This is a genomic window from Micromonospora sp. NPDC047812 (genome assembly GCF_040704175.1).
Classification (GTDB): domain Bacteria; phylum Actinomycetota; class Actinomycetes; order Mycobacteriales; family Micromonosporaceae; genus Micromonospora.
This window is the reverse complement of the sequence record NZ_JBEYRY010000002.1, coordinates 398,678-454,324: the sequence shown is the minus strand read 5'-3', so window position 1 is coordinate 454,324 and position 55,647 is coordinate 398,678. Positions and strand designations below refer to the sequence as shown.

At 73.2% G+C, this 55,647-nt stretch carries 57 protein-coding genes (2 of these 57 only partly in view); 31 read left to right on the top strand and 26 right to left on the bottom strand.

What is annotated here, in order from left to right; all coding sequences use genetic code 11:
* Positions 1-940 carry the 3' portion of an amidohydrolase gene (locus tag AB0883_RS09760; protein ID WP_366640842.1) on the top strand. Its footprint begins 320 nt before the window's first position, so 940 of the gene's 1,260 nt are visible here — the last part of the coding sequence; its start codon lies off the left edge, out of view; it ends in the stop codon at positions 938-940.
* On the opposite strand, the gene AB0883_RS09755 is transcribed toward AB0883_RS09760, so the two are convergent.
* Positions 897-1,907, bottom strand: coding sequence for a DUF4349 domain-containing protein (locus AB0883_RS09755; protein WP_366640841.1), 1,011 nt, complete (start codon positions 1,905-1,907; stop codon positions 897-899). The genes AB0883_RS09760 and AB0883_RS09755 overlap by 44 nt on opposite strands.
* Positions 1,908-2,023: 116 nt before the next feature.
* Between AB0883_RS09755 and AB0883_RS09750 the strand changes: the two genes are divergently transcribed.
* The 4 genes from AB0883_RS09750 to AB0883_RS09735 all read left to right on the top strand — a co-directional run bounded on the left by AB0883_RS09750 (position 2,024) and on the right by AB0883_RS09735 (position 5,427).
* Positions 2,024-2,653, top strand: a complete 630-nt coding sequence (locus tag AB0883_RS09750; RefSeq protein ID WP_366640840.1) for an MBL fold metallo-hydrolase — start codon at positions 2,024-2,026, stop codon at positions 2,651-2,653.
* A 5-nt stretch (positions 2,654-2,658) separates the two neighbouring features.
* Positions 2,659-3,609, top strand: coding sequence for a hypothetical protein (locus tag AB0883_RS09745; RefSeq protein WP_366640839.1), 951 nt, complete (start codon positions 2,659-2,661; stop codon positions 3,607-3,609).
* 28 nt (positions 3,610-3,637) lie between these two features.
* Entirely contained in the window at positions 3,638-4,381 is a 744-nt protein-coding gene (locus AB0883_RS09740) for a hypothetical protein (protein WP_366640838.1), read from the top strand.
* 83 nt (positions 4,382-4,464) lie between these two features.
* Positions 4,465-5,427: a GNAT family N-acetyltransferase gene (locus AB0883_RS09735; protein ID WP_366640837.1), complete on the top strand. Its 963-nt coding sequence runs from the start codon at positions 4,465-4,467 to the stop codon at positions 5,425-5,427.
* Between the two features lie 94 nt (positions 5,428-5,521).
* Here the strand turns inward: AB0883_RS09735 and AB0883_RS09730 are convergent, their stop codons facing one another.
* Positions 5,522-5,977: a gamma-glutamylcyclotransferase gene (locus AB0883_RS09730; protein ID WP_121396633.1), complete on the bottom strand. Its 456-nt coding sequence runs from the start codon at positions 5,975-5,977 to the stop codon at positions 5,522-5,524.
* Between the two features lie 165 nt (positions 5,978-6,142).
* On the opposite strand from AB0883_RS09730, the gene AB0883_RS09725 reads away from it, so the two are divergent.
* Positions 6,143-7,546, top strand: coding sequence for an NAD(P)H-quinone dehydrogenase (locus AB0883_RS09725; RefSeq protein ID WP_121396632.1), 1,404 nt, complete (start codon positions 6,143-6,145; stop codon positions 7,544-7,546).
* Here AB0883_RS09725 and AB0883_RS09720 read toward each other — a convergent pair.
* Both AB0883_RS09720 and AB0883_RS09715 read right to left on the bottom strand, forming a co-directional pair.
* Complete coding sequence (locus AB0883_RS09720; protein ID WP_366640836.1) at positions 7,524-8,144, bottom strand: DUF998 domain-containing protein; 621 nt, start codon at positions 8,142-8,144, stop codon at positions 7,524-7,526. The genes AB0883_RS09725 and AB0883_RS09720 overlap by 23 nt on opposite strands.
* Before the next feature lie 95 nt (positions 8,145-8,239).
* Entirely contained in the window at positions 8,240-8,887 is a 648-nt protein-coding gene (locus tag AB0883_RS09715) for a DedA family protein (RefSeq protein WP_121396630.1), read from the bottom strand.
* A 547-nt stretch (positions 8,888-9,434) separates the two neighbouring features.
* Here AB0883_RS09715 and thrS point away from each other — a divergent pair.
* On the top strand, positions 9,435-10,652 hold the full coding sequence (thrS, locus tag AB0883_RS09710) for a threonine--tRNA ligase (protein ID WP_366640835.1): 1,218 nt from the start codon (positions 9,435-9,437) through the stop codon (positions 10,650-10,652).
* A 62-nt stretch (positions 10,653-10,714) separates the two neighbouring features.
* On the opposite strand, the gene AB0883_RS09705 is transcribed toward thrS, so the two are convergent.
* The 4 genes from AB0883_RS09705 to AB0883_RS09690 all read right to left on the bottom strand — a co-directional run bounded on the left by AB0883_RS09705 (position 10,715) and on the right by AB0883_RS09690 (position 15,515).
* Complete coding sequence (locus AB0883_RS09705) at positions 10,715-12,775, bottom strand: ABC transporter ATP-binding protein (protein WP_366640834.1); 2,061 nt, start codon at positions 12,773-12,775, stop codon at positions 10,715-10,717.
* Positions 12,776-12,851: 76 nt separating this feature from the next.
* The gene (locus AB0883_RS09700) at positions 12,852-14,585 is read right to left on the bottom strand and encodes an ABC transporter ATP-binding protein (RefSeq protein ID WP_366640833.1); all 1,734 of its coding nucleotides are present in this window, start codon (positions 14,583-14,585) and stop codon (positions 12,852-12,854) included.
* Positions 14,579-15,043 carry a MarR family transcriptional regulator gene (locus tag AB0883_RS09695; protein ID WP_366640832.1) on the bottom strand — a complete coding sequence of 155 codons (465 nt, stop codon included), beginning with the start codon at positions 15,041-15,043 and terminating at the stop codon, positions 14,579-14,581. The genes AB0883_RS09700 and AB0883_RS09695 overlap by 7 nt, the downstream gene beginning before the upstream one ends.
* Positions 15,044-15,068: 25 nt before the next feature.
* A complete protein-coding gene (locus AB0883_RS09690; protein WP_366640831.1) occupies positions 15,069-15,515 on the bottom strand; it encodes a DoxX family membrane protein in 447 nt (148 codons plus the stop codon).
* A gap of 81 nt (positions 15,516-15,596) precedes the next feature.
* Here AB0883_RS09690 and AB0883_RS09685 point away from each other — a divergent pair, with 81 nt between their 5' ends.
* Positions 15,597-16,166, top strand: coding sequence for a TetR/AcrR family transcriptional regulator (locus AB0883_RS09685; protein WP_366640830.1), 570 nt, complete (start codon positions 15,597-15,599; stop codon positions 16,164-16,166).
* 63 nt (positions 16,167-16,229) lie between these two features.
* Here the strand turns inward: AB0883_RS09685 and AB0883_RS09680 are convergent, their stop codons facing one another.
* Positions 16,230-17,669 carry a GuaB1 family IMP dehydrogenase-related protein gene (locus AB0883_RS09680; RefSeq protein WP_366640829.1) on the bottom strand — a complete coding sequence of 480 codons (1,440 nt, stop codon included), beginning with the start codon at positions 17,667-17,669 and terminating at the stop codon, positions 16,230-16,232.
* A gap of 77 nt (positions 17,670-17,746) precedes the next feature.
* Positions 17,747-18,343, bottom strand: a complete 597-nt coding sequence (locus AB0883_RS09675; protein ID WP_366641696.1) for a LysE family transporter — start codon at positions 18,341-18,343, stop codon at positions 17,747-17,749.
* 96 nt (positions 18,344-18,439) lie between these two features.
* Between AB0883_RS09675 and AB0883_RS09670 the strand changes: the two genes are divergently transcribed.
* Positions 18,440-19,327 (top strand): LysR family transcriptional regulator ArgP, encoded by an 888-nt coding sequence (locus AB0883_RS09670; RefSeq protein ID WP_366641695.1) that lies wholly within the window; start codon positions 18,440-18,442, stop codon positions 19,325-19,327.
* 191 nt (positions 19,328-19,518) lie between these two features.
* Here AB0883_RS09670 and AB0883_RS09665 read toward each other — a convergent pair whose 3' ends face one another.
* Positions 19,519-21,270 carry a biotin carboxylase N-terminal domain-containing protein gene (locus AB0883_RS09665; RefSeq protein ID WP_366640828.1) on the bottom strand — a complete coding sequence of 584 codons (1,752 nt, stop codon included), beginning with the start codon at positions 21,268-21,270 and terminating at the stop codon, positions 19,519-19,521.
* A gap of 146 nt (positions 21,271-21,416) precedes the next feature.
* On the opposite strand from AB0883_RS09665, the gene AB0883_RS09660 reads away from it, so the two are divergent.
* From AB0883_RS09660 to AB0883_RS09645, 4 genes are all read left to right on the top strand, one after another.
* Positions 21,417-22,028 carry a PadR family transcriptional regulator gene (locus AB0883_RS09660; protein WP_366641694.1) on the top strand — a complete coding sequence of 204 codons (612 nt, stop codon included), beginning with the start codon at positions 21,417-21,419 and terminating at the stop codon, positions 22,026-22,028.
* A 130-nt stretch (positions 22,029-22,158) separates the two neighbouring features.
* Complete coding sequence (locus AB0883_RS09655; protein WP_366640827.1) at positions 22,159-23,118, top strand: ATP-binding cassette domain-containing protein; 960 nt, start codon at positions 22,159-22,161, stop codon at positions 23,116-23,118.
* Positions 23,119-23,137: 19 nt separating this feature from the next.
* Positions 23,138-23,893 (top strand): ABC transporter permease, encoded by a 756-nt coding sequence (locus AB0883_RS09650; protein ID WP_366640826.1) that lies wholly within the window; start codon positions 23,138-23,140, stop codon positions 23,891-23,893.
* Between the two features lie 82 nt (positions 23,894-23,975).
* Positions 23,976-25,391, top strand: coding sequence for an MFS transporter (locus tag AB0883_RS09645; protein ID WP_366640825.1), 1,416 nt, complete (start codon positions 23,976-23,978; stop codon positions 25,389-25,391).
* A 137-nt stretch (positions 25,392-25,528) separates the two neighbouring features.
* On the opposite strand, the gene AB0883_RS09640 is transcribed toward AB0883_RS09645, so the two are convergent.
* The 6 genes from AB0883_RS09640 to AB0883_RS09615 form a co-directional block, all read right to left on the bottom strand.
* A complete protein-coding gene (locus AB0883_RS09640; protein ID WP_366640824.1) occupies positions 25,529-26,182 on the bottom strand; it encodes an O-methyltransferase in 654 nt (217 codons plus the stop codon).
* A 9-nt stretch (positions 26,183-26,191) separates the two neighbouring features.
* Positions 26,192-26,848 (bottom strand): nucleoside triphosphate pyrophosphatase, encoded by a 657-nt coding sequence (locus AB0883_RS09635; RefSeq protein ID WP_366640823.1) that lies wholly within the window; start codon positions 26,846-26,848, stop codon positions 26,192-26,194.
* 84 nt (positions 26,849-26,932) lie between these two features.
* Positions 26,933-28,054, bottom strand: a complete 1,122-nt coding sequence (gene mycP, locus AB0883_RS09630) for a type VII secretion-associated serine protease mycosin (protein WP_366641692.1) — start codon at positions 28,052-28,054, stop codon at positions 26,933-26,935.
* Positions 28,055-28,107: 53 nt separating this feature from the next.
* The gene (locus AB0883_RS09625; RefSeq protein WP_366640822.1) at positions 28,108-29,508 is read right to left on the bottom strand and encodes a hypothetical protein; all 1,401 of its coding nucleotides are present in this window, start codon (positions 29,506-29,508) and stop codon (positions 28,108-28,110) included.
* A complete protein-coding gene (locus AB0883_RS09620) occupies positions 29,505-29,978 on the bottom strand; it encodes a hypothetical protein (RefSeq protein WP_366640821.1) in 474 nt (157 codons plus the stop codon). Before AB0883_RS09620 ends, AB0883_RS09625 begins: the two co-directional genes overlap by 4 nt.
* A 143-nt stretch (positions 29,979-30,121) precedes the next feature.
* On the bottom strand, positions 30,122-30,331 hold the full coding sequence (locus AB0883_RS09615) for an acyl-CoA carboxylase subunit epsilon (RefSeq protein ID WP_366640820.1): 210 nt from the start codon (positions 30,329-30,331) through the stop codon (positions 30,122-30,124).
* A gap of 92 nt (positions 30,332-30,423) precedes the next feature.
* Here AB0883_RS09615 and AB0883_RS09610 point away from each other — a divergent pair, with 92 nt between their 5' ends.
* Together AB0883_RS09610 and AB0883_RS09605 are read left to right on the top strand one after the other, a co-directional pair.
* A complete protein-coding gene (locus tag AB0883_RS09610; protein ID WP_366640819.1) occupies positions 30,424-32,349 on the top strand; it encodes a protein kinase in 1,926 nt (641 codons plus the stop codon).
* Positions 32,350-32,440: 91 nt separating this feature from the next.
* Positions 32,441-32,671 carry a hypothetical protein gene (locus AB0883_RS09605; protein WP_366640818.1) on the top strand — a complete coding sequence of 77 codons (231 nt, stop codon included), beginning with the start codon at positions 32,441-32,443 and terminating at the stop codon, positions 32,669-32,671.
* Positions 32,672-32,769: 98 nt separating this feature from the next.
* On the opposite strand, the gene AB0883_RS09600 is transcribed toward AB0883_RS09605, so the two are convergent.
* Positions 32,770-33,522, bottom strand: a complete 753-nt coding sequence (locus AB0883_RS09600; protein ID WP_366640817.1) for a GH25 family lysozyme — start codon at positions 33,520-33,522, stop codon at positions 32,770-32,772.
* Positions 33,523-33,652: 130 nt separating this feature from the next.
* On the bottom strand, positions 33,653-34,198 hold the full coding sequence (locus tag AB0883_RS09595; protein ID WP_366640816.1) for a Uma2 family endonuclease: 546 nt from the start codon (positions 34,196-34,198) through the stop codon (positions 33,653-33,655).
* A gap of 101 nt (positions 34,199-34,299) precedes the next feature.
* On the opposite strand from AB0883_RS09595, the gene AB0883_RS09590 reads away from it, so the two are divergent.
* The 4 genes from AB0883_RS09590 to AB0883_RS09575 all read left to right on the top strand — a co-directional run bounded on the left by AB0883_RS09590 (position 34,300) and on the right by AB0883_RS09575 (position 37,447).
* The gene (locus AB0883_RS09590) at positions 34,300-35,043 is read left to right on the top strand and encodes a M50 family metallopeptidase (protein WP_366640815.1); all 744 of its coding nucleotides are present in this window, start codon (positions 34,300-34,302) and stop codon (positions 35,041-35,043) included.
* Between the two features lie 17 nt (positions 35,044-35,060).
* Positions 35,061-36,044, top strand: a complete 984-nt coding sequence (locus tag AB0883_RS09585) for a 2-dehydropantoate 2-reductase N-terminal domain-containing protein (RefSeq protein WP_366640814.1) — start codon at positions 35,061-35,063, stop codon at positions 36,042-36,044.
* 61 nt (positions 36,045-36,105) lie between these two features.
* The gene (locus AB0883_RS09580) at positions 36,106-36,606 is read left to right on the top strand and encodes a SigE family RNA polymerase sigma factor (RefSeq protein WP_121396602.1); all 501 of its coding nucleotides are present in this window, start codon (positions 36,106-36,108) and stop codon (positions 36,604-36,606) included.
* Positions 36,599-37,447 carry a hypothetical protein gene (locus AB0883_RS09575; protein ID WP_366640813.1) on the top strand — a complete coding sequence of 283 codons (849 nt, stop codon included), beginning with the start codon at positions 36,599-36,601 and terminating at the stop codon, positions 37,445-37,447. Before AB0883_RS09580 ends, AB0883_RS09575 begins: the two co-directional genes overlap by 8 nt.
* An 18-nt stretch (positions 37,448-37,465) precedes the next feature.
* Here the strand turns inward: AB0883_RS09575 and AB0883_RS09570 are convergent, their stop codons facing one another.
* Positions 37,466-39,049 carry an acyl-CoA carboxylase subunit beta gene (locus AB0883_RS09570; RefSeq protein WP_366640812.1) on the bottom strand — a complete coding sequence of 528 codons (1,584 nt, stop codon included), beginning with the start codon at positions 39,047-39,049 and terminating at the stop codon, positions 37,466-37,468.
* 105 nt (positions 39,050-39,154) lie between these two features.
* Between AB0883_RS09570 and AB0883_RS09565 the strand changes: the two genes are divergently transcribed.
* Both AB0883_RS09565 and AB0883_RS09560 read left to right on the top strand, forming a co-directional pair.
* Positions 39,155-40,030: a biotin--[acetyl-CoA-carboxylase] ligase gene (locus tag AB0883_RS09565; protein WP_366640811.1), complete on the top strand. Its 876-nt coding sequence runs from the start codon at positions 39,155-39,157 to the stop codon at positions 40,028-40,030.
* 84 nt (positions 40,031-40,114) lie between these two features.
* Positions 40,115-40,687 (top strand): PH domain-containing protein, encoded by a 573-nt coding sequence (locus AB0883_RS09560; protein ID WP_366640810.1) that lies wholly within the window; start codon positions 40,115-40,117, stop codon positions 40,685-40,687.
* A 67-nt stretch (positions 40,688-40,754) separates the two neighbouring features.
* Here the strand turns inward: AB0883_RS09560 and AB0883_RS09555 are convergent, their stop codons facing one another.
* Together AB0883_RS09555 and AB0883_RS09550 are read right to left on the bottom strand one after the other, a co-directional pair.
* Positions 40,755-41,492 carry a GtrA family protein gene (locus tag AB0883_RS09555; protein ID WP_366640809.1) on the bottom strand — a complete coding sequence of 246 codons (738 nt, stop codon included), beginning with the start codon at positions 41,490-41,492 and terminating at the stop codon, positions 40,755-40,757.
* A gap of 65 nt (positions 41,493-41,557) precedes the next feature.
* Positions 41,558-42,091: a GtrA family protein gene (locus AB0883_RS09550; RefSeq protein WP_366641691.1), complete on the bottom strand. Its 534-nt coding sequence runs from the start codon at positions 42,089-42,091 to the stop codon at positions 41,558-41,560.
* Between the two features lie 398 nt (positions 42,092-42,489).
* Here AB0883_RS09550 and AB0883_RS09545 point away from each other — a divergent pair, with 398 nt between their 5' ends.
* The 4 genes from AB0883_RS09545 to AB0883_RS09530 all read left to right on the top strand — a co-directional run bounded on the left by AB0883_RS09545 (position 42,490) and on the right by AB0883_RS09530 (position 47,826).
* Positions 42,490-44,331, top strand: a complete 1,842-nt coding sequence (locus tag AB0883_RS09545; RefSeq protein ID WP_366640808.1) for a phosphoenolpyruvate carboxykinase (GTP) — start codon at positions 42,490-42,492, stop codon at positions 44,329-44,331.
* A gap of 42 nt (positions 44,332-44,373) precedes the next feature.
* Complete coding sequence (locus AB0883_RS09540; RefSeq protein ID WP_366640807.1) at positions 44,374-45,234, top strand: hypothetical protein; 861 nt, start codon at positions 44,374-44,376, stop codon at positions 45,232-45,234.
* 632 nt (positions 45,235-45,866) lie between these two features.
* Entirely contained in the window at positions 45,867-47,024 is a 1,158-nt protein-coding gene (locus tag AB0883_RS09535) for a geranylgeranyl reductase family protein (protein ID WP_366640806.1), read from the top strand.
* Positions 47,025-47,055: 31 nt separating this feature from the next.
* Entirely contained in the window at positions 47,056-47,826 is a 771-nt protein-coding gene (locus AB0883_RS09530) for an isoprenyl transferase (RefSeq protein ID WP_366640805.1), read from the top strand.
* Positions 47,827-47,911: 85 nt separating this feature from the next.
* Here AB0883_RS09530 and otsB read toward each other — a convergent pair whose 3' ends face one another.
* The 3 genes from otsB to AB0883_RS09515 form a co-directional block, all read right to left on the bottom strand.
* Positions 47,912-48,736: a trehalose-phosphatase gene (gene otsB, locus AB0883_RS09525; protein WP_366640804.1), complete on the bottom strand. Its 825-nt coding sequence runs from the start codon at positions 48,734-48,736 to the stop codon at positions 47,912-47,914.
* 103 nt (positions 48,737-48,839) lie between these two features.
* Positions 48,840-49,193, bottom strand: coding sequence for a hypothetical protein (locus tag AB0883_RS09520; protein ID WP_366640803.1), 354 nt, complete (start codon positions 49,191-49,193; stop codon positions 48,840-48,842).
* Between the two features lie 162 nt (positions 49,194-49,355).
* Positions 49,356-49,796 (bottom strand): XRE family transcriptional regulator, encoded by a 441-nt coding sequence (locus tag AB0883_RS09515; RefSeq protein WP_366640802.1) that lies wholly within the window; start codon positions 49,794-49,796, stop codon positions 49,356-49,358.
* 264 nt (positions 49,797-50,060) lie between these two features.
* Between AB0883_RS09515 and AB0883_RS09510 the strand changes: the two genes are divergently transcribed.
* From AB0883_RS09510 to AB0883_RS09485, 6 genes are all read left to right on the top strand, one after another.
* On the top strand, positions 50,061-50,405 hold the full coding sequence (locus AB0883_RS09510; protein WP_121399059.1) for a hypothetical protein: 345 nt from the start codon (positions 50,061-50,063) through the stop codon (positions 50,403-50,405).
* A gap of 31 nt (positions 50,406-50,436) precedes the next feature.
* Positions 50,437-50,775, top strand: coding sequence for a hypothetical protein (locus tag AB0883_RS09505; protein ID WP_366640801.1), 339 nt, complete (start codon positions 50,437-50,439; stop codon positions 50,773-50,775).
* 381 nt (positions 50,776-51,156) lie between these two features.
* Positions 51,157-52,572 (top strand): PhoH family protein, encoded by a 1,416-nt coding sequence (locus AB0883_RS09500; RefSeq protein ID WP_121396585.1) that lies wholly within the window; start codon positions 51,157-51,159, stop codon positions 52,570-52,572.
* Positions 52,573-52,847: 275 nt separating this feature from the next.
* Positions 52,848-53,546: a lytic transglycosylase domain-containing protein gene (locus AB0883_RS09495; RefSeq protein ID WP_366640800.1), complete on the top strand. Its 699-nt coding sequence runs from the start codon at positions 52,848-52,850 to the stop codon at positions 53,544-53,546.
* Positions 53,547-53,658: 112 nt separating this feature from the next.
* Positions 53,659-54,312 (top strand): rhomboid family intramembrane serine protease, encoded by a 654-nt coding sequence (locus AB0883_RS09490; protein WP_121396582.1) that lies wholly within the window; start codon positions 53,659-53,661, stop codon positions 54,310-54,312.
* Positions 54,313-54,429: 117 nt separating this feature from the next.
* Positions 54,430-55,398, top strand: coding sequence for an NAD(P)/FAD-dependent oxidoreductase (locus tag AB0883_RS09485; RefSeq protein ID WP_366640799.1), 969 nt, complete (start codon positions 54,430-54,432; stop codon positions 55,396-55,398).
* 12 nt (positions 55,399-55,410) lie between these two features.
* On the opposite strand, the gene AB0883_RS09480 is transcribed toward AB0883_RS09485, so the two are convergent.
* On the bottom strand, positions 55,411-55,647 hold the 3' portion of the coding sequence (locus tag AB0883_RS09480; protein ID WP_366640798.1) for a DMT family transporter. 741 nt of this gene lie beyond the right edge of the window; the window shows 237 of its 978 coding nt (coding positions 742-978); its start codon lies off the right edge, out of view — the gene reads right to left on this strand; the stop codon is at positions 55,411-55,413.

Below are 55,647 nucleotides of genomic sequence, written 5' to 3'. Positions count from 1 at the left end.
CCTGCCGCTGACCGACTCGAAGGACGTGCCGTACCGCTCCACGGTGGACGGCGTCTGCCACGCCTGCGGTCACGACGTGCACACCACCGTGATGCTCGGCGTCGGCATGCTGCTGGCCCAGCTCGCCGACCTCGGCGAGCTGCCCGGCCGGGTCCGGCTGATCTTCCAGCCTGCCGAGGAGATCCTGCCCTGCGGCTCGCTGGAGGTCATCGAGGCCGGCGGCCTGGACGACGTGGTGCAGATCTTCGCGCTGCACTGCGACCCGAACCTGCCGGTCGGGCAGATCGGCCTGCGGGTCGGCCCGATCACCGCCGCCGCCGACAACGTCACCGTCCGGCTCACCGGCCCGGGCGGGCACACCGCCCGCCCGCACCTGACCGTCGACCTGGTCGATGCGCTGGGCCGCCTGATCACCGAGGTGCCGGCCCTGGTCAGCCGCCGGGTGCCGGCCAACAGCGGGCTGCTGCTGGTCTTCGGCCACGCCTCGGCCGGCACCCGTTACAACGTCATCCCCTCCGAGGCGTGCGCCTCCGGCACCCTGCGGGTGATGGACCGCGACACCTGGGAGCTGGCCCCCAAGATCGTGGGTCAGGTGGTGCGCGACGTCGTCGCCCCGACCGGTGCCACGGTCGACCTGGAATACCTGCGGGGCCGTCCGCCGGTGTGCAACGACTCCCGGGCCATCCAGGTCCTCACCGCCGCCACCGTCGCCGCGCTCGGGCCGGAGGGCGTCGCCGAGACCCCGCAGAGCATGGGCGGCGAGGACTTCTCCTGGTACCTGGAGTACGTCCCCGGCGCGCTCGCCCGGCTGGGCGTCGGCCGCTCCGGCCCGAACGTGGACCTGCACCGGGCCTCGTTCGACGTGGACGAACGGGCCGTCCCGGTCGGCGTACGACTCATGGTCCAGACCGCGCTGCGGGCACTGGCGGCGGCGCGGTAGGCGGCAGCGGCGCGGCCGGTCCGGTCGGCGCCGTCGGCCGTGGGGCCGTGCGCCGCCGCCGGCGCAGTACCACCAGCAGCACCGTCAGCGGTACGCCGATCGCCAGCAGCCACGGCAGCACCGCACCCAGCACCGTCAGCAGGATGGTCATGGAGGTCAGGAAGACCTTCCAGCCGCCCTCCAGTCCCACCAGGAAGCCGACCTCGGTCTCCTCGTCGGCGGTGCTCGCGTCCGGACCGACCAGCGACACGGTGATCGTCGACAGGCTGGTCAGGTCCGCCAGCCGCTCCTTCTTCGCCTCCAGCGAGGCGAGGTCGGCCTCCCGGCGGGACAGCTCGTTCTCCAGCGACACCAGGTCGCTGATCGAGGTGGCCCGGGCCAGCAGCCGGCGGGCGCTCTCCACCCGGGCGCGCTGGGTGGTGATCCGCGCGTCCAGGTCGACCATCTGCTCGGTGACGTCCTCCGTGCGGATCTCCCGCCGCTGCTGCCGGCCCAGCTTCGCCAGCTCGTCGACGACGCCGTAGAACTTCGCGGCCGGCACCCGCAGCTCCAGCTCGGCCCGCGCGTCCGCGTCGGCGCTGCGCCGCTGGTCACCGCCGACGAAACCGCCGGCCGCCGTGACCGCGGCGATCGCGCTCCGCGCCGCCGCGTCCACATCGTCCACCTGCACGCGCATCGTGCCGGTGTAGATGATGGAGCGCTGGTCGACCCGCAGGTCCGGTGCGCCGGCGCCGCTGCCCTGCTCGGCCTTGCCGCCGCCCTTCTCGGCCGCGTCGCCGCCCCGCTCGGCCGCGCCGCCCGCCTGGTCCGCCGCGCCCCCGGCCCGGTCCCGATCCGCCGGGGCCGCCGCCGGTGCGCTGTCGGCGTTGTCGCGCGCGTCGCTGCCGCAGCCCGCCAGCGCGAGCAGCGCCGCCAGCGCGGCGGCCGTCAGTCGTACGCCCCGACGTCGCCGTTCCCGTCCGTCCATCCCGCCTCCATCGTCCTCGCCCCCGTGCGGGGCGATACCTCAGACGTGACGCGCCACCACGCCGGTTCCGGCAGACTGCGCTGAGGACATCACGATTCGATAATCTTGGAGTCACGATGCAGCTCACCAAGTACGCCCACTCCTGCCTGCGGGTGGAGCACGACGGGGGAGTGCTGGTCATCGACCCGGGCGTCTTCAGCGAGGCGGCCGCGCTCGATGGGGCCGACGCGGTGCTGATCACCCACGAGCATCCCGACCACCTCGACGTCGAGGCGGTCACCCGGCAGCTCGACCGGCGTCGGTTCGTCATCCACGGCCCGGCGTCGCTGGCCGGCACCCTGGGCGACGCCGCCGAGGCGCTCGACGCGGTCCGACCCGGACAGTCGTTCACGGCCGCCGGCGTGCCGGTACGCGCCCACGGCGGCAGACACGCCGTGATCCACCCCGACATCCCGGTGGTCGACAACCTGGCGTACCTGCTGAACGACGTCGTCTACCACCCCGGGGACAGCCTCGTCGTCCCCGAGGACGCGCAGGTCGACACGCTCTTCCTGCCGATCCACGCCCCGTGGACGAAGTTCTCCGAGTCGCTGGACTTCCTCCGGGCCGTCGCCCCGCGCCGGGCGTACGCGCTGCACGACGGGCTGCTCAACGACAACGGGCTCAACGTGCTCAACGGCAACTTCGCCCGGCTGTCCGACGTGGAGTACCGCCGGCTCGAACCGGGCACCCGGATCGACGCCTGACGGCGATGCCCGGCCCGTCCAAGGAGCTGGTGCACCGGCTCTACACCACCCCGCCGGACCGGTTCGTCGCGATCCGCGACGAGGCCGCCGCCGAGGCCCGCCGCGCCGGCGACCCGAGGGCCGCCCGGGAGATCGCCCGGCTGCGCCGGCCCACCGTGGCCGCCTGGCTGGTCAACCTGCTCGCCATCCGCCGCCCCGAGCTGGTCGCCGACCTGGCCCAGCTCGCCGAGGCGCTGCGCACCGCCCAACGGGAGCTGCGCGGGCCCCGGCTGCGGGAACTCTCCACCCAGCGGCGGGCGGTGGTCGGCGCGCTCGTCGCCGAGGTGCGCAACCTGGCGGCGGAGGCGGAGGGTGCCCCGTCGGCCGGGAAGCTGCCGTTGGCCGAGGTGGAGGCCACCCTCAACGCCGCGCTCGCCGACACCGACGTCGCCGACCAGGTCCGCTCCGGCCGGCTGCTGAAGGCCGCCACCTACGCCGGCTTCGGCGAGGTGCCCCGCCCCCAGCTGCGCCTGGTGACCGGTGGGGAGGAGCCGAAACCGGCGCCCCGGCCCGAGCCGACCGGGAAGCAGCGGGGCGGCGCCGACCGGGCCGCGCTCCGCGCCGAGCAGGCGGAACGGGCCGCCCGGGCGGAGCGGGCGCGCCGACGGCGGGCGCTGGAGAAGGAGCTGGCCAGGGCGCGTACCGACCAGGAACGCGCCGAGGCCGAGCTGGCCGGCGCGACGGCGGCCGAGCGCGACGGCGCCGGCGCCCTGGACGCGATCGAGGCGGAACTGGCCGAGCTGGAGCGGCGCCGGGCCGTCGCCGAGCAGGACCTGAGCCGGGCGAGGCTGGCGCGGCGCGGGGCGGAACGGGTGGTGACGGCCGCGCGCCGCCGCGCCGGCGAGGTCGAGGCGGCGGTGGAGGCCCTCGACGCCGAAGAGGGGGATGCCGAGTCGGGCGACGGCGCGGCAGACTGACCCCTGTGGACGGACGGGGAGTGCGCGGATGACGCCGGAACAGGTCGCCGCGGCCAGCAAACCGGTCGTGCTGGAACTCGGTGACGTCTTCACCCGCTGCCCGACCACCCTGCGTCGGGCGCGGCTGCTCGGCATCTCCGGCTGGGCGTTCTACGTCACCGGGCGGGCCGGCGCCCTCGGGGACGTCCGCGCCGAGACGGTCGCCGCCGCCCTCGGCTTCCTGGCCCCCGAAGCGGTCGCCGACGGTTGGGACGCGGCCCGGCGGGTCGTCCCGCCGGTCGAGGTGGCCGCCGCCACCCTGGTCGAGTGCTGCCGGTGGGGCGAGGAGCGGCTCGACGCCCTCGCCGGGGTGAGCCGGCTCGCCGCCCTGCTCAGCCGCGCGGTCGACGCCGCGGACGCCAGCGGCATGCCGCTCTTCGCCGCCTGGCGCGCCATGCCGGTGCCGGTCCGGACGGCCGGTGCCCGGGCGGCCGTCGGCCTGCGCCTGCTCCGGGAGTACTTCGCCGGGGCCCACCTGATCGCGGTCCGGGCCAGCGGGATGACCCCGCTGGAGGCCGTGCTCGCCGGGCCGGAGGGGGAGGCGGGCGCGGTCGCCTGCGGCTGGCCGCCGCCGTACCCGCCGGTCGGGCCGTTGGTCCGGCGGCGGCTCTGGGCCGAGGCGGTGACCGACCGGCTGGCCTCGCCGGCGTTCGCGGCGCTCGGCCCGGCCGACGGCGCCGAGCTGGTCGAGCTGCTCACCGCGACCCGGACCCACCTGTCCGACCCGGGCTGAGCCGCCGCGCCGGCACCCGGCCGCCGCCGGGGCGGCCGGAAAATCGGCGGCGACCCGCCGGCCCGCCTGTCAGGATCGCCTCCGTGACTCTTCCCGCCGGCTGGCACGCCCGCCGCCCCACCCTGGACGACGTACCGGCGATCCTGACGGTGGCGCACGCCGCCGACACCTTCGCCATCGGCTACCCGGACTTCGACGCCGACGACGTGCGCGACGCGCTGACCGCGCCGAACGTCGACCCGGAGCGGGACTCCTGGGTGGTGACGGATCCGGACGGCGCGCTGGTGGCCTGGGCGATCCTGCAGAACGAGACCGGGACGGGGCGGGAGTTCGTCGACGTGCTGGTCGATCCGGACCGGGGCGCCGAGGTGCGGGGGCCGCTGCTGGCCCGGCAGCTGGAGCGGGTGGCCGAGCGGGCCGCCGAGCGCGGCCTGCCGGCCCTGACCGTGCGCTGCCCCGCATACCCGCCCGAGCGCCGGTGGGCGGCCGAGCTGACCGACGCGGGGTTCAAGGTCGTCAAGCGGTACCAGCTCATGCGCCGGTCGTTGGCCGGGCTGCCCGGCGAACCCCCGCCACCGCCGCCGGGGGTGACGGTCCGCCCGGTGCGTCCGGGCGACGAGTCGGAGCTGCGCGACTTCCACCGGATCTACGACACCGCCTTCCGCGACACCCCCGACTACGAGCCGCTGCCCTACGACCGGTGGCGGGCCCGGATCGAGGTCGACCCGGCCTGGGACGAGTGGTTCGTCGCCGAGGTGGACGGCCGGCCGGCGGGCGTGCTCCGCTCGTCCGACCAGGCGCTAGACCGCAACGAGGGGTGGGTCAGGGTCCTCGCCGTGCTGCCCGGTAACCGGCGCCGGGGGGTGGGCGCGGCGCTGCTGAGCCACGCGTTCGCCCGGTACGTGGAGAAGGGCCGGGAGTCCGTCGGCCTCGGGGTCGACCTGGCCAACCCGACCGCCCCGCTCTCGCTCTACCGGTCGGTGGGGCTGCGCGAGGTGCGCTGGGTCGACATGTACGAGCGGGTCGTGCCGGCCGCCGGTGTGTGATTGACGACGCCGGGCGGGGCCGGATGGGGGCCCCGCCCGGTGCCGGAGCAGACTGGGGGCCGTGGGATACGCGCGGGGCCGCCGACGGTACGGGCTAGGCCGACGCGGTGCCGGTGGGGCGGGACCGCAGCTCGGTGACGTAGTCGTCCGGTGCGCCCGCCTTCTCGGCGGCGTTCGCGATCTCCGAGAGGTACCACGCCGTGGGCAGCCCGCCCTCGTACCCGTCGAAGACGTAGATCCACGCGGTCACGTCGCCGTCGAGGGTCGAGACGCGCACGTGCAGCTTGCGGTACGTGCCGGCGGTCACCCCCTCGAGTTCGTCGAGCTGGGCGGCGTCGTAGGGGTGGATGTCGTAGATCGCCACGAAGACCCGGTCGCCGGGGGACTCGACGACCGTGCTGACCGCACCCTCCCAGCCGATCACGTTCTCGCCCGCGAAGGTGAGCCGCCAGCCTTCCAGCCAGCCGGTGCCCACCATCGGCGAATGCGGACAGTAGGCGCGCATGCGGGCGGGGTCGAGGTTAGAGCCGTAGGCGGCGTGATGACGCACGGCGATGACGATAGCCCGCCCACGGGGTGGGGGAGAATACGACGGAGCGTGTCGGACGCGTTCGGGAGAAGAAAGTCACTGTGAGCATTGGTCGGGGGCGGGCACGGTGAGCGCGAGGAGTGCAGCGGAGCGGAGCCCCGCAGCCGCGAACGAAAGGATGGCCCTGTGAGCCGGATCGTGATCATCGGCGGTGGACCGGCCGGCTACGAGGCGGCCCTGGTCGCCGCGCAGCTGGACGCTGATGTCACCGTCGTGGAGGCCGAGGGCGCCGGCGGGGCCTGCGTGCTGTCCGACTGCGTACCGTCGAAGACCTTCATCGCCAGCTCCGAGGTGGTGACCGGCTACCGGGACACCGAGGAGTTCGGGGTGCACTCCGACGGGCTGGAGGCGGTCACGGTCGACGCCCGCACGGTGCACGAGCGGGTCAAGCGCCTCGCGCTCGCCCAGTCCGCCGACATCCACGCCAAGCTGGTCAAGGCCGGGGTGACCTTCGTGTCGGGCACCGCCCGGCTCGGCGAGGACACCCTCGGCCACACCCACCGGGTGCTCGTCACCCCGACCGACGGCGGCGGGGAGCAGTCCATCGCCGCGTCGACCGTGCTGGTCGCCACCGGCGCCACCCCCCGCCAGCTGCCCACCGCCGTCCCGGACGGCGAGCGCATCCTGACCTGGCGCCAGGTGTACGACCTGCCGGAGCTGCCCGAGCACCTGATCGTGGTCGGCTCCGGCGTCACCGGTGCGGAGTTCGCCAGCGCCTACCTGGCGATGGGCGTGCAGGTGACCCTGGTCTCCAGCCGCGACCGGGTGATGCCGCACGAGGACGCCGACGCCGCCATGGCCATCGAGCGGGTCTTCCGCAACCGGGGCATGAGCATCCTGAACAACTCCCGGGCGGACGCGGTCCGGCGTACCGCCGACGGGGTGGAGGTCGAGCTCTCCGACGGCCGCAGGGTGGCCGGCTCGCACGCGCTGATCGCGGTCGGCTCCATCCCCAACACCGCCGACCTTGGCCTGGCCGAGTACGGCGTCGCGCTGGCCCGGGGCGGCTACGTCACCGTCGACCGGGTCTCCCGGACCAACGTGCCCGGCATCTACGCGGCCGGCGACTGCACCGGGGTGCTGCCGCTGGCCAGCGTGGCCGCCATGCAGGGTCGGATCGCGATGTGGCACGCGCTCGGCGAGGCGGTCCGGCCGCTGCGGCTGCGTACCGTCGCGGCGAACGTCTTCACCGACCCGGAGCTGGCCACCGTGGGCGTCTCGCAGGACGAGGTCGACGCGGGCAAGGTGCCGGCCCGGCAGGTCATGCTGCCGCTGGACGGCAACGCCCGCGCCAAGATGGACGACCTCGCCGACGGCTTCGTCAAGCTCTTCTGCCGCCCGGCCAGCGGGCAGGTGATCGGCGGCGTGGTGGTGGCGCCGAAGGCCAGCGAGCTGATCCTGCCGATCACCATGGCGGTGGAGAACAACCTCACGGTCAACGAGCTGGCCCAGACGATCACGATCTACCCGAGCCTCTCCGGCTCCATCACCGAGGCCGCCCGCCAGCTCATGCTGCACGAGCTGGAGTGACCCGCCGGAGCAGCGTGACCGCGACGACGACGAGCACGGCGACCTCGGTGAGGATCAGCAGGCGCTCGACCAGGCCGAGCAGCAGCCGGTCGCCGGGGTAGGCCGACCAGACCATCGCCGCCGCCAGGACCACGCTGGCCGTGGCGAGAGCGCGTACCCGGCGGCCGGCGGCCTCCGGCAGGCGCCGGGCGAGCAGCCAACCGGCGACCGGCAGCGCCAGGAAGGCGACCACCGAGGCGTACCGGTGGACGTAGGCGGCGGTGTCCATGGGCAGGCCGGGCTCGTTCGTCGGCACCACCGCGGCCAGCAACAGCCCGCCGACCCAGGCGGCCAGGAACGCCTCGGCGGCCCGCCCCGCTCCGGCGGCGGGCGGCCGGTGGACGTGCCACAGGGCGGGCAGGAGCACGGCGGTTGCCGCCGCGAGCACCAGCATGGCGACGTCGATGACGCCGCCCCGGTCGGAGACGGCGTAGTCGCTGACGGTCAGCGTCCACGGGTCCAGGTTCTCGTTCACCTCGACGTGGCCGACCACGGCGAGCAGCGTCGCCAGGGCGATCCCGCCGAGCGCCAGCAGTCCACTGTTCCGGGTTCCGCGCATGGCCCAGCCTGTCCCGGCAGGGACCCCAGGCGGATCCGGGCCGCCCACGGAGATCGGTCCCCGGGACCACCCCTAGGCGGTGCCGGCGCGGCCGGTCACTCCGCCCCGGGCGCGTCCCGCCGTGCCGGGACGACGATCGGCACCGCGACCGACTCGGCCGCCCGCCGGGCCCCGACGGCGGTCATGGCCCAGCCCGCCGCCGCGAAGCCGGCTGCGGCGACCCCCGCGATCAGCGCCAGCCGCCACGCGGACTCGGTGAGCGCCGTCCCGCCGAGGTGCCCGACCAGCCCGCCGTACGTGGCCCAGCCCAGCGCCGCCAGGCCCTCGTAGAGCAGGAAGAGCCGGTACGGGTACCGGCTGCGGCCGGCCGAGAAGCAGGCCGCCATCCGGCCGCCCGGCACGAAGCGGCAGAGCAGGATCACGAGCGGCCCGGGCCGGCGCAGCCCCTGGGTGACCCGGCTGGCGACGCGCCGGGCCCGGCCCCGGTGGGCGTCGCGCGGCGCCCGGCGGTCCGGTGCGCCCCGCCCGAGCAGGTAGCAGGCCAGGTCCCCGACGAAGACGCCGAGCGCGCCGACGGCGATGGTCACCGGCAGGTTCAGCCCGCCGTACACGGTGAGGGCGCCGCCGGTGATCATCACGACCTGGGTGGGGATCACGGGTACGAAGGCGTCCGCGACCAGCAGCGCGAGCAGTGCGAGGTACGCCCAGGCCGGCGACGCGACCTCAGTGAGTAGTTCGGGCACGACTGCCACCTCGCCGGACGGGGCCGATTGCGGGTACCGAGCCTGACGGGTCGTCCGGCGGCACGGGGCGGGACCCTGGCGCGTGGTGACCACCGACACGGCAGGGCCACCGGACACAACGAGCGGACACCGCCGCAGGTGACGCGTCTGCGCAGCGTCGAGGGTCGGCGGATCGGGGCGGCCCGGCGTACCGTTGTCGGCGCGCGGCCCCACGACCGTCGGGTCCCCCGTTCCTGACGGTGCGGCCGCCGCGGGCCGCCGGCAGGTCCCGTGCCGGCGGCCCGCCCCCGTGCCGCGCGGCGTGCCGACCCGTGCTCCCGCCCCCGCCGTCCGCGTGCCGGACCGCCCGGAAAAACCGGCTGCGGTCCCCGCGACCGGGGACGTACCGTCGCCCCATGCGCAGTGCGGTATCCACCACGACGCCGGGAGACCCCGGCGCGCCGTACTGACCTGACCGTCGACGAGGCCCCGGGGCGATCCGCCCCGGGGCCTCGTGGCGTCCGGTGACCGGGTCGCCTCCGGGTCGTACCCGATCAAGGAGCGCGACATGATCGACCACCGCAGGCTCGGCCGGGAGCTGGAGCTGTTCGCTTCCGACCCGCTGGCCGGCGCCGGGCTGCCGCTCTGGCTGCCGGCCGGCGCCGCCGCCCGGCACGCCGTCGAGGAGTACGTCCGCGAGCTGGAACGCCGGGCCGGCTACCGGCACGTGCTCACCCCACCGCTGGGCAGGCGGGAACTCTTCGAACTCTCCGGCCACCTCGGCTACTTCGCCGACGACATGTTCCCGCCGATGGCGCTCGGCGCCGACGACGAGTTCGTGCTGCGGCCGGCGCTCTGCCCGCACCACGCCCTGGTGTTCCGGGCCCGGGGCCGTTCCTACCGGGAACTGCCGCTGCGGATCGCCGAGCTGGGCGGCATGTACCGCGCCGAGCGCTCGGGGGTGCTCGGCGGGCTGTCCCGGGTGCGGGCCATCTCGCTCAACGACGCGCACAACTTCTGCGCCCTGGAGCAGGTGGGCGAGGAGGTCGTCGAGATCCTCCGGCTGATCCGCGAGGCGCACGCGGCGCTCGGCGTACGGCCGGCAGGGTTCCGGCTGTCGCTGCGCGGGCCGGGGGAGAAGTACGTCGGGGACGACGCCCAGTGGGCGCGGGCGGAGGACCTGCTCCGCGCCGCGCTCGACGGGGTGGAGTTCACCGAGGCCCCGGGGGAGGCCGCCTTCTACGGTCCGAAGATCGACATCCAGGTGGTGGACGCCGCCGGCCGGGAGTTCACCCTTTCCACCGTCCAGCTCGACTTCGACAAGCCGGAGCGGTTCGACCTGTCGTACACCGACGCGTCCGGGGCGCGGCGTCGACCGGTGATGGTGCACCGGAGCCTCGTCGGCAGCATGGAGCGGCTCTTCGCGTACCTGATCGAGGTGCACGAGGGCGCCTTCCCCGCCTGGTACGCCCCGGTGCAGCTGGTGGTGCTGCCCGTCGGGGACGAGCAGGCCGGTGCGGCGGCCCGGCTCGCCCGCGACGCGCTGGCCGCCGGGCTGCGCGTCGAGGTCGACAGGGCCGGTTCGCTGGGCTCCCGCATCCGCGACGCGGCCCGCGCCCGGGTGCCGTACGCCGCCGTCGTCGGCCCCCGCGAGGCGGCCGGGGGCGCGGTGTCGCTGCGGTTGCGCGGCGGCCGGGCCCTGGACCCGATGCCCGCCGCCGACGCCCTCCGGCTGATCGGTGCGGTGGTGGCCGACCGCGGCCCGGCCCTGCTGCCGACCCGCTGAGCCCCTGTCCGGCCCCGAGCCCGCCGGCCGCCCGCCCGTCGTCGCCGGCGGCGGCCTCCCCGTCACCGGGACGACCCTTCGAGCGGGGCGGGCTCGGGGCCGGGCCGCAGGTCGGGCCCGGGGGTGGCCTGGGGGTCGGGGTCGGGCTGGAGGGCGGCGGTGAACTGCGACCGGTACAGGCGGTGGTACGCGCCCCGCGCGGCGAGCAGCTCGTCGTGCGTGCCCTGCTCCACGATCCGGCCGTCCTCCATCATCAGGATCAGGTCGGCGTCGCGGATGGTGGAGAGCCGGTGCGCGATGACGAAGCTCGTCCGGTCCGACCGCAGCGCCGCCATCGCCCGCTGGAGCAGCACCTCGGTGCGGGTGTCCACCGAGCTGGTCGCCTCGTCCAGGATCAGCAGCGACGGCTCGGCGAGGAAGGCCCGGGCGATCGTGATGAGCTGCTTCTCGCCGGCGCTGACGTTGCTGCCCTCCTCGTCGATCACCGTGTCGTAGCCGTCGGGCAGGCTGCGTACGAACCGGTCCACGAACGTCGCCCGGGCCGCGGCCAGGATCTCCTCCTCGGTCGCCCCGGGGCGGCCGTACGCGATGTTGTCGCGGATGGTGCCCCCGAAGAGCCAGGTCTCCTGGAGCACCATGCCGATCCGGCCGCGCAGGTCGTCGCGGCGCATCGTGGTGACGTCCACCCCGTCGAGCGTGATCCGGCCGGCGTCCAGCTCGTAGAAGCGCATGACCAGGTTGACCAGCGTGGTCTTGCCGGCCCCGGTCGGCCCGACGATGGCGACCGTGTGGCCGGGCTCGGCGACCAGGGAGAGGTCCTCGATCAGCGGCTTGTCGGGGGAGTACCGGAAGGAGACGTTCGCGAACTCGACCCGGCCGCGCGGGTCGCGTACCCGGGCCGGCTCGGCCGGGTCGGGGCTCTGCTCCTCGGCGTCGAGCACGGCGAAGACCCGCTCGGCGGAGGCCACCCCGGACTGGAGCAGGTTCGCCATCGAGGCGACCTGCGTGAGCGGCTGGGTGAACTGCCGCGAGTACTGGATGAACGCCTGCACGTCGCCGAGGCTCATCGACCCCGACGCCACCCGCAGGCCACCGACCACGGCGATCGCCACGTAGCTGAGGTTCCCGACGAACATCATCGCCGGCATGATGATCCCGCTGATGAACTGGGCGCCGAAGCTCGCCCGGAACAGCTCGTCGTTCTTCGCGGTGAAGGCCGCCTCGACCTCGCGCTGCCGGCCGAAGACCTTGACCAGCTCGTGGCCGGTGAACGCCTCCTCGATCTGACCGTTCAGCTCGCCGGTGTGCGCCCACTGGGCGATGAACTGCCGCTGCGACCGCTTGGCGATGGCCGTGGTGACGACCACCGAGACCGGGACCGCGACCAGGGCCACCAGGGCCAGCAGCGGCGAGATCCAGAACATCATGGCGAGCACGCCGACCACGGTGAGCAGCGAGGTGAGCAGCTGGCTCAGCGTCTGCTGGAGGCTCGTCGAGATGTTGTCGATGTCGTTGGTGACCCGGCTGAGCAGCTCGCCCCGGGGCTGCCGGTCGAAGTAGGGCAGCGGCAGCCGGTTCAGCTTCTCCTCCACCTCGGCGCGCAGCCGCAGCACGGTGCGCTGCACCACCCCGTTGAGCAGCCAGCCCTGCCACCACATGAGCAGGCTGGCCGCCAGGTAGAGCCCGAGCGCCAGCAGCAGCACCCGCGCCAGCGCGGCGAAGTCGATGCCCACGCCGGGCACCACGTCCATCCGGGCGAGCATGTCGGCGAAGTTGTCGTTGCCGGCCGCCCGCGCCGCGGCCACCGCCTGGTCGGCGGTGGTGCCCGCCGGCAACTGCCGGCCGATCACCCCGGTGAAGATCAGGTCGGTGGCCCAGCCGAGCACCTTCGGCCCGACCACGCTGAGCCCGACGCTGAGCACCGCCAGCGCGATCACGGCGATGAGCTGGAGGCGCTGCGGTCGCAGCCGGCCCAGCAGCCGCCGGGCCGAGGGCCCGAAGTTCATCGACCGCTCGGCGGGCATCCCGACGCCCGCGTGCGGACCGCCACGCTGCCCGCCGGGCGGCAGCCGCTTCGGCGTCGCCGCGTCGGCGGCCGGTTTCTGCTGCGGTACGGCGCTCACTCCGCCACCTCGCTCCGCTCGGCGACGGCGCGAGGCGCCGCGCTGCTGTGCCTGACGGTTCGTTCGCTCCGCGCGCTCACGCGACCACCCCCGTGGTGTTCTGCGACGCCACGATCTCGGCGTACGTCGGGCAGGTGAGTAGTAGTTCGTCGTGCCGGCCGATCCCGACCACGCCCCCGTTCTCGAGCACGACGATCTGGTCGGCGCCGACGATGGTGGAGACCCGCTGCGCCACGATCACCACGGCGGCGTCCGCGGTCACGGGGCGCAGCGCCGCCCGCAGCCGCGCGTCCGTGCCGAGGTCGAGCGCGGAGAACGAGTCGTCGAAGAGGTAGATCTCCGGCCGCCGGACCAGGGCCCGCGCGATGGCCAGCCGCTGCCGTTGCCCGCCCGAGACGTTCGTGCCGCCCTGCGCGATCGGCGCCTCCAGCCCCTCGGGCATCGCCTCGACGAAGTCCCGCGCCTGGGCGATCTCCAGCGCCTCCCAGAGTTCCGCGTCGGTCGCGTCCGGGTTGCCGTAGCGCAGGTTGCTCGCCACGGTCCCGGTGAACAGGTACGGCCGCTGCGGCACCAGCCCGATGCGGCGCCACAGCTCGTCCGGCGCCAGGTCCCGTACGTCGACGCCGTCGACCAGCACCGCGCCGGCGGTCGCGTCGACCAGCCGGGGTACGAGCGACAGCAGGGTGGTCTTGCCCGCTCCGGTGCTGCCGATGACCGCCGTCGTCGTCCCCGGCGTCACCCGGAACGACACGTCGCGCAGCACCGGCTCGGCCGCGCCCGGGTACTGGAACGCGACGTCGCGCAGTTCCAGCTCGCCGTGGGCGGTCACCTCGGTCACGGGGTGGGCGGCGGGCACCACGGAGGAGTCGGTGTCGAGCACCTCGACGATCCGTTCGGCGCAGACCGCCGCCCGCGGCACCATCATCAGCATGAAGGTGGCCATCATGACGGCCATCAGGATCTGCATCAGGTACTGGAGGAAGGCGGTGAGGGCGCCGACCTGGATCGCCCCGGCGTCCACCCGCTCGGCGCCGAACCAGAGCACCGCGACGCTGGAGACGTTGAGCACCAGCATCACCACCGGGAAGATCAACGCCATCAGGCGGCCGATGCGCAGGGCGGTCGCGGTGAGGTCGGCGTTCGCCGTGGCGAAGCGGTCCGTCTCGTACGGCTCCCGGACGAACGCGCGCACCACCCGGATGCCGGTGATCTGCTCGCGCAGCACCCGGTTGACCGTGTCGATGCGGGTCTGCATGAGCCGGAAGCCCGGCACCATCCGCCGGATGATCAGCCACAGGGCGACGGCCAGCACGGGCACGCTGACGAGCATCAGCCAGGAGAGCCCGACGTCCTCGCGCAGCGCCATCACCACGCCGCCGACGCTCATGATGGGTACGGCGACGAGCATCGTGCAGCTCATCAGCACGAGCATCTGCACCTGCTGCACGTCGTTGGTGTTGCGGGTGATCAGCGAGGGCGCGCCGAACCGGGCGACCTCGCGGGCGGAGAAGCGGTTGACGTGCCCGAAGATCGACGACCGGACGTCCCGGCCGAAGGCCATCGCCGTGCGCGCGCCGAGGTAGACGGCCGCGACCGAGCAGACGATCTGGACCAGGCTGACCGCGAGCATCCAGCCGCCGGTGCGCAGGATGTAGCCGGTGTCGCCCCGGGCCACGCCCTGGTCGATGATGTCGGCGTTGAGGCTGGGCAGGTAGAGCGACGCCATGGTGCCGACGAACTGGAGCAGCACCACGGCGGCCAGCGGCCGGTGGTACGGGCGAAGGTGCGTACGCAGCAGCCGGGTCAGCATGCCGGGCCCCCTTCCGGGGCGCCGTGGTCGCCGTTGCCGATGACTTCGAGGAGGAACTCGCGGATCACCGCCGCCTTCGTCGGGTCGGCGTCGACCGAGGTCAGCGGGTGCCCCGAGCGGATCATGGCGGTCAGCGCGTCGATCCGGGCCCGGCCGGCCGGCGTGATCGCGATCTTGACGCTGCGTCGGTCGGCCTCGTCGCGCTGCCGCTCGACGAGGCCGTCGCGTTCGAGGGTGTCGACGATGCCGGTCAGGGTCGCCGGCCGGACGAAACAGTGCTCGGCCACCGTGCGGTGCGGCAGTTCGCCGTGCTCGGCGAGGGTCATCAGGGTGACCATTCCCGCCTGGGTGAGGCCGTGCGCCTCGGCCAGGTAGCGGTTCCACCGCTGTCCGGTGACGTGCCCGGCGACCACGAGCAGTCGCGCTATGGGCACGTCCCGTAGCGTCATCAGTTCCATGGCCGATAGGTTAGCGGCCTGAACGTCAGGCCCCAAACGAAATAGCGACCGCCACTCCGACGAAGAGGATCTGCTCCGCCGTGCGCGGGCCGAGGGGGGTCGCCGGGCGGCCGGCCAGGGTCAGCCCGCGCCGGACCGCCGAGACGTTCGCCGGGAACATGGCCACCATCAGCAGGGCCAGCCCGGCCGCGACCCAGCGGGCGGTCGCCGGCACCAGCAGCCCGACCGCGCCCACCAGTTCCAGCGCCCCGGTGATCGTGACCAGCAGGGCGGGCCGGGGCAGGCCGCGCGGCACCATCGTGATCATGTCGGCCCGGTAGGCGGGGGCGAAGTGCGCGACGCCGGTCACCACGAACATCAGCGCCAGGCCCACCCGCAGCGCCGGGTGCCAGCCGTCGAGGGCGGCCACGCCGACCAGTCCGGCCAGTCGGGCGAGCGCGGCGCCGGCCACGAGTGCGATCAGCGGAGCCATCGATACCTCCTCGGAGTAACTTGTCGCCGACAAGATTGCCCCGGAGGTGGCATCTTGTCAACGACTAGATACGATGGCGGCATGAGCGGAACGCGCGGCTACCACCACGGCGACCTGCGTCGCGCCCTGCTCGCGGCGGCGGTGCAGGTGATCGAGGAGTCGGGCCCGGCGGCACTGAGCCTGCGCGACCTGGCCCGCAGGGCGGGCGTCTCGCACGCCGCCCCGGCGCACCACTTCGGCGACAAGTCCGGGCTGCTCACCGCCCTCGCCGCCGAGGGCTTCCACCTGCTGGCCGAGGCGCTGTACGGCGCCGGCGGCGACCTGCTCGACCGGGGCGTCGCGTACGTCGACTTCGCGGTCGGCCACCGCGCGCACTTCGAGGTGATGTTCCGTCCGGACCTCTACCGGCCCGACGCGGAGGAGTTGGTGGCGGCCCGCCAGCGCGCCGGGGACGCGCTGCGCGCGGGCGTCGCCGCGCTGCCCGAGCGGCGCCCGACGGCGGAGGACCCGCAGGGCGACGCGCTTGCGGCCTGGTCCATCGTGCACGGCTTCGCCACGCTCTGGCTCTCGGGCGCGCTGCCGCCCCGGGTGGGCGACGACCCCCGGGCGGCGGCCCGCGAGGTGATCCACCGCCTCTTCCCGAAGCCGTGACGAACCCCGCCGGACCGCGCGAGCCGGCGGCGGCACGTGGGGGCCGCCAGCCGGACGGCGGTGTCACCAGCTGGTGGGCAGCGGCATCCCCTCGGTGTAGCCGGCCGCGCTCTGCACGCCGACCAGGGCCCGCTCGTGGAACTCCGCGAGGTCCCGCGCGCCCGCGTAGGTGAAGGCGCTCCGCACGCCCGCGATGATCTCGTCGATCAGGTCCTCCACGCCCGGCCGGGTCGGGTCCAGGTACATCCGCGCCGAGGAGATCCCCTCCTCGAAGACCGCCTTGCGGGCCCGGTCGTACGCGCTGTCGTCGGCCGTCCGCGCGCTGACGGCCCGCGCCGAGGCCATGCCGAAGCTCTCCTTGTAACGCCGGCCGTCGGCGTCGGTGTAGAGGTCGCCGGGGGACTCGTAGGTGCCGGCGAACCAGGAGCCGATCATCACGTTCGAGGCCCCGGCGGCCAGCGCCAGCGCCACGTCGCGCGGGTGCCGCACGCCGCCGTCGGCCCAGACGTGCCGGCCGAGCTGCCGGGCCGCCGCGGCGCAGTCGAGCACGGCGGAGAACTGCGGCCGGCCCACCCCGGTCATCATCCGGGTGGTGCACATCGCGCCGGGGCCGACGCCGACCTTGACGATGTCGGCGCCCGCCCGCACGAGGTCGCGTACGCCCTCGGCGGTCACCACGTTGCCCGCCGCGACCGGGACCGCCGGGTCCAGCGCGCGCACCGCCCGCAGTGCGGTGATCATCCGTTCCTGGTGGCCGTGCGCGGTGTCCACCACCAGCGTGTCCACCCCGGCCTCCAGCAGCGCCGCCGCCTTGCCGGTCACGTCGCCGTTGATGCCCACAGCGGCGGCGATCCGCAGCCGGCCCCGGTCGTCCAGCGCCGGCCGGTAGAGGGTCGCCCGCAGCGCGCCCTGCCGGGTCAGCACCCCGACCAGGCGCCCCTCGGCGTCGACCACCGGGGCCAGCCGGCGCCGCCCCGCCGAGAGCCGTTCGAAGCCGGTACGCGGGTCCGCGTCCGCCGGCACGGTGTGCAGCTCCGTCGACATCACGTGCCGGAGCTGGGCGAAACGGTCCACGCTGACCGTGTCGGCCTCGGTCACCACGCCCACCGGCCGGCTCTCGTCGTCGATGACCACCACGGCGCCGTGCGACCGCTTCGGCAGCAGGTGGATCGCGTCGCCGACGGTGTCGGTCGGGCCCAGCGTGATCGCCGTGTCGTGCACCAGGTGCCGCCGCTTGACCCAGGCGACGACGTTCGCCACCACCTCGATGGGGATGTCCTGCGGGATGACCGCGATCGCGCCGCGCCGGGCGACCGTCTCGGCCATCCGGCGGCCGGACACCGCCGTCATGTTCGACACGACCAGCGGGATGGTGGTGCCGGTGCCGTCGGTGGTGGCCAGGTCGACGTCGAGCCGGGAACCCACCTCGGAACGGACGGGCGCCATGAAGACGTCGTTGTAGGTCAGGTCGTGCGCGGGGACCGCGCCGTGAAGGAACCGCACGTCGCCATCATTCCCGCCCGCCGGCGTCCGCGCCCCCGGTGGTTGCCGAAAACACCCCGACCGGCAGGTCGGCGCCGTCAGTCGAACAGCAGGGTGGCCGCGACCGCCACCATCACGACGGCCACCGTGCCGTCGATGATCCGCCAGGCCACCGGGCGGGCCAGCACGGGCGCGAGCCGGTGGGCGGCGGCGCCGAGGGTCGTGAACCAGACCGCGCTGGCCAGCACGGCGCCCGCGCCGAAGACCCAGTGGTGCGGGTGCTGGCGGGCCACCCCGCCGAGCAGCAGGACGGTGTCGAGGTACACGTGCGGGTTGAGGTAGGTGAACGCGAGGCAGGCCAGCAGCGTCGCGCCGAGCGTGGCCGGCGGCCGGTCGGCGGGGGAGAGCGCGCCGGGGCGCAGCGCGCGGCGGGCGGCCAGCGCGGCGTACCCGAGCATGAACGCGGCGCCGAGCCACCGCACGGCGGTGAGGACGGCGGGGTGCTCCGCCGTCGCCCCGCCCATGCCGGCGATGCCGAGCGCGATGAGCAGCGCGTCGGACGCGGCGCAGACGGCGACGACCGGCAGGACGTGCTCGCGGCGCAGGCCCTGCCGCAGGACGAAGGCGTTCTGCGCGCCGATGGCGGCGATCAGCGCGATGGCGAGGGAGAAGCCGGCGGCGGCGGAGCCGGCCACGGAACCGCTGAGGATGTCGGGCACGAGCCGAGGCTACGAGCCCCGCCCGATGCAGCCCAGCTAAAGATTCTCACGGTGGATAAGCTCTGCTTCATCATGCTCGACACCACGCAGCTCCGGACCTTCGCCGCGGTGGTCCGCGAGGGCAGCTTCGAGGCGGCGGCGCGGTCCCTGCACGTCACCCCCTCGGCCGTCAGCCAGCGACTCAAGGCGCTGGAGCAGTCCGTCGGTCAGGTGCTCGTCCGGCGGACGAAGCCGTGCCGGGCCACCGACGCGGGCCGGCCGCTGCTGCGGCTCGCCGGGCAGGTGGCCCTGCTGGAACGGGAGGCGCTGGCCGCAGCCCGGCCCGCCGTCGGCGGGTCCGCACCCACCCGGGTGACGGTCGTGGCGAACGGGGACTCGCTGGGCACCTGGTTCGTCGGCGCGCTGGCGCGACTGCCCACCGAGCTGGCGCTGCTGTTCGACGTACGCCGGGACGACGAGGACCACACGGCGGAGCTGATCCGCGACGGCACGGCGATGGCGGCCGTGACCGCGCAGCGCGAGGCCGTGCAGGGCTGCCGGGTGGAGCGGCTGGGCGCCATGCGGTACGTCGCCCTGGCCGGGACCGGGTTCGCATCCCGCCACTTCCCGGACGGTCTCACCGAGGCCGCCCTCGCGTCGGCGCCGATGCTGGCGTTCGACCGCAAGGACCAGCTCCAGCAGCGCTTCGCCCGCACCGTCACCCGGCGCCGGCTCGACCCGCCGGTCCACTACGTCCCGTCCTTCGACGGCTTCAACGAGGCGGTACGGCTCGGGCTCGGCTGGGGGATGGTCCCGGAACGGATCGCCCACGCCGACATCGCCGCCGGACGCTGCGTCGACCTCGGTGCCGGGCGGCACCTGGACCGCCCGCTGTACTGGCAGCACTGGCGGGTGGACTCCACCACCCTGGACGCGTTGACGGCCGCCGTCCGGGCGGTGGCCGGCGCCGAGCTGCGCTGACTGCGCAGTCCGAGCCGCGCAGAGGTCGGGGGCCGGCCCGGGGTCGGGGGCCGGGGCCGCCCCTGAGCCGCGCAGAGGCCGAGACGCCTGGCCACGCCGAGGGCGGGGGCGCCTGGCCACGTCGGGGCGGGTCCCCTGAGCCGCGCCGGGGCCGGGACCGCGCGCTTGGAGCGTGCGCCTGGGGGCGCGGATCAGGCGATGGTGCAGATCGCCGCGCCGGCGGTGATGACGGCGCCGACCTCGGCCGCGAGGCCGCTGACCGTGCCGGCCTTGTGGGCGTGCAGCGGCTGCTCCATCTTCATCGCCTCCAGCACCACGACCAGGTCACCCTCGGCCACGGTGTCGCCGTCGGCGACCGCGATCTTGACGATGGTGCCCTGCATCGGGGAGGTGAGCGCGTCGCCGCTGACCGCGACGCCGGCCTTGGCCCCGCCGCCGCGGCGGGCCGGCTTGCGCGCGGCGGGCGCGGCGGCGGCCGTACCCCCGCCGAGACCGGCGGGGAGGCTGACCTCCAGCCGCTTGCCGCCGACCTCGACCACGACGGTCTCGCGCTCGGCCGGCGCGTCGGCGGGGCCGGCGGCGGCGGTGAACGGCGGGACGGTGTTGTCGAATTCGGTCTCGATCCACCGCGTGTGCACGGTGAACGGCTCGGCGGTGAACGCCTCGTCCCGGACCACCAGCCGGTGGAACGGCAGCGCGGTGGCCATGCCCTCGACGACCATCTCGTCCAGGGCGCGGCGGGCCCGCTCCAGCGCCTCGGTACGCGTCTCGCCGGTGACGATCACCTTGGCCAGCAGCGAGTCGAAGTTGCCGCCGATCACGTCGCCGGCGGAGATGCCGGTGTCGACCCGGACGCCGGGGCCGGTGGGCAGCCGCAGCGCCGTGATCGTGCCGGGGGCGGGCAGGAAGTTGCGGCCCGGGTCCTCGCCGTTGATCCGGAACTCGATGGAGTGCCCGCGCGGCGTCGGGTCCTCGGTGAACCGCAGCTTCTCGCCGTCGGCGATGCGGAACTGCTCGCGGACCAGGTCGATGCCGGCGGTCTCCTCGGTGACCGGGTGCTCGACCTGGAGGCGGGTGTTGACCTCCAGGAAGGAGATGGTGCCGTCGGCGCCGACCAGGTATTCCACCGTGCCGGCGCCGTGGTAGCCCGCCTCCCGGCAGATGGCCTTGGCGCTGTCGTGGATCTGGGCCCGCTGCGCGTCGGTGAGGAACGGCGCGGGAGCCTCCTCGACCAGCTTCTGGTGCCGGCGCTGGAGCGAGCAGTCCCGGGTGCCGACCACGATCACGTTGCCGTGCCGGTCGGCCAGCACCTGCGCCTCGACGTGGCGCGGCTGGTCCAGGTAGCGCTCGACGAAGCACTCGCCTCGGCCGAACGCGGCGACCGCCTCGCGGGTGGCCGACTCGAACAGGTGCGGGATCTCCTCCATGGTGCGGGCCACCTTGAGCCCGCGCCCGCCGCCGCCGAAGGCGGCCTTGATGGCGACCGGCAGGCCGTGGTCGACGGCGAACGCCAACACCTCGTCGGGGCCGCCGACCGGGTCGGGGGTGCCGGGCACCAGGGGTGCGCCGGCGCGCTGGGCGATGTGCCGGGCGGTGACCTTGTCGCCAAGGTCCCGGATCGCCTGCGGGGTGGGGCCGATCCAGGTCAGCCCGGCGTCGATGACGGCCTGGGCGAAGTCGGCGTTCTCGGAGAGGAAGCCGTAGCCGGGGTGGACCGCGTCGGCGTCGGCCTTCGCGGCGACCTCCAGCAGCTTGTCGATGCGCAGGTACGTCTCGGTGGCGGTGTCCCCGCCGAGCGCGTACGCCTCGTCGGCCAGCGTGGCGTGCAGGGCGTCCCGGTCGGAGTCCGCGTAGACGGCCACGCTGCCCAGGCCGGCGTCGCGACAGGCGCGGATGACGCGGACGGCGATCTCGCCGCGGTTGGCGATGAGTACCTTGCGCACGCTGCTGGCTCCTCCCGGAGGGTCACTGACCGGGAGTGTATCGGCCACCGTGGCGGCCCTAACGATCGCTCAGTGTGGGATGCCGCACTGTTCGCCGCGCCCTAGTCAAATTTGCTTATTACGCTCATCGGGTGTCTGCCACGCGAATGATGATCCTCGGCCTGGTGCGCTGGATGCAGCCCGTGCACGGCTACGACGTACGCCGGGAGCTGCTCAGTTGGAGCGCCGACAGGTGGGCGAACGTGCAGCCCGGGTCGATCTACCACGCCCTGCGCAAGCTGACCCAGGAAGGGCTGCTGCGCGAGGTGGCCACCGAGCAGGTGGGCGCCCGTCCGGCCCGCACCACGTACGAGGTCACGCCGAAGGGCGAGGAGGAGTTCGAGTCGCTGCTGCGGGGCCTGTGGTGGCAGCTGCACGAGCCGCCGGATCCGTTCGCGGCGGCGTTCTCCTTCCTGCCCGCGATGCCGCGCGACGAGGCGGCGGCCGCCCTGCGCAACCGGGCGAACCTGCTTCGCGCCGGTGTCGAGTGGATGCGTACGTCGTTGAGTTCTGACTGGATGCGTTCGACGAAGCCGGTGCACGTGGGGTGGATGTTCGAGCTCTGGACGGCCCGGGCCGAGGCGGAGATCTCCTGGTGCGAGCGGATCGCGGAACGGATCGAGTCGGGCGTGTCGTACCTGCCCGAGGGGCTGGAGCGGGCGGAGGGATGGCAGGGCTGGGAGGAGCGGCTGCCGCCGCGGCCGACGGAGGACGAATAATCAACGTTGACCACAAGAGCTATATCGCGTTAGCCTGCCCGGGACGCCACGGGGGAGCATGCCGTCCGGCGTCGTCTCCGAGGGACAGACAGGGGGCCGGTGGCACCGGCCCGGACGACCAGGAGCAGAGATGATCGAGACCAGAGGGTTGCGGAAGTCGTTCCGCTCCCGAGAGGGTCGCCAGACGAAGACCGTCGACGCGGTGCGCGGCGTCGACCTGAAGGTCGCCGAGGGGGAGATCTTCGGTTTCCTCGGTCCCAACGGCGCCGGCAAGACCACCACCCTGCGGATGCTGGCCACGCTCATCGAGCCGGACGGCGGCGAGGCCACCGTCGCCGGGGCCGACCTGCGCAAGGACCCGGCCGAGGTGCGCCGCCGCATCGGCTACGTCGCCCAGGGCGGCAGCACCTGGGACGAGTCCACGGCCCGGGAGGAACTCGTCCTGCACGCCCGGATGTACGGCATCGGCAAGGCCGACGCGCACCGGCGGGCCGCCCGCGCCCTCGACGCCTTCCAGCTCACCGAGTACGCCGACCGCAAGTGCAAGACCTACTCCGGCGGTCAGCGCCGGCGGGTGGAGATCGCCCTCGGCATCATCCACGAGCCGAGCATCGTCTTCCTGGACGAGCCGACCACCGGCCTCGACCCGCAGAGCCGGGCGCACATGTGGGACGAGATCCGCCGGCTACGGGGCGACGGTATGACCGTCTTCATCACCACGCACTACCTGGAGGAGGCCGACGCGCTCTGCGACCGGATCGCGATCATGGATCACGGCGAGGTGGTCGCGGAGGGCACCCCGACGGAGCTGAAGCGCGAGATCTCCGGCGACGTCGTGCTGGTCGGGCTCGACGCGGCGGCCACCCCGCAGGCCGCGCAGCTGCTCGACGGCGAGCCGTACGTCAACAAGCTGGAGACCGTCGAGGAGGGCGGGCTGCGGCTCTACGTCGACGAGGGCGCCACCGCCATCCCGCAGATCCTGCGCCGCGTCGACACCGCCGGCCTCGGGCTCAGGTCCATCGAGCTGCACCGGCCCAGCCTCGACGACGTCTTCCTCACCAAGACCGGCCGCTCGCTGCGCGAGTCCTGATCCCGACCGGAGAGCCCTTATGAAACTCGCCCGTGACACCTGGCTGATCTTCCAGCGCCAGCTCCAACTGCTGCTGCGTAACCCCGTCTGGGTCTTCGTCGGCGTCTTCCAGCCGGTGATGTACCTGCTGCTCTTCGCCCCGCTGCTCAAGCCGGCGCTGAACGCGCCCACCCAGGCGGAGGCCTACAAGATCTTCGTACCCGGCCTGCTGGTGCTGCTGGCCATCTTCGGCGGCCTGTTCCAGGGCTTCGGCCTGATCGCCGAGCTGCGCGCCGGGGTCATCGAACGCTCCCGGGTCACCCCCGTCAGCCGCCTCGCCCTGCTGCTCGGCCGATCGCTGCGCGACGTGGTGTCGCTCATCGTGCAGGCGGTCATCATCACCCTGCTCGCGCTCCTGTTCGACCTGCGCGTCTCCCTCGTCGACCTGCTGCTGGCGTACCTCATGCTCGCCCTGATCGCGCTGATGACCTCGGCCGTCTCCTACGGCATCGCGCTCAAGGTCAAGAGCGAGGACGCGCTGGCCCCGCTGATGAACACCGTGGCGCAGCCCGTGCTGCTGCTCTCCGGCATCCTGCTGCCGTTGACCTTCGCCCCGGGCTGGCTCCAGGGCATCGCCGAGTGGAACCCGTTCTCCTGGGCGGTCGACGGCACCCGGGCCCTCTTCGCCGGTGAACTCGGCGACGACAAGGTCTGGCAGGGGCTCAGCATCATCGCGATCCTCGCCGCCGCCGGCGTCTTCTGGGCCGCCCGGCAGTTCGCCCGCAGCGTCCGCTGAGCGGAGGTCCCCGCCTGGCGGCGGGGAGAGTTGCCTCTCACCAGGGGCGGGGCGCCGGCCCGACGCTTGTAGCGTGAGGCCGGTGCCCCGCCTCACCCGTGACCGGCTCACCTGGCTGACCTACGCCCAGCTCGGGCTGTGGGGCTTCTTCCTCTACGGCTTCGGGCCGGTCGTGCCGCTGCTCCGCGACGAACAGGGCACGTCGGCCGCCGTCGCCGGCCTGCACAGCACCGGCATCGCCGTCGGCGCGCTGGCCGGCGGGGCGATCTTCGCCCCCCTGGCCCGCCGCCTCGGCCGTGGCCGGGCCATCTGGATCGGGCTGGCGGGCGTCGCGGCCGGCGTCGCCGCCCTGGGCCTCGTCCGCGCCCTGCCCGCCACGATCACCGCCGTCGCCGTGATCGCCACCTTCGGCATGCTGGTGATCAGCGGCGTGTCCGTGGTGCTCACCGACCGGCACGGCGCCGGCGCGCCCGCCGCGCTGACCGAGGCCAACGCCGTCTGCGCCGGCGCCGGCATCCTCGCCCCGCTGGTCATCGGCGCGAGCGTGGACGCCGGGTGGGGCTGGCGACCGGCGATGGCCGTCGAGGTCGGCCTGATCGCCCTGGTCGCGCTCGCCGCCGTGACCTTCCGCGTACGCCTGCCGCGACCCGCCCCCGCTGCCGCGGCTCCCGGCGGTCCTCCCACCGCCCCGGCTCCCGGCGGGGCTCCCGGCTCCTCGACTCTCGCCTCCTCGGCCCCCGGCTCCCTGGCCCCCGGCTCTACGGTTTCCGGCTCCCTGGTTTCCGGCTCTGCGGCTCCCGGCTCCCTGGCTCCCAGTTCCTCGGCTCCCGGCTCCTTGACTCCCGGTCCCGCGGCTCCCGGCGATGTCGCCTCGGTCGCCGGCGCCCACGGGGTCGGCCGACCCCTGCCGGCGGCGTACTGGATCGCCTGGGTGCTGATGGCGGTCACCGGCTCGATCGAGGTCTGCCTGTCGCTCTGGACGGCCGACGTGCTCCGCTCGCACGCCGGGATGGCGGCCGGCGGCGCCTCGGCCGCCGTCGCCGCGATCGTCTGCGGCATGTTCGTGGGGCGGGTCGTCGGGGGCCGGTTCGCCCTGCGGTACCGGCCCGTGCCGCTGCTGCTGGCCGCGTTGGGCGTGTCGCTGGCCGGGTTCGCGCTCTTCTGGATCGCGCCCGTCGGCTGGCTCGCCGTCACCGGCCTGGTCGTCCTCGGCCTCGGCAACGCCCTGCACTACCCGCTGGCGATCTCGATCGCGCTCGCCGTCGCCGGGCCGGCCGCGGACCGGGCGGCCGGCTATGCGTCGTACTCGATGGGGGTGGGCTTCGGGATCGCGCCGGTCGCGCTCGGCTGGGTGGCCGACGGCGTCGGACCGCACCTGGCCTTCCTGCTGCTGCCGGCCTTCATCGCGGCGGCTGCGTTGCTCGCCGCCCGCCTGGGCCGCGCCCTGCGCCCCGCCGGCGAACCCGCCCCCACCATCCCCGCGACGACGAACGCCTAGGGCACCGACAGACCTGCCCCTGACCGGCCCGCTGCCTGCCGCGAAAGCCATTCTTCCGCGATCTTGGTGGGGAACGGCCCTCCCAGGGGCCTCTTCCTACCAAGATCGCGCAGGGGCGGGGTCCTGCCCGGTCAGGGTCAGTGCACCCGGGCCAGGGTGAGGCCGTCGGCGATCGGGAGCATCACCGCGTCCACCCGGACGTCGGCGAGCACCTCGTCGTTGAAGGCCGCGATGGCCCGGTCGTCGGCGTTCTGCGGGGCGATCACCCGACCGCCGCGCAGCACGTTGTCGACCGCGATCACCCCGCCGGGACGCATCCGGGGCACCAGCTCCGCCCAGTAGATCGGGTAACCGGTCTTGTCGGCGTCGATGAACGCGAAGTCCAGGTGGCGCTCGTGGGGCAGCTCGCGCAGCGTGTCGCCGGCCGGGCCGATCCGCAGCTCGATCCGGTCGTCCACACCGGCGCGCTCCCAGTACCGCCGGGCGATGGCGGTGAACTCCTCCGAGATGTCGAAGCAGGTCAGCCGCCCGCCCTCGGGCAGGCCCCGGGCGATCGCCAGTGACGAGAGGCCGGTGAACGTGCCCACCTCGACGGCCTGCCGTACCCCGAGCAGCCGGGTGAGGAAGGTCAGGAAGGCGGCATGCTCCGGTGCGACCTGCATATGCGCGTCGTTCGGCAGGACCGCGCGGGTCTCCTCGGCCAGGTCCCGCATGATCTCGTCCGGCGGCGCACCGTGCCCGACCAGGTACGCGTGCAGCTCCGACGTGAGCGGGATCGACTTGGTGGTCATGAACGGACGCTAGCCGAGCGGCTCGACCGTCTGGTTGCCGGGCGTGACCTTCGTCCACAGATCGGTGATCCGCAGGTCCAGCTCGGCGAGGAGGCGGCGCAGCATCGGCAGGGACAGCCCGATGACCGTGCTCGGATCACCCTCGATCCGTTCCACGAACGGCCCGCCCAGCCCGTCGATCGTGAAGGCACCCGCCACGGCCAGCGGCTCGCCCGTACCCACGTACGTGGCGATCTCGTCGTCGCCGATGTCGGCGAAGTGCACGACGGTGGAGGCGACCGCCTCGGCCCGCCGCCCCGCCTCGACGTCGATCAGGCAGTGCCCGCTGTGCAGCACGCCGCTGCGCCCGCGCATCCGCTCCCAGCGCCGGGTGGCGTCGGCCGCGTCGTCCGGCTTGCCGAGGATCTCCCCGTCGAAGGCCAGCACCGAGTCGCACCCGATCACCAACGTCCGCTGGTCGTCGGTCGGCCGCAGCCGGGTGAGTACCGCCTGCGCCTTCATCCGGGCCAGTTCCAGGCAGAGCTCCTCGGCCCGCTCCGTGACCACGAGGGACTCGTCGACGCCGCTGACCAGCACGTCCGGTTCGATCCCGGCGGCCTGGAGAATCTTGCGGCGGGCAGGGCTCGCCGAGGCGAGCACGAGGCGGGGCGGCATGGATTTCGGCACGTCGCCGACGTTACCGGCTGACCGGGACGACGACGTCTCGGGTGGGACGTGTCCACCCGCCGCCCGTCTCCGTCGTCCGGGTGCTCAGCGACTGATGCGGGGCGGCGGGTCGTCACCACGACGACGCCGACGGGCGATGAACGTCCACGCGCCGCCGGCTGCCACGATCACCCCGAGGGTGACCAGGCCGCGGGTCGTCGCTCCATCGTTCCCGTCGCCCGCCGGCTCCGCTACCGCCGTCGTGGTCGAGGTGGTCCGGGTAGGCGCGCTCGCCGTCGCCGAACCAAAGCCCAGCGGCGGTACGTCAGCCGTCAGCGCCGCCACCAGATCGATGACACCGTGGCCGTACTCGTCGTCCCGTCCCGGAGGGCCCTTGTCGATCGCGGTGGCGGTCAGCCTGTGCGCCACCTCGGAGGCAGGCAGGTACGGGTACTTGGACCGAACTAACGCTGCCGCCCCAGCGACGATGGCAGTGGCCCCCGAAGTGCCGGTGCCCTTGCGGTACTTGCCGTCGACACTCGTGCTGTAGATATCGACTGCCGGAGCGACCACGTCGATGTCCGGTCCGGCGACTGACACTGGGGCTCGCTGGCCGCGCCGATCAACCCCACCTACGGCAATTGCGCCAGGGTAGGAGGCAGGGAATCCGACGTGTTGGCTGAAGGGCTTATTACCTGCTGCGGCGACAACAACAATGTCCGCGCGAATTGCGGCCTCGACTGCCGCATGTAACCGACTGTCTGCTGCTCCTGCTGCTGAAATGCTGATTACTTTGACATTTTGCGTGATCGCGTAGTCGATCGCCTCTGCCAAATGGTGACTGGTGCCCCCTTGGTCGTTGATTTTTACCCGGATGGGAAGGATCTTCGCCTTCGGTGCTATGCCAAGGGCGCCTTGTTTGCCAGAATGCCCGTGGGCGGCGATTAGGCCTGCCATGCCGGTTCCGTGGCTGTTCCGGTCTTGTTGTCCGTCGCCACTACCCCCGGCAACGATATCGGTGCCTCGGCGCAGATTGCGCGCAAGATCGGGATGTGGATGGACGCCGGTGTCTGGCACCGCAACCGTTACGCCTTCGCCTTGAGCGATCCTGTGCACTTCGGGGATCCTGAGAAAGTTCAGATGCCACTGGTCCGCCCGGATCCGATCAATGCCCTGCGGACTTGCGGCACTACGGTTAGGCCACGCATGCGAGGCAGTTGACGGCAGGAATGTTGCCGTAAGGGTGAACAGCGCCAAGGCGGCTTGGACGGCCCGAGTTCTCAACGGTTGAAGCCAATAGCCGGACCCGGGTCGATGGGGCCATCTTCGTCTGGGGCGCGGACTACCGGGCTTACGCCTCGGTCCACTTCCCATGGGTGATCCGGATCCCAGCGTTGCGAATCTTCGTCACTGCCGTCGTACCGCCCTGCCCTGCTCGGCATCCCGCCTGCGCGGGCAGCGCCCATGCCGGGTGCTCCACCGATTGGCGGAATACCCTGCCCCGCGCTGAAGTTGCGGCCAGCCCCAGGGCGGGAGCCTGCGCCCCCGGTCGGAGCGGTGCCGGCGCCCCCGCCACCGATTACCCCACCAATCGGGTTGACCCGACGTTGCTGCGCGCCGCTGCCACTCGATGGTCCAAGTCCCATTCCAGGGGTTCCGCCGATCAGACCACCTGGTGGCATCGGCCGGGGCGATCCCGGTGAAGTGGCAGGCGGGAGCCCGCCAATGGCTCCGCTGACCGGCCGGCTGCTAGGGCCAGGCTGACCGATCGGCAATCCAGAGAGCCCGTGTCCAGGCCGCACGCCTGGCGGCATGGCAGGCATCGGTCCACTGCCGGAGCCAGTGGGAAGACCGGGTGGAGTTGCACCTGGCATCGCGGGATTGATTGGAGAAGGCGCTAGACCGGGGTTGACCCCGCCGAGCACAGGCCCGACATTACGGGTGGTTGGTGCGGAGACCTGTCGCGCATTCGTAGTCGACCGGGCAACGGACGAAGTAGTCGAACTTGACAACGGCACGGGAACGACGGGCGGAATCACCGGAGCGCCTGAACCGGCACCCCCGTAGACATCGGAGTTGGGCTGATCTGCCTCAGGTGAAGGCTTGGGCCTAGGCGGTGGCTGGCGGAGCATTACTTGGGCGTGTTGGAGTTCGCCGCTGAGGCCGTACATGATGCCGCGCGCCTGGACGTTGAGCCGTTCGAGGTCGGCGTCCGTCACCGGGCGATCGGGGACCCGGCTGCCCATGGCGGCCTTCGGGTCGGCGAGCGTCGCGTCGTACGTCTGCTTCTCCCGGACCTTGACGGCGTACGTCTCGTAGATCTTCTTGAGCTCCGCCCGCGTGGCGCTGATGGCCTGCGTGGCGGCGGAGAGCGCGGTGTAGTTGGCGCTGGCGGCGTCGTGTGTGCGCTGCACCTTGTCGATCAGCTCGTCCAGCTCGCGGACGTATGCCCGGGCGGCCTCGTTGGTCTCCGGGGGCCATGCCTCGGCCAGCCCCTTGCGGTATTCCTGGAGCCGGCTTAGGTGTGTCCGGGCGAGGTCGCAGACCTTGCGCCAGCCGGCGACCTGCTTCCAGTGGTTGGTGGTGTCGTGGTCCTGGAGGCAGGCCCACATGCTGGCGACGTCCATGAGCCGCCAGTCGGTGAGAGCGGACGTGCGGCCGCCGGTGCCCCGTTCGATCATGGCAGCACCACCGGACCCTGCCCCTGCCCCGGCACGGGCTCAGGGCCGGTGGGATCGGACAACACCGGCGGCGTGCCGCGGGACGCGGTGGCGGCCGGGTGGGCGAGGGCCCGTTCGACGTCGGTCACGCGGGCGGCGGCGAAGGCGTCCGTTCCGGTGTAGCGGGTGGCGACGGTGCTGGCGGCGACGGCCAGGTGGCCGGTGGCGTCGCGGACGCCCCAGACCATGTCGGCGGTGGCCTGCTGGGTCTCGTGGTGCGCGCGCAGGAAGTCGACCAGCTCGATGAACGCGTCGGCGGGGTTGGGCACCGGCGCCGTCATGTCCTCGGCGATGTACGACAGGTGCGGGGCGTAGTTGCGTTCCACCTCGGCCTGGAGCTTGTCGGCGAACTCGCGGAGCTGGCGGATGTCGGCCTCGATTCCGCCGTAGCCGCGGAGCCAGGACGCTGGACCGTCCTCCTCGGGGATCATCGGCCCTCCCTGCCTGTCACTGCGTCGTTTCCCTGAGTGAGGTTAATGGGTCCCCGGGGCTGTCGGCAGCCCCGCCCCGGCACGCGCCGGCCGCCCCACGGGTGCGCAGGGGCGCCGAGCTGCGGTGATCCGTACGGAAAAGGTCAGCGGGGCAGGCCGGACGCCCGCCAGGCGCCGGGGCCGGTGGCCGGCGCGGCGAGGGGCCGGCCGGAGCGCGCCCAGGCGGACGCGGCGACCGGAGGGGCCGCGGCGACCGGGCGGGACCGTACGACGATCGCGCCCACCAGCGCGGCCAGCTCCTCGGCGGTGGGGACCCCGCGGACGACCCGGAACAGCGGCTCTTCGGCAGACATGGCGCCAGCGTACGCGTCGGAGAGGTTGACCTGAACCGCACAGTGGCGTGCCGGCGGTGTGAGCGTCGTCGGCTCCGGGTACCGTCTGGGCGATGTCGAACGCGCTGCCCCAACTCGTCGCTGACCGATACCGGCTCCTCTCGCCGCTCGGTCAGGGCGGCATGGGTCGGGTGTGGAAGGCGCGCGACGAGGTGCTGCACCGGGACGTGGCGATCAAGGAACTCGTCCCGCCGCCCAGCCTCACCGACGAGGAGCGCCGCGAGATGCGGGAGCGCTCGCTGCGTGAGGCCCGGGCCATCGCCCGGCTCAACCACATCAACGTGGTCCGCATCTTCGACGTGCTGCGCACCGACGGTGATCCGTGGATCGTCATGGAGTACGTGCCGTCGAAGTCGTTGCAGGACACCCTCGCCGAGGACGGCCCGGTGACGCCGGCGCGTGCCGTGGAGATCGGCCTGGGCGTGCTGGCCGCGCTGAAGTCGGCGCACAAGGCCGGTGTGATGCACCGCGACGTCAAGCCCGGCAACGTGCTGCTCGGCGACGACGGCCGGGTGGTGCTGACCGATTTCGGCCTCGCCACGATCCCCGGCGACCCGAACGTGACCCGCACGGGAATGGTGCTGGGGTCGCCCGCGTACATCTCGCCGGAGCGGGCCCGCGAGGGCACTGCCGGGCCGGAGGCCGACCTGTGGTCGCTGGGCGCCACCCTCTACGCGGCGGTCGAGGGCAAGTCGCCGTACGCGCGGCCGTCGGCGATCGCCACCCTGGCGGCGCTCGCCACCGAGCCGATGCCGCCGCCGAAGAACGCCGGGCCGCTCAAGCCGGTGCTCAACGGCCTGCTGCGCAAGGACCCGAAGGAGCGGATCACCGCCGAGGTGGCGGAGAAGCTGCTGCGCCGCGCCGGCGGCAAGCGCACCCGCACCATCCCGCTGCTCGACGGCGTACGCCGGCCGGGGCCGAACGGTCCGCGTGAGCCGCGCCCGCCGCTGGTGCCGGCGCCGCGACCGGCCGAGGGCGGGTCCGACAAGCCGGTCAGCCCGCCGGCACCGCGTGCGCCCCTGGCGGCGGCCGGCGCCGGTGCCGCCGCGGCGTCCACCGCCGAGGACGCGACGGCGGCGGTCTCCTCGGATCTCGCGCCCACCGCCAAGGTCGGAGCGTCCACCTCGGACACGGCCCCGACGGCGAAGGTCGACCCGCCGAAGCCCGCGCTCGACGACACGAAGGCCGAGCCGGCACCCCGCAAGCCGGCGAATCCCACCTCGGTGATGCCCCCGCCGGTGGGCCCGCCGTCCGGCCGGGCGACGGTCGTGGCGTCCGACGGCACGAAGCCCGACAACACCCGGCGCAACGTCCTGATCGGCGTGCTGGTGGCGCTGCTGCTGCTCGGCCTGGTGGTGGTCGTGCCGATGCTGACCAGCGGCGACGGTGGGGACGGCGGCGGCACCCCGCAGGCCGACCCGACCGGCGCGGCGACCTCCCAGGGGCAGCCGCCGCAGTCCTCCGCGCCGGCCCCGCCCACGAGCGCCGCGCCGAGCCCGACGCCCTCGGCCACCCCCTCCCCGACGCCGGACGCGCTGCCGGCGGGCTGGAAGCTGCACAAGGACCCGGCCGGCTTCGCGCTGCCGCTGCCGGAGGGCTGGGTGCGCCGGCAGGTGGACGGCAGCACGGTCGTCTTCGACCAGTCCAACGGGCCGGGCGAGCTGTTGGTCCAGTGGACCAGCAACCCGGAATCGGACGCGTACGCCGACTGGAAGCAGAAAGAGCCGGACCGCAAGAACCGCGTCAGCAACTACCAGTACCTGAGCATCGAGCCCTGCGATTACTGGAAGACCTGTGCGGACTGGGAGTGGCTGGAGACCCGCGACGGCACGCGGATCCACGTCCGCAACCGGGGCTTCGTGACGGCCAGCAACCGGGGCTACGCCCTGCGCTGGGAGGTCGCCGCGAAGGACTGGCAGGCCAACCTGGCGAACTTCGACCGGATCGCCAAGGGCTTCGTGCCCGACCGCAAGGACTGATCCGCGGGATTCGCGCCCGTTGCGAGATCGACTCGCATGACCTTCCGTCGTACGGGGTATCTGACCTTCACGACGGAAGGGAGGGTACGACATGGGATACCGACGGAGGGACGCCCGGCCCCGAGTGGCACTGTGGATGCTCGTGGCCCTCGGCGACATCGTCCTGCTGCTCACCGCCGCCGGCCTGCCGGTGCTGGTCGCACTGCTCAGCGTCGTCACCGTCACCCTCGCCGGGGTGGGCGTCCGGCGCTTCGCCCGGCGGGGCGCGCTCGCCCGGGAGAACGCGGCGACCGTTCCCGTGGCGGCCCGACGGCGGGCCTGACGCCCGTGACGGCGGCGTGGCGGCAGCCGGACCAGTTGTCGACCGTACGGTGACAACCGATCCCGCTGCCGCCAACCGCCTCCCCAGGCGAATCAGGCTCAGGTGTTGTTGGCCAGCGCGATCAGCCGGCTCCGGTCACCGTTCCAGTGGTTCCGGTCGACGGCGCCGCTGATGCCCGCCACGCTGCCGCTGTCCGTGTACTGCCAGAAGCTCCAGAACGGGGCCCCGGCCGGCAGCGTGCCGACCGTGCTCGACCAGCGGGCGATCCAGAGCGGGTGGTTCGCCCACGGGGCCGTCCAACTGCCCGTGCACTGGTTCCACCAGCTCGTGGTGGTGTAGATGACGGCATAGCGGCCGGTGCGGGAGCGGTAGGTGTTGAGGAAGTCCTGGACCCAGTTCCGCATGCCGGTCGTGCTCAGGCCGTAGCAGTAGCCGCCCGCGTACGGGTTGGCCTCGAGGTCCAGCGCGGCCGGGAGGGTGCGGCTGTCGGCCGACCAGGCGCCGCCGTTGGAGGCCAGGTAGTTCGCCTGGACCGCCCCGGAGGAGATGTTGGGCCGGGCGAAGTGGTACGCCCCCCGGATGACGCCGGCGTTGTAGGCGGCCACGTAGTTCGTGTTGAACCTCGGGTCCTTGTAGCTGGTGCCCTCGGTCGCCTTGATGAAGGCGAACTGGATGCCCGCGTTGCGGACGCTGGTCCAGTTGATGGCGCCCTGGTAGTGGGACACGTCGATGCCGGGGGTGGTGGCGGCGGACGCCGGGGCCGCGGTCGCGACGAGCCCCGCCGCCGCGGTGGCGAGGGCCGCGAGGGTGGCGGCCAACAGCCGCCGCAGGGATGTTCCGGTACGGGTCATGGATGCCTCCAAGGACGCCGGACTTAATAGACGTTCATCTTTGGAGATAAGTGCCCCGGATGGCAAGGGGAGCTAAGGAAATCTTCAGGAACGGTGGAAGTCGACCACCCCGACGGGCGCGGTCTCCGCCTCAGCGCAGCGTGGCCGGGTCGACGCGCCAGCGGATCGGCTCGGTCAGGCGGAGTTCCTCGCCCGGCTTCGCGACCTGTTCCTCGACGTAGTGCGTGCCGTCGAGCCGGTGCAGCCGCAGCGAGTGGCCGGAGCCGTCCTGCTCGACCAGCAGGTACCACGGGATCCCGGCGATCGCGTAGAGCTGCATCTTGATCAACCGGTCGGCGGCCGCGTTTCCCGGCGAGACGATCTCGCAGACGAGGATCACCTCGCCCGCCTCGATCACGGTGCCCTCGTCGTCGGTGTCGGCCACCACCACGTCGGGGATGACGATGCGGTCGACGCCGAGCCGGACGTTCACCGCCTCGAAGACCGCGAGGGCCCCCGCAGCGTCGTCCAGGCTGTTGGCCAGCAGCCGCGACACCCGCTGGTGTCGCTTGCTCGGGGCAGGGCTCACGATCAGGCTCCCGTCGAGCAACTCGATCCGGTTCGGCGTCTCGCCCATGGCGAGGTACTCGGCCTCGGTCCACAGGCCGACGTGGGGTTCCAGGGGTGCCGCAGTCACCGGCGTCCACCTCCCGCTCCTGTCGCCACCGGATCAGCCTTCCACGATACGGACCGACGAGGTCGCAGCGACACAGGTCGGGGCCGGTAGGCTCGCGCCCCATGGTGTCGATCGACGGGCTCGGCGGTCTCTGGGACAAGCTGTTCGCGGCGCAGCCGGACCCGCCGCCCCTGCTGGTGCTGCTGACCGCCGTCGTCGCGCTGGTGGTGGTCAGCACCCGCCTGCCCTGGCGGATCGCCCGCAACGCGATCACGATCGCCCACGAGGGCGGGCACGCGCTGGTCGCCCTGCTCACCGGCCGCCGCCTGCAAGGCATCCGGCTGCACTCGGACACCTCGGGGCTCACCCTCTCCGCCGGCCGGCCCACCGGCCCGGGGATGATCCTCACCCTGCTCGCCGGCTACGTCGCCCCGCCGCTGGTCGGGCTGGCCGGCGCGTGGCTGCTCGGCGGCAACCGGATCACCCTGCTGCTCTGGGTCGCCGTGGTGCTGCTGCTGGCCATGCTGGTCATGATCCGCAACGTCTTCGGCGTGCTCTCGCTGCTGGTCACCGGCGGGGTGGTGCTCGCCGTCTCCTGGTACGCCGAGCCGCAGGTGCAGGCGGCGTTCGCGTACGCCGGGGTCTGGTTCCTGCTGCTCGGCGGGGTGCGGCCGGTGGTGGAGCTGCAACGGCTGCGCTCGCGGGGGCGGATGCCCGCCTCCGACGCCGACCAGCTCGCCGGCCTCACCCCCCTGCCCGCGTTCTTCTGGGTCACCGTCTTCGCCCTGGTCAACCTGGTCGCCCTCGGCGCCGGCGCGCTGCTGCTGGCCGGCCCGATCCTCACCGAGGCCGGCCTGACGCCCTGACCGGGCAGAATGGGCCCGTGCGATACGTGATCATCGGAGCGGGCGCGGTCGGCGGCACCATCGGCGTACGGCTGGGGCAGGCCGGCCACGACGTGACCCTGGTGGCGCGCGGCGCGCACCTGGACACGATCCGGCGGCGGGGGCTGACCCTGCGGCAGCCCGACGGCGAGACGACCTGGCGCGGGCCGGCCACCGACGGGCCGGACGACCGGCCGCTGCCCGACGACACCGCCCTGGTGCTCACCGTCAAGTCGCAGGACACCGAAGCGGCGCTGGCGGCATGGGCGGACGCGCCCGTGGCCGGCGGCGGTACGGCGGCCGAGCGCCTGCCGCTGTTCACCGCGCAGAACGGGGTCGCCAACGAACGCGCCGCCCTGCGCCTCTTCGCCGACGTGCACGGCGTCTGCGTCTGGCTGCCCGCCACCCATCTGGAGCCGGGGGTGGTGGTGGCCAACGGCCACCCGCACCCCGGCATGCTGCACCTCGGCCGCTACCCGTCCGGCGCGGACGCCACCGACGACGCCGTCGCCGCCGACCTGACCGCCGCCGGCTTCGTCGCCCCGGTGCGCGCCGACGTGCTGCGCTGGAAGTACGGCAAGCTGCTGGCCAACCTCGGCAACGGCCTCCAGGCGCTGCTCGGCCGGGACGTCCCCGACGACCTGCGGCAGCGGGTCCGGGCCGAGGGGGTCGCCGTGCTCGCCGCGGCCGGAATCGCGCACACCACGCCCGAGGAGGAGAAGGCCGAGCGGGGTGACCTCGTCGACCACCGGCCGGTCGACGGCGAGGAGCGGGCCGGCGGCTCCACCTGGCAGAGCCTGGCCCGGGGCGCGGGCTCGGCCGAGACCGACCACCTCAACGGCGAGATCGTGCTGCTCGGCCGGCTGCACGGCGTACCGACCCCGGCGAACGCCGCCGTCCAGCTCGCGGTACGCCGCGCGCTGCGCGGCCGGATCCCGGCCGGCGGGTTCGACGTGACCGAGCTGGCGAAAATGATCGGCTGACCGGGCAACCGGCGGCACCGCCGGGCGCGTGTCCCCTGCGACCGTCACGGGGAGGTAGCAGGTGCCGGACGTCGACGGGTTCGACGAGTTCTACCGGGGCAGCCGGCAACGGCTGCTCGGCTACGTCTACGCGCTCACCGGCGATCTCGCCGAGGCGCAGGACGCCGTGCAGGAGGCGTACATCCGGGCCTGGCAGCGCTGGTCCACCGTGAGCGCGTACGAGGAGCCGGAGGCGTGGGTGCGGGTCGTGGCGAGCCGGATCGCGGTGAGCCGGTGGCGCAGCCTGCGCAGCCGGGCCCGCGCCTACCTGCGGCACGGCGCCAACGAGAGCGTGCCCGGCCCGGACACCGCCACCGTCGAGGTGGTCACCGCCCTGCGCCGGCTCCCCGAGGAGCAGCGCACCGCGATCGCCCTCTACTACCTGGTCGGCATGCCGGTCGCCGAGGTGGCCCGGCAGACGGCCACCCCGGTGGGCACCGTCAAAGCCCGACTCTTCCGGGGGCGCGCCGCGCTCGCCGGGCTGCTCGCCGTCTCTGACCTGGAGGAGGCCGCTGATGCGTGACGAGATGACGTTCGTCGAACAGGTGCACCGGGACCTGCGCGACGTCCGCTGGCCGGAGCCGGCGGAGATCCGCGCCCGGGCCCGCAGGCGCAGCAGGCGTACGGCGGTGCTGGCCGCGGTTGCGGTGCTCGTCGTCGTCTCCGCCTCCGCCGTGGCGGTCGGGGACCGGTCCGGTCAGCGGGAACTGTCCCCGGCGGCGTCCCCGCCGCGGCCGGCGGCGCCGGCGGCCCGGGTCGAGATCCCCCCGGCGGCCCTGCTGCAACAGGCCGACCTGACGGCGCGCAGTGGTCTGCAACTCAGCGAGGCCGGCCTGGGCGGCACCGTCGACGTGGGCCTGAGCAGGTGCGCCTCCGCTCGCGGCAGCTACACGCGGGCGTCGGAGAGCTGGATCAGCCGCTCTCAGACGGTGCTGCGGCCGGCGACCGGCGGGGGGCGGCCCGGGGACACCCTGGTCGTCCAGGACCTGCACCGGATGCGAGGCGACGGAGCTACGCGGTTCTTCGAGGCGCTGCGCGCGCAGCTCCCCGCCTGCCGGGAGTGGCGCGCGACGCGGTCGGTCCACTGGGGCGACGAGTCCGTCACTGTCGAGGACGTGCACCGCTGGGACGTGCCACGCCGCGACTTCGCTGGTGACGAGTCCCTGCTGCTGCGCCACTCCGTCTCCGCGACCCTCGACCAGGCCGACGGGCAGGCTGAGTCGGGACCGGACATGACCGTGGTGGTGCGGGTCGGTGACCTGCTGAGCGTGCTGCTCCTGGAACCGGCCAGCGAGGACGAGATGGTGCGCCTCGGCAGGATGGCCGCGGCGCGCATGTGCGCCGCCGCCAACCCGTCCTGCTGACCGGCATCCGGACGGGCGTCAGAGCGGGATGTTGCCGTGCTTCTTCGGGGGCAGGGTCTCGCGCTTGGTACGCAGCACCCGCAGCGCGCGGACGATCTGGGTACGCGTCTCGTGCGGCGGGATGACGCTGTCCACGTAGCCGCGCTCCGCCGCGATGTACGGGTTGGCGAGGGTGTCCTCGTACTCGGCGATCTTCTCGGCCCGCACGGCTGCCGGGTCCTCGGCGGCGGCCAGCTCCGAGCGGTAGAGGATGTTCACCGCGCCCTGCGCGCCCATCACCGCGATCTGTGCGGTCGGCCAGGCGAAGTTCAGGTCCGCGCCGAGGTGCTTGGAGCCCATCACGTCGTACGCCCCGCCGTACGCCTTGCGGGTGATCACGGTGACCTTCGGGACGGTGGCCTCGGCGTACGCGTAGATGAGCTTCGCGCCCCGGCGGATGATGCCGTCCCACTCCTGGCCGGTGCCGGGCAGGAACCCGGGGACGTCCACGAAGGTCAGCACCGGGATGTTGAACGCGTCGCAGGTGCGCACGAACCGGGCGGCCTTCTCCGAGGCGGCGATGTCCAGGGTGCCGGCGAAGTGCATCGGCTGGTTGGCGACCACGCCGACCGGCCGGCCCTCGACCCGGCCGTAGCCGACGACCATGTTCTGCGCGTAGAGCGGCTGGACCTCCAGGAACTCGCCGTCGTCGAGGACGTGCTCGATCACCCGGTGCATGTCGTACGGCTGGTTCGCCGAGTCGGGGATCAGCGTGTCCAGCTCCCGGTCCTCCTCGGTCACGTCGAGGTCGGCGGGCGCGTCGAAGACCACCGGCTCGTCCAGGTTGTTCGACGGCAGGTACGACAGCAGCGCCTTGACGTAGTCGATCGCGTCCTGCTCGTCCGTGGCGAGGTAGTGCGCGTTGCCGCTGCGCGCGTTGTGCGTACGGGCGCCGCCCAGCTCCTCCATGCCCACGTCCTCGCCGGTGACCGTCTTGATGACGTCCGGGCCGGTGATGAACATGTGCGAGGTCTGGTCGACCATCACCGTGAAGTCCGTGACCGCCGGGGAGTAGACCGCGCCGCCGGCGCACGGGCCCATGATCAGGGAGATCTGCGGGATGACGCCGCTGGCCCGCACGTTGCGGAAGAAGATCTCGCCGTAGAGGCCGAGCGAGGCGACGCCCTCCTGGATGCGCGCGCCCCCGGAGTCGTTGATGCCGACGACCGGGCAGCCGATCTTCATGGCCAGGTCCATGACCTTGACGATCTTCTCGCCGAAGACCTCGCCGAGGGAGCCGCCGAAGACGGTGAAGTCCTGGGCGAAGACGCAGACCTGCCGGCCGTCGATGGTGCCGTAGCCGGTGATGACGCCGTCGCCGTACGGGCGGGTCTTCGCCAGCCCGAAGTTGGTGGACCGGTGCCGGGCCAGCTCGTCCAGCTCGACGAAGGAACCCTCGTCGAGCAGCATCTCGATCCGCTCGCGGGCGGTCTTCTTGCCCCTCGCGTGCTGCTTCTCGACCGCGCGCGCCGACCCGGCGTGCACCGCCTCGTCGACCCGCCGCTCCAGGTCGGCCAGCTTGCCCGCGGTGCTGTGGATGTTGATCCCGGTCTCGGTAGTCACCCTGGGAATATAACGATGGTTCAGGCCGCCGCCGCTGTGCAGTTCGCCTCAGCCCGACCGCGACGCCCCCGGTCGGCCGGACGGGAGCGGCCGTAGGCTGACGGGATGCCGGGCTCGCCGTACACCGATCTGGACCGCCCGCCGCTGTCGGCGGCGCGGCTGCGGCGGGCGCTGGTCGCCCCGCACGGGCCCTGGACCCGGCTGGAGCTGCGCGTCGAGACCGGCTCGACCAACGCGGACGTCGCCGAGGCCGCGCGGGGCGGCGAGCCCGAGGGGCTGGTGGTGGTCGCGGAGCGGCAGACCGCCGGGCGCGGCCGGCGCGGCCGGGCCTGGCAGTCGCCGGCCCGGGCCGGCATCGCCACCAGCGTGCTGCTCCGCCCCGGGGAGGCCGTCGCCGACCGTGGCTGGCCGCCCGCACCCCAGACGGGGTACGGCTGGCTGCCGCTGCTCGCCGGCGTCGCCCTGGTCGAGGCGGTGACCCGGCTGGCCGAGCTGAACGCGGGCCTGAAGTGGCCGAACGACCTGCTCGTCGGCGACGCGAAGTGCGCCGGCATCCTCGCCGAGGCGGTGCCGGGATCCTCGCCGGCCCGGCCGCCCGCGATCGTGCTCGGTGTCGGCCTCAACGTCACGCTGCGCGCCGACGAGCTGCCGGAGAACCCGACGGGGCTGCCGGCGACCTCCCTGCAACTGGCCGGGGCGGCGGCCACCGACCGGGACCCGCTGCTGCGGGCGCTGCTGCGCGGGATCGCCGACTGGTACGGCGAGTGGCGCGCGGCCGGCGGGGACGCGGTCGCCAGCGGCCTGCGCGACGCCTACCTGGCGAGCTGCGCGACGATCGACCGGCAGGTACGCGTGCTGCTGCCCGGCGGCGACGAGGTGACCGGCACCGCGACCGGCGTGGACGCCGACGGCCAGCTCCTGGTCGCCACCCCCACCGGCACCCGTGCCCTCGCCGCCGGCGACGTCCTGCACCTCCGCTGAACGGCGACTCCCGCCGCGCGGCTGATCCCCCGGCGTGAGGGGAGCGGTTACGGTCAGCGCGTCCGTATCTGCGAGGAGGTTCCCGTGGCGTTCCCCGATGACGTGCTCACCGAGGACGAGCACGTCGTGCTGCACCTGCACCCGCACTGGAAGGCGCTGATCCGGCCGGTCGCGGTGCTCGTGCTCGCCGTCGCGGCGGTGGTGGCCGGTCTGGTCCTGCTGCCGTCCGGCGGGGGCGGCTCGATCGCGCTCGCCGTCATCGGCAGCCTGGCCCTGCTGGCGGTGCTGTGGCTGGCGCTCTGGCCGTTCCTGGTCTGGCGGAGCACCCACTACCTCTTCACCAACGAGCGGGTGCTGCTCCAGCAGGGAGTGCTCTCGCGCGACCGGCGGGACATCCCGCTGACCCGGATCAACGACCACGCCATGAACCAGCGGTTCGTGGAGCGCCTGCTCGGCTGCGGGACGCTGACCATCGAGTCCGCCGGCGAGCGGGGCCAGTCCGTCCTGCACGACGTGCCGGGGGTCGGCCGGGTCCAGACCAAGCTCTACGAGCTGGTGGAGGCCCACCACGACAAGCACTCCCTCGGCGACGGCGAGATGCGCGACATCCTGGCGGACCTGCACGAGGGCAAGTCGCTGCGCGACCCCACCGCCTGAACCGGCCCGGCCTGACCGGTGTGGCCCGAAGCGGGCGGGAACCGGTCAGGCCAGGGCGGCGGGTGGGTCAGCGGCGCCGCGGACGGCGGGTGGTGGCCTGGAGTTCGGCGGCCAGCTCCGCTTCCAGCTCCCGGTCGAGGGAGCCGCCGAGGTTGGCGTCGAGCGGGACGGGGCGCCCCTGGACGGGGGCCGCCGCCGACGCGGGTTCGGGGCCGGGCGCGACGCGTGGGCCACGGCGCGCGGCGCCGGGTGGTGGTTCGGACTCCTCCAGCTCGGAGATCGACTCCGCCAACTCGGCCACCGGGTCCATCTCGGCCATGGTGTCCCACTCGTCGCGCGGGATGCTGTGCCACGTCTCGGCCGCGTGGGCCGGCGCCGGTTGGAAGACGAACGTCCGGTAGGACCAGAAGCGGAACAGCGTCGCGAGCAGCACGCCGCCGGTCTTGGCCACGTTGAGGGCCAGCAGGCTGGTCAGGCCCAGCCCGTACTTGGCGGCGGCCAGGACACCCAGCTCGATGAGCAGGCCCGCACCGTTGAAGAGGAAAAAGAGGACGTACTCGCGCCGCATGGCCGATTTGGGGCGATCACGGTACGTCCAGTGACGATTCATCAGATAAGACGTGATCGTCGCCACCACGGTGGCGATGACCGTCGCCTTCAGTTGACCGTCCACGAAAACAGTCAGTGCGAGCACATTGAACACGGCGTAATTGATTACGGTGTTGACGCCGCCGACGATTCCGAACTTGAGCGCCTCGTGGATGAACTTCTGCCAGCGCTCAGGCAGCAGACGGACAAGACGCATGCGGAACACCTTAGGGCAGTGGGCGGGGCCGGCAGGCTCCGGCCGGGACGAAGGTGGGCGGTAGGTCACGCCCGGTGGTCTCGGTCGTGCTTCTCTTCCGGAACGGACGGGGTTCCCGCTTCGACGAAGACGAACCGTCGGTAGGACCAGAACCGGAACAGCGTCCCGAGCCCGGTCCCGACGATGAAGCTGGCGACGTTGTCGGCCAGCGGGGTCTGGAACACCCCCGGCCAGATGCTGCCCAGGCCGTAGCGGCTGACCGCCAGGCAGGCCACGGCGATCCCCAGGCCGACGCCGTTGAAGAAGAAGAACAGCGCGTACTCGCGGGCCGGGTGGGAGCGCTTGCGGTGCCGCCACGTCCAGAACCGGTTGCCGACGAACGCGACGGACGCCGCGATCACCGTCGAGATGGTCTTCGCGGTGACCTGCTCGACACCCCGCACGCTCGTCAGGTAGTTGAAGAGCGCGAAGTCGATCAGGAAGGCGATCCCGCCCACGGTGGCGAACTTGCTCAACTCGCGGACCAGGTGACCGAAACGGTCCACCAGCGAGCGGACCAGACCCGGGCGGGTCTGCGAGGAGCCTGGCTCCCCGGTCATCGTCGCGGCCACGACGCGAGCCTACCGGCTGGGGTCATCCCGCACGGGTAGCAACGGCGGACCGCTCGCCCGAGTGTGTGTCTGTGGACAGAGCGTAACGGGATCGTGCGTCCCTCCGGGGCGGTTCGTGGGTTTCGCCGCCGGGGTCGCGGCCCGGCCCGGTCGGTGACGGGTTCCCCACAGGATTTGCGTGAAACTGCTCGTGAAAGCGGGTATTAGCTCGTGATGCCGCAGCGTGCCCGTACCTTGTGCAGTTCTTCACAACCAGTCCCACTGACTGGTGACCTCGCCCGGTTTACGCTGAGGCCAATCCCAGGTTTCCACGAAGGCGACGCATAGCGCCGTCAAGACTCGTGCATCCCATAGATCGGTCAGCGTCGACCACAAGGAGATGTGTCATGGTTGCTCCGGCTACCGTTCGGGGTATCGATCAGGCCCCGACGTCCCACCCGAAACTGCTCGCCTGGGTCCGTGAGGTCGCTGAACTGACCACCCCCGACCGCGTCGTTTGGGTGGACGGGTCCGACGAGGAGTGGCGCCGCCTCACCGACGAGCTGGTCGAGGCCGGCACCCTGATCCGGCTCAACCCCGAGAAGAAGCCCAACTCGTTCTACGCGCGGACCGACCCGACGGACGTCGCCCGGGTCGAGGAGCGCACCTTCATCTGCTCCGTCGACGAGGCGGACGCCGGCCCCACCAACAACTGGATGGCGCCGGCCGAGATGAAGCGGACGATGACGGAGCTGTACCGCGGTTGCATGCGCGGGCGCACCATGTACGTCATCCCGTTCTGCATGGGCCCGGTCGAGGCCGAGAGCCCCATGTTCGGCGTCGAGATCACCGACAGCCCGTACGTCGTCGCCTCCATGCGAATCATGACCCGGATGGGCGCCAAGGTCCTGGAGGCCATGGGCGACGACGCGGACTTCGTCCACGCGCTGCACTCCATCGGCGCCCCGCTCGCCCCCGGCCAGCAGGACGTGGCGTGGCCGTGCAACGAGACGAAGTACATCTCGCACTTCCCGGAGACCCGGGAGATCTGGTCCTTCGGCTCCGGCTACGGCGGCAACTCGCTGCTCGGCAAGAAGTGCTACTCGCTGCGCATCGCCAGCGTGATGGGGCGCGACGAGGGCTGGCTCGCCGAGCACATGCTCATCCTCAAGATCACCTCGCCCGAGGGCAAGGTCTACCACGTCGCCGGGGCCTTCCCGTCGGCCTGCGGCAAGACCAACCTGGCCATGCTGGAGCCGACCGTCCCCGGCTGGAAGGTCGAGACCATCGGCGACGACATCGCCTGGATGCGCTTCGGCCCGGACGGCCGCCTCTACGCCGTCAATCCCGAGTACGGCCTCTTCGGCGTCGCGCCCGGCACCGACTGGAAGACCAACGCCAACGCGATGCGGACGCTGGACCGGGGCAACTCCATCTTCACCAACGTCGCCCTCACCGACGACGGGGACATCTGGTGGGAGGGCATGGGCGAGCCGCCGGCGCACCTGGTCGACTGGAAGGGCAACGACTGGACGCCGGAGAGCGACAGCCTCTCCTCGCACGCGAACAGCCGGTTCTGCACCCCGATCACCCAGTGCCCGATCCTGGCCGAGGACTACTTCGACCCGAACGGCGTGCCGATCGACGCGATCCTCTTCGGCGGTCGCCGCCGGGACACCATCCCGCTGGTGACCGAGGCCCGCGACTGGGTGCACGGCGTCTACATGGGCGCGACGCTCTCCTCGGAGACCACCGCCGCCGCCTCCGGCGCGGTCGGCGTCGTCCGGCGCGACCCGATGGCGATGCTCCCGTTCATCGGCTACCACGCCGGCGACTACTTCCGGCACTGGATCGAGATGGGCAAGGGCACCGACGGCGACGAGTCGAAGCTGCCGAAGATCTACTACGTCAACTGGTTCCGCAAGGACCCGGAGGGCAACTTCCTCTGGCCCGGTTTCGGCGAGAACTCCCGGGTGCTCAAGTGGATCATCGAGCGGATCGAGGGGCGCGCCGAGGCGGTGGAGACGCCGATCGGCATGGTCCCGGCCCAGGACGCGCTCGACGTCGAGGGCCTGGACATGACCCCGGAGGACGTCCGGATCGCGCTGAAGGTCGACCCGGAGGAGTGGCGCAAGGAGCTCCCGATGGTCACCGAGTGGTTCGAGAAGTTCGGCGACAAGCTGCCGGGCGTGCTCTGGGCGGAGCTGGACGCGCTGCGTGCCCGGCTCGACGCGGCGCCGCAGCGCTGAGACAGGTGTGACAGACGCCCCGACCGGGCATCATCGGATCCCATGAGGACGGCCGCCGCGACCGAGGTCCGGCGGCCGTCCGCCGTCCGGGCGCTCACCGCACTGCTCGCGCTGACCGCGGCGGCCACCGTCGTGGTCGAGCTGCTCAACTGGTGGTACGCCCCGGAGCAGGGCTTCGGGCTGGCGGTGCGGACGGGCTGGGCGATGCTCCGTTCGCTCGGCTTCCTGCTGCTCATCGGGCACGTCCGTCGGGGCCGGACCGTGGCCCGGCCGTTCGGGCTGATCCTGGCGGTGACCACGGTCTTCGCGATCGGCCGGCTGATCGTGCCCCGGCAGGGGGTGCCGCCGCTGCCGGGCCTGCTCGGGTTCGCCCTGCTCACCGTGCTCTGCACCGCCGCGGTCTGGCTGCTCTACCGCTCGCCCGCCGTGTCCGGGCACCTCGTCCGCCACCGGCCCCGCCTGGTCATCGACCGGGAGGGCATCTCCTGGCGGGAGACCCCGCCCCGGCGGCCGGAGGTCAGTGGTTGGCTCCTCACCAGCCGGGTCGCGGCGTTCACCTACAGCCCGCTCATGCTGGTCCCGGCGCTGGTCGCCGGCGGCGCGGTGCTGGACGACCGGCTCGCCGCCGTGCCCGCCGTGCTGCTCTGGTTCGCCGCCGGGATCGTGACCAGCTACGCGGTGCTGTTCTGCACCGCCTTCCTCATGCGCGGCAAGGGCTGGGCGCGCACGCTGCTGGTGGCCGTCACCGCGATCGTGCTCGCCGTCGACCTGCCGCTGTGCTGGTGGCTGCTCGGCCCGGACGGGCTGGTCCGCGATGGCGGCCCGCTGGTGGCCGCCGCCGCGCTGACGATCTACGGCCTCTGGCGCGCCACCCGCGCCGAACGCGCCGCTCGGCCGGAATAAAGAGCCGGCACAGGAAGCCCGCATAGGAAGCCCGGAGAAGGAGCCCGGCGCAGGGAGAAGGAAGGGACGTCGCGGGTCACCTCCGCGCGCCGGGGGTGCCGCGGGGGGAGAGGTGACCAGCTGGAGACGGTCCCCTTGCGCGCTGTCGAGCTGCCCCGTCCATGAGACCGCCGGCGCCCACGCACCCCGGGAACTCCCTGCCCCATCCGTGCGGGCAGCTCGACAGCGCCCGCACATCGGTGTCCACGCCCCCGCGACCGAAACCGGGATGACCGGTTCCTGCCCGGCGACCGGTGGCGGCCTCGCGGCGAGGCTGTGGCGGCTTCGCGGCGGCCTGCGGCGGCTCGTGGTGACGCTGTGGCGGCCTCGCGGTGGCTCGTGGTGACGCTGTGGCGGCCTGCGGCGACGCTGTGGCGGCCTGCGGCGACGCTGTGGCGGCTCGCGGTGACCCGCGGCGGCCCCGCGGCGACCTCCCACGGGCCCACGCGGCCGGTGCGGGTGCGGATCGGCGCCGGCTGGGCATCGGCGGCACCAGGACGACCCGGCCGACGTGCCGGGCGGGTTTCGACGCGGGGGGCGTCTCCGGCGGCAGGATGGCCACAGGAGCCGGACCGGCGGTGGGAGGCGACGCGGTGGGCGACGAGTCCGTGGGCGACGAGTTCGACGTGGTGGTGGTGGGGGCCGGTCCGGCCGGGTCGGCCGCCGCGCTGGCCGCCCGGCGGGCGGGGGCGAGCGTGCTGCTGCTGGACCGCTCCGACATCCCGAGGGACAAGGCGTGCGGGGACGGCATCGCCGCGCACGCGCTGGACGTGCTGGACGAGTTGGGGGTGCCCGACGCGGTGACCGGGTACGCGCCACTGCCGGCGCTGCGGCTGGTCGGTCCGGGGGGCGGTGCCGTGGCCCGGGCGCTGCCCCGGCCGGCGTACACCGTGCCCCGGAGGGTCTTCGACGCCCGGCTGGTGGCGGCGGCGGTCGCGGCCGGCGCGCGGCTGCGTCGGCACGCGGTGCGGCACGTCGAGGTCCGGGCGGACCGGGTGGTGCTCGACGGCACGCTGGCGGCGCGGGCGGTGGTCGGCGCGGACGGCGCCGGGTCCGTGGTCCGGCGGGCGCTCGGGCACCGGCCGAATCCCGACCGGCACCTGGCGCTCGCCATCCGGGGGTACGCCCCGGCGCTGCCCGGCCCGCCCGAACAGCTCATCGTCACCTCGGCGCCGCGCTGGCCGGCGTACGCCTGGTCGTTCCCGATCGGGGACGGTCGGGCGAACGTCGGGTACGGGGAGGTGCTGCGGGGCGAGCCGCTGACCCGGGCGCACCTGGTCGACCGGCTCGGCGCGCTGCTGCCCGGCACGGACCCGGCCACGGTAGCCGACCTGCGGGCCCACCACCTGCCGCTGTCGACGCACCGGCCCGCTCCCGGGCGCGGCCGGCTGCTGCTCGCCGGCGACGCGCTCTCCCTGATCAACCCGTTCACCGGCGAGGGCATCTTCTACGCGCTGCTCTCCGGCGCGCTCGCCGGGGCGGCGGCCGCGGGCTCGCCCGAGCAGGCCGCCCGGCGGTACGCGGCGACGCTGCGCCGACGGCTCGGGACCCACCTGCGGCACAGCTCGCTGGCGGCATGGCTGGCCCGGCGCCGCCGGGTGGTCGACGCGGCCGTCCGCGCCGCGGGTCGGGACGACCGCGTCTACCGGACGGTGGTGGAGCTGGGGCTGGGTGACGGGCGGCTCGACGCCCGCACGCTGGGCATGATCGGCATCGGTCTGTCGGCGTGGGAGCGGACTCCGAGGCGGTGATCCGGCGCGCAGGTCGCTACGCTGCAAGGTGATGACTCTGCGGGACCTGATCTATTCCGTGTACGAGCGTCGCCTCACGGCGAAGCTCGCGGGCAAGCCGGTGCCCCGGCACGTCGGCGTGATGTGCGACGGCAACCGCAGGTGGGCCCGGGAGATGGGCTACGTCGACCCGAACGACGGCCACCGGATGGGCGCCGTCAAGATCAAGCACATGCTGGGCTGGTGCAACCAGGCCGGCATCGAGCACGTGACGCTCTACCTCCTGGCCACCGACAACCTGCGCCGACCGGCCAAGGAACTCGACCCGCTGCTCCAGATCATCGAGGATCTGGTGGTCGAGCTGGCCGAGGAGGGCAATCCCTGGCGGCTGCGGATGGTCGGCGCGCTCGACCTGCTCCCGGCCTCGACCGCCGCCGCGCTCAAGGCCGCCGAGGAACGCACCCGGGACCGCAGCGGCGGGACCGAGGTCAACATCGCGGTCGGCTACGGCGGCCGGCGGGAGATCACCGACGCGGTGCGGTCGCTGCTGCTGGAGTACGCCGCCACCGGCGGCACCCTCGAGGAACTGGCCGAGGTGCTGGACGTCGAGCACATCGCCGAGCACCTCTACACCCGGGGCCAGCCCGATCCCGACCTCGTCATCCGCACCAGCGGCGAGCAGCGCCTCTCCGGCTTCATGCTGTGGCAGTCGGCGCACTCGGAGTTCTACTTCTGCGAACTCAACTGGCCGGAGTTCCGCCACATCGACTTCCTGCGCGCCCTGCGTTCGTACGCCAACCGCCAGCGCCGCTACGGCGCCTGACCGACCCGGAACGCCTCGCCGGTCCCGACGGCCCCGCCGGCCCGGCCGGTCGCAGGCGCGTCGCCCCGGCCCGGCCGGGAGCGAGTCAGGTGAGGTGTCGGGTGGCGTCGGTGAGGAACGCGCCGAGGGCGGCGGGGGAGTCCAGGGTCAGGTCGGCGGCCTCCGCGACCTCGTGGCCCGTCTCCGGGTTGGCGACGGCGACGCACACGCCGAAGAAGTGCGGATCGGCGGCGGCCCGGGCCCGCAGCGCGGCGAACGCCTTGATGTCGGAGACGTCGTCGCCGAAGTACCAGGCGCCCTCGGCGTCCCGGACGATCTCGTCGATGACCATGCCCTTGTCGCGGTCGACCGGGGGCTTGAGCTCCAGCACCATCCGCCCGGCCTGGACCTTGAGCCCGAGCCGCTCGGCCTGGGCCCGACCCCACCGCTCCACGGCCGCGCCGAGCTGCGGCGCGGTGCGCCAGTGCAGCGCCACGGAGAGCCGCTTGTACTCCACCAGCGCGCCCTCGGGCAGCTCGGCCCGGGCCAGGTCGGCCAGCTCCGCCATGGTGGGCACCCAGGGCAGGGCCGCCGGCTCCGTCACGGTCTCGCCGCCGGAGTGGCTGTGCTCCAGGCCGTAGAGGCCGTACAGGTCGACGCCGGCGAGGCCACCGAGGTGGTCGCGGAGGAAGTCGACCGGACGCGCGGAGACGATCGCGACCCGCCGGACGACCGGGGCGAGTGCCTCGATCGCCGCCAGCACCTTCGGGGCGGGGCGCACGGCGGTGGGATCGTCGTCGACCGGCGCCAGGGTGCCGTCGAAGTCGAAGAAGAGCACGGTCCCGGCCGACCTCCCGGCGGTCGTCCGCCAGGCCTGGTCGGCGTCCAACGGGATCCTCGGCTGCTGGTTGCCCAGATTCAACGGCGGCACGCGCGACAGCGTACCCCGGGCGGGGCGGCTCAACCCCCGGCCGAGAGATGGCCTCCGGCCGACGCCCCGGGGGCGCGCGGTCGGGATGTGGCGGGCCCGACGGTCAGCGTTCGGCGGCTCCCCGTCCCCGCCGGCCGAACGGCACGACGGCGGCCTCCTGGCCGTGGTTGAGCAGGTAACCCTCGACGAACCCGCTGTTGCGGTCGCCGGTGCGGTCCTCGATCTCCTGCAGCTTGTTGACCAGGAATTCGGTCAGCGCGCTGACCCGGTCGTCGAGCCGGTGGTGCAGCTCGGCGACCACGGCCAGGATCACCGCGGTGCCGGCGCAGGTGAGCGCGACGAGGTTGACGAGCAGGGGAAGCTGCCCGCCGTTGACCGCCAGGGTCACCACGTTTCCGGTCACGCCCAGTGTCAGCGACACGGTGGCGATCACGACTGCCATCCACTTCAGGGTCATGGACAGACCCCTCCTTCTGTCCCGCAGGGCTGGGTTCGGCCTTGTCCCGTCCCCCCGCCGACGACGAGCCCAAGCAGTACGAGTACGGACGCTAGCGCGCCCGTTCCGGCCCCGGAGCGAAACGAATGAGTCTGACCTGCCGTTCTTTCGCCATCTGAGGAACTAGCCGGCCTGTTTCCCTCGTTTTCGGACGTCGACCGGGAGTGTGGGGCGGTACGCGAGATATCTGATGGTTTCCCGGATGTGGAACTTCTCCGCGTCGGAGACGTCGGGGTCCACGAGCCGCCGCAGCAGCGCCTCCACGTCCGGGTCCATCGGCGGCGGGGCCGGGGTGTTGCGCGGGGCGGTCGCCCGTTCCCAGCCCAGCGCGGCGAAGGCGGTCGCCGGGCTGAGGCCGAGGCCCGCGCAGAACGCGACCACGCGCTCGGCCTCCGGGTCGCTCGCCCAGTCGCCCCGGACCCAGCGGTTGATGGTCTGCCGGGAGACGCCGGTGCGACGGGACACCTCGGTGCCGCTCCACGCCCGGGTGGCCCGGGCCTCGTCGAGCGCCCTCCGGACGAAGGTGGCGAAGGCGATCTTCCGTGCGTTGGCCGTCTCGGTCACTCGGTGACGGTACGACCATCCGTCCACCGGTGCGTGTCCTGGCACGCTGTTGTCACGCAGACGTGACGTAGTTTTCGAGGTGCCGGTGAACGAGTCGGCACCGCTCCTGAGGGGTGTCACCTGGGCAGAATAGATGCCCGTAGAGGTCGTCGTAAACGGACGAAAAGCTGATACTGTCACGCCCATGAGACAATCTACGGTGTGTCACGTGCATGAGACGATCAGTGCTCACATGCGTCACGCCCCCGGCGCGAGGGGGGTGTGGTGACCGAGCTAGCCACCCGTGCCCAGGCCTTCGGCCTGATCGCGGAGGGGGTGGCCACGGGCCTGAGCGCGCCATGGCGGCTCTACCTCGCCCGGGGCTGCCGTTACCTGTCACTCAGCGTCGGCGATCGCACCGAGTGGGACGCCTGGCGTACCCACCTCGGCTGCCCCGAGGTCAGCGTCCGCGTGTACGACGCCGGCGGGGAGATCCGCCGCTCCTCGGTGGCCGAGGTTGTCCTGGACGGCTGCCGGATCAGCGTCGAGCTGGTCGAGGAGGTCAGCACCGACGACCTGGACCGGCTCCTGGTCGCCGAGCCCACGTCGACCGAGCCGGAGGAGCGATGACCCGGCACCCGCGGCGCACCGGAGCCGCCGGATGAGCCCCTTCCTCGCCGTCTTCCTCGTCCTCGTCCTCGGCGCCACGAGCTACGCGGCCGGGCGGCTGCACGGTCAGCTCAGCTACCGCATCGGCTACCGCTTCGGCTACCGGCAGGGCTACTTCGACGGCGACCGGGGGGCGTGGAACCGGCGTCGCCGCGACGCCCAGGCCGCCATCGCCTCCGCCCTGGCCGGCCCGCCGCCCGCCGCCACCACCCGGGTCACCGGCACGGTGGTGCGGCCCGGCACCACGTACACCGGCTCGTCGTTCTCGGCGCCGGTCGCCCCGGTCGCCGGGCGGCACCCGACCGGCACCCTGGTCCGGCGGACTGGTTGAACCCCGGTCGACGGGGAGCCCGAGGCCCCGTCGACCGGAACCAGGGCGCGGTGCGTCGTCCGCGGCGGACACGCACCGTCGGGACCACGTCAGACCGGTGACGGTGGTCCCACCGGCCGGGATGCGCGCAGGGGGCATGCATCCCGGCCGGTTCCGCCGCCGGCCGGCGTTCACCCGTCGGTCCCCGGAGATCCACCTCCGCCCTCTAGCCGACGGGGTCCGACGCGGCTAGCGTCTAGGCATGGCACGGGGTTCTCCCGGGCCAGCCGGTCCGCCCGGATCTGCGACCTCGCGCACGGGGTTCCGCATCCGACCCCGTGTCCCCGGGCACCGGAGGAGGCGGAACACGGGTGGCGGGTGCCCATCCGTCGGAGCAGGCCTGTGACGACTCGCCGTACGCCCGCCGGGACCGACCAGACCCCGGCCGCGACTGCCACGACCCGCCGCGCCACCCGGAGCCGCCGCGGCGCGTCCGCCGCCCCGGTCGACACCGAGGAGCCCCGACCAGCCGGCCAGGCGTTCGTCCTGGACACCTCGGTGCTCCTGTCCGACCCGGCGGCCTTCCACCGCTTCGCCGAGCACGAGGTGGTCCTGCCCCTCGTGGTCATCTCCGAACTTGAGGGCAAGCGGCACCACCCGGAGCTGGGCTGGTTCGCCCGGCAGTCCCTGCGCATGCTGGACGAGCTGCGGGTCCGGCACGGGCGACTGGACCGCCCGGTGCCCGCCAACGACTCCGGCGGCACGCTGCGGGTGGAGCTCAACCACTCCGACGACGGCGTGCTGCCGCCGGGGTTCCGCACCGACTCCAACGACACCCGGATCCTCTCCGTCGCGCTGAACCTCGCCGCCGAGGGGCGGGAGGTGACCCTGGTCAGCAAGGACATGCCGCTGCGGGTCAAGGCCGCCTCGGTGGGCCTGCGGGCGGACGAGTACCGGCACGGCCAGGCCAGCGACCCCACCTGGACCGGGATGGCCGAACTGGAACTCGCCGAGGAGCAGATCGGCCAGCTCTACGCCGGCGAGGCGCTGGACCTGGACGCCGCCGCCGGGCTGCCCTGCCACACCGGCCTGGTGCTGCACTCGGGCCGGGGCTCCGCGTTGGGCCGGGTGCTGCCGGACAAGACCGTACGGCTGGTCCGTGGCGACCGCGAGGCGTTCGGGCTGCACGGTCGCTCGGCCGAGCAGCGGATCGCGCTCGACCTGCTGCTGGACGAGTCGGTGGGCATCGTCTCCCTGGGCGGACGGGCCGGCACCGGCAAGTCGGCGTTGGCACTCTGCGCCGGACTGGAGGCGGTGATGGAGCGCCGCCGGCACAAGAAGGTGATCGTCTTCCGCCCGCTCTACGCCGTCGGCGGCCAGGAGCTGGGCTATCTGCCCGGCTCGGAGTCGGAGAAGATGTCGCCCTGGGCGCAGGCGGTCTTCGACACCCTCGGCGCGGTGGTGCACGAGAACGTGCTGGAGGAGGTCACCTCCCGGGGGCTGCTGGAGGTGCTGCCGCTGACGCACATCCGGGGCCGGAGCCTGCACGACGCCTTCGTGATCGTGGACGAGGCGCAGTCGCTGGAGCGTGGGGTGCTGCTCACGGTGCTCTCCCGCATCGGCCAGGGCTCCCGGGTGGTCCTCACCCACGACGTCGCCCAGCGGGACAACCTGCGCGTCGGCCGGCACGACGGGGTGACCGCGGTGATCGAGGCGCTCAAGGGGCATCCGCTGTTCGCCCACGTCACCCTCAGCCGTTCGGAGCGTTCGCCGATCGCCGCGATGGTGACGGATCTCCTGGAGGACATCCCGCAGTGACGTCCGTTCTGTAGGGGTTTGTCTGCATTCTCTTTGTGGCGCAGATCACAATCGAGGCTCTTCGTTTCCCATCGGCCTCACCGTGCGCAATGGTGTCCAGCGAGCGCCCACGTACCGAGAAGATCGTTGGTGATCGTTCGTCACAGGACGCGCCAGCATCCACCGGGGTACGTCGGCTGCGACCGGCACCGGGTCGGGGCGCTCGCGACGCGGACGCGACCCACCCGGGTTGCCGCCCCGCGCCGTGTCCTTGCACCCGACGAAGGGACCACTTCGTGAGTCGGCTGTGGAGCCGGTTCGGCGCCCGTACGGCCGCTGTCGCGCTGCTCTCCGTGGGCGTCGCCGGCGGTGTCTACCTGGGCGAAGACCGACAGACCCAGCAGCAGGGCCTGACCGCACAGGTCGGCGTCGCTGTCGAGCAGGCCGAGTTCGAGTACCAGCGCGAGCGGCAGGCCGCCCAGCAGGTGCAGTCCGCGAAGCAGCGGACCGCCGAGTACCAGGCGAAGCTGCGCGCCGCCGCGGCGGCGAAGGAGGCCGCCAAGCGCGCCCGCGAGGCCGAGGCCGCCGCCGCGTCGCGCAAGAAGGCCCGCGAGGCCGCCGCCAAGGCCGCGGCCGAGAAGGCGGCCGAGAGCAAGCCGTACGAGGGGCCGATCCCGGCCTCCTGCGCCGAGTTCAGCGGCAACCGCGAGGTCGGCTGCGCGCTCATGGTGAAGGCGGGCTTCGGGATGGACCAGTTCCCGTGCCTGAACAAGCTCTGGGACAAGGAGAGCGGCTGGAACCACAAGGCCCGCAACCCCTCGTCCGGGGCGTACGGCATCCCGCAGGCGCTGCCGGGCAGCAAGATGGGCTCCGTCGCCGACGACTGGCAGACCAACCCGGCGACCCAGATCAAGTGGGGCCTCGGCTACATCGAGGGCCGCTACGGCTCGCCCTGCAAGGCCTGGGCCCACTCGCAGGACGTGGGCTGGTACTGATCGACCTCCGACGGCGGGGTGTGTGGGCGTCCACACACCCCGCCCTCGTCGTTCCGGGTACGGATCGCCGCAGAAGTGGCGGCTGCGCCCGACACCTGATAGCTCTTGACGGGTGACCCTGCACCCGGGAAGCGGCGACCCGCACCGGTTCGGCACCGAGGCGTTCTACGCCGCGCTCGGCCGGGCCTTCGTCGCCATGTGCGCGGTGGTGCCGTTCCTCTTCCTCATCGAGGCCCTCGACCAGGGGCTCGCGTTCGGCCTCGACGCCACGGCCGGTATCATCCCGAAGCGCATCGACGGCCTCGACGGGGTCTTCTTCTCGCCGTTCCTGCACCACGGCTTCGACCACCTCTACAGCAACAGCATCCCGCTGATCCTGCTGGGCACCTTCGTGCTCGCCGCCGGCGCCCGCCGCTTCCTCTGGTCGACGCTCGTCATCATCCTGGTCAGCGGGCTGGGGGTGTGGTTCACCGGCTCGTCGACCTCGGTGGTGGTCGGCGCGAGCGGCGTCATCTTCGGCTACCTGGGCATCCTGCTGACCCGGGGCATCGTCGAGCGGAGCTGGTGGAACTTCGCCGTCTTCCTCCTCGTCGGCCTGCTCTACGGCTGGCAGCTGGTCGGCATCCTCCCCACCGACGAGCGGATCTCCTGGCAGGGCCACCTGTTCGGGCTGCTCGGCGGGGTGGTCGCCGCGATCATCTTCCGGCGCCGCCGGGGCGACCTGGGCGGTCCCCACCGCTCGGAGTCCACGCTCACCATGCCCTGAGCGCCGACGCGCCGGTGCCGTGCGGCCCGGTGGGACATGCTTGCCCAGGGCGCGCCGCCGGCCCTACCGTCGGGATCAGCACGCGTTGATCCGTGAGCGGAAAGCGACGGTACGCACATGCGCGAGGTCGATGTCGCGGTGATCGGGGCCGGCCCGGCCGGGCTGTTCGCGGCGTACTACGCCGGCTTCCGTGGGCTCTCCGTCGCGGTCGTCGACGCGCTGCCCGAGCCCGGCGGCCAGATCACCGCCATGTACCCGGAGAAGCTGATCCACGACGTGGCCGGCTTCCCGGCGGTCAAGGGGCGGGAGCTGGTGGCCAACCTCGTCGCCCAGGCGGCTCCCTTCGACCCGTGCTACCTGCTCGGCACCCGCGCCGAGAAGCTCTCGTACGCCGACGGGCAGCCGGTGCTCGGTCTCGCCGGCGGCGGGCGGCTGCGGTGCGGGGCGGTGATCGTCACCGGTGGGCTGGGCAGCTTCACGCCCCGCCCGCTGCCGGTGGCGGAGCACTTCGCCGGCGCCGGGATCGTCTACTTCGTACCGCAGCCGACGGAGCTGGCCGACCGGGACGTGCTGATCGTCGGCGGCGGCGACTCCGCCTTCGACTGGGCGTCGACGCTCGAGCCGCTGGCCCGCTCGGTGACGGTGGTGCACCGGCGGGAGAAGTTCCGGGCGCACGCGGCCACCGTCGCCCGGGTGCTGGGGCTTCCGGTGCGCGTGATCGTCAACGCCGAGGTGACCAGGCTGCACGGCGACGGCACGGTCACCGGCGCCGAGATCACCGTACGCGGCGGCGCGGCGGAGCTACTGCCGGTGGACACGGTGGTGGCCGCCCTCGGTTTCACCGCCGACCTCGGCCCGCTGGCCGAGTGGGGGTTGCGGCTGGACCGCCGGCACATCGTGGTCGACAGCGCGATGGCGACGAACCTGCCCCGGGTCTTCGCGGCGGGCGACATCACCGAGTATCCGGGCAAGGTGCGGCTGATCGCGACCGGTTTCGGCGAGGCCGCCACGGCGGTCAACAACGCGGCGGTGGCCATCGACCCGAGCGCGCACCTGTTCCCCGGGCACTCGTCCGACGGCACCTGACGCGCCGGGGCATCAGCGGCCGGGGCGGGGCGTCGGCGCGAGGGCGGCGACTCCGACCGCGACCAGGGTCAGCGCCGCGCCGAGCAGGGTGACGGGGCCCGGGCGGGAGGCCGCCGTGGGCAGCAGCAGGTCCAGCAGTACGGCGCCGACGATCTGCCCGGCGATGGTGGCCAGACCGAGCAGCAGTACGCCGGTGAACCGGACGATCGCCGCGGCGATCGCGATGAACACGATCCCGATCGGCCCGCC

What these genes read in the sequence shown, in the direction of transcription:
- AB0883_RS09755 (WP_366640841.1), bottom strand. Translation starts at nt 1,907, where the DNA reads ATGGACGGACGGGAACGGCGACGTCGGGGCGTACGACTGACGGCCGCC.
- AB0883_RS09750 (WP_366640840.1), top strand. Translation starts at nt 2,024, where the DNA reads ATGCAGCTCACCAAGTACGCCCACTCCTGCCTGCGGGTGGAGCACGAC.
- AB0883_RS09745 (WP_366640839.1), top strand. Translation starts at nt 2,659, where the DNA reads ATGCCCGGCCCGTCCAAGGAGCTGGTGCACCGGCTCTACACCACCCCG.
- AB0883_RS09740 (WP_366640838.1), top strand. Translation starts at nt 3,638, where the DNA reads ATGACGCCGGAACAGGTCGCCGCGGCCAGCAAACCGGTCGTGCTGGAA.
- AB0883_RS09720 (WP_366640836.1), bottom strand. Translation starts at nt 8,144, where the DNA reads ATGCGCGGAACCCGGAACAGTGGACTGCTGGCGCTCGGCGGGATCGCC.
- thrS (WP_366640835.1), top strand. Translation starts at nt 9,435, where the DNA reads ATGATCGACCACCGCAGGCTCGGCCGGGAGCTGGAGCTGTTCGCTTCC.
- AB0883_RS09700 (WP_366640833.1), bottom strand. Translation starts at nt 14,585, where the DNA reads ATGCTGACCCGGCTGCTGCGTACGCACCTTCGCCCGTACCACCGGCCG.
- AB0883_RS09695 (WP_366640832.1), bottom strand. Translation starts at nt 15,043, where the DNA reads ATGGAACTGATGACGCTACGGGACGTGCCCATAGCGCGACTGCTCGTG.
- AB0883_RS09690 (WP_366640831.1), bottom strand. Translation starts at nt 15,515, where the DNA reads ATGGCTCCGCTGATCGCACTCGTGGCCGGCGCCGCGCTCGCCCGACTG.
- AB0883_RS09685 (WP_366640830.1), top strand. Translation starts at nt 15,597, where the DNA reads ATGAGCGGAACGCGCGGCTACCACCACGGCGACCTGCGTCGCGCCCTG.
- AB0883_RS09670 (WP_366641695.1), top strand. Translation starts at nt 18,440, where the DNA reads ATGCTCGACACCACGCAGCTCCGGACCTTCGCCGCGGTGGTCCGCGAG.
- AB0883_RS09660 (WP_366641694.1), top strand. Translation starts at nt 21,417, where the DNA reads ATGATGATCCTCGGCCTGGTGCGCTGGATGCAGCCCGTGCACGGCTAC.
- AB0883_RS09655 (WP_366640827.1), top strand. Translation starts at nt 22,159, where the DNA reads ATGATCGAGACCAGAGGGTTGCGGAAGTCGTTCCGCTCCCGAGAGGGT.
- AB0883_RS09650 (WP_366640826.1), top strand. Translation starts at nt 23,138, where the DNA reads ATGAAACTCGCCCGTGACACCTGGCTGATCTTCCAGCGCCAGCTCCAA.
- AB0883_RS09640 (WP_366640824.1), bottom strand. Translation starts at nt 26,182, where the DNA reads ATGACCACCAAGTCGATCCCGCTCACGTCGGAGCTGCACGCGTACCTG.
- AB0883_RS09625 (WP_366640822.1), bottom strand. Translation starts at nt 29,508, where the DNA reads ATGATCGAACGGGGCACCGGCGGCCGCACGTCCGCTCTCACCGACTGG.
- AB0883_RS09620 (WP_366640821.1), bottom strand. Translation starts at nt 29,978, where the DNA reads ATGATCCCCGAGGAGGACGGTCCAGCGTCCTGGCTCCGCGGCTACGGC.
- AB0883_RS09615 (WP_366640820.1), bottom strand. Translation starts at nt 30,331, where the DNA reads ATGTCTGCCGAAGAGCCGCTGTTCCGGGTCGTCCGCGGGGTCCCCACC.
- AB0883_RS09610 (WP_366640819.1), top strand. Translation starts at nt 30,424, where the DNA reads ATGTCGAACGCGCTGCCCCAACTCGTCGCTGACCGATACCGGCTCCTC.
- AB0883_RS09605 (WP_366640818.1), top strand. Translation starts at nt 32,441, where the DNA reads ATGGGATACCGACGGAGGGACGCCCGGCCCCGAGTGGCACTGTGGATG.
- AB0883_RS09600 (WP_366640817.1), bottom strand. Translation starts at nt 33,522, where the DNA reads ATGACCCGTACCGGAACATCCCTGCGGCGGCTGTTGGCCGCCACCCTC.
- AB0883_RS09590 (WP_366640815.1), top strand. Translation starts at nt 34,300, where the DNA reads ATGGTGTCGATCGACGGGCTCGGCGGTCTCTGGGACAAGCTGTTCGCG.
- AB0883_RS09575 (WP_366640813.1), top strand. Translation starts at nt 36,599, where the DNA reads ATGCGTGACGAGATGACGTTCGTCGAACAGGTGCACCGGGACCTGCGC.
- AB0883_RS09565 (WP_366640811.1), top strand. Translation starts at nt 39,155, where the DNA reads ATGCCGGGCTCGCCGTACACCGATCTGGACCGCCCGCCGCTGTCGGCG.
- AB0883_RS09555 (WP_366640809.1), bottom strand. Translation starts at nt 41,492, where the DNA reads ATGCGTCTTGTCCGTCTGCTGCCTGAGCGCTGGCAGAAGTTCATCCAC.
- AB0883_RS09550 (WP_366641691.1), bottom strand. Translation starts at nt 42,091, where the DNA reads ATGACCGGGGAGCCAGGCTCCTCGCAGACCCGCCCGGGTCTGGTCCGC.
- AB0883_RS09545 (WP_366640808.1), top strand. Translation starts at nt 42,490, where the DNA reads ATGGTTGCTCCGGCTACCGTTCGGGGTATCGATCAGGCCCCGACGTCC.
- AB0883_RS09540 (WP_366640807.1), top strand. Translation starts at nt 44,374, where the DNA reads ATGAGGACGGCCGCCGCGACCGAGGTCCGGCGGCCGTCCGCCGTCCGG.
- AB0883_RS09530 (WP_366640805.1), top strand. Translation starts at nt 47,056, where the DNA reads ATGACTCTGCGGGACCTGATCTATTCCGTGTACGAGCGTCGCCTCACG.
- AB0883_RS09520 (WP_366640803.1), bottom strand. Translation starts at nt 49,193, where the DNA reads ATGACCCTGAAGTGGATGGCAGTCGTGATCGCCACCGTGTCGCTGACA.
- AB0883_RS09505 (WP_366640801.1), top strand. Translation starts at nt 50,437, where the DNA reads ATGAGCCCCTTCCTCGCCGTCTTCCTCGTCCTCGTCCTCGGCGCCACG.
- AB0883_RS09485 (WP_366640799.1), top strand. Translation starts at nt 54,430, where the DNA reads ATGCGCGAGGTCGATGTCGCGGTGATCGGGGCCGGCCCGGCCGGGCTG.